Below are 55905 nucleotides of genomic sequence, written 5' to 3'. Positions count from 1 at the left end.
GGATTGACCAGATCCTGCGGCCGTTCACCCAGCAAGGCACTGCGCAAGTTGGCCAGGGCACGGTTGGCCATGGCATCGCGGGTCTCATGGGTGGCCGAGCCGATGTGCGGCAAGGTCACGGTGTTTTTCAGCTGGAACAGCGGCGACTCGGCCAGTGGTTCTTTTTCGTATACGTCCAGCCCGGCACCACGAATGCGGTTGTTTTGCAGCGCTTCGATCAGCGCCGGTTCATCTACCACCGGACCGCGGGAAATGTTCACCAGAATGGCACTCGGCTTCATCAGCGTCAGTTCTCTGTGGCTGATCAGATGCTTGGTTTTCTCGCTGAGCGGCACCACCAGGCAGACGAAATCGGCTTCGGCCAGCAATTGATCGAGGCTGCGGTACTGTGCGCCGAGTTCCTGTTCCAGTTCGGTCTTGCGGCTGTTGCCGCTATAGATGACCGGCATGTTGAAACCCAGGCGACCGCGTCGGGCGATGGCCGCACCGATATTGCCCATGCCGACGATACCCAGGGTCTTGCCGTGCACATCGCAACCGAACAGCTGTGCGCCGACAGTGGCCTGCCATTGCCCGGCCTTGGTCCAGGCGTCAAGTTCGGCGACGCGACGGGCGCTGCTCATCAACAGGGCAAACGCCAGGTCGGCGGTGCTTTCGGTGAGCACATCCGGCGTGTTGGTCAGCATGATCCCGCGTTCGTTGAAGTAGTCCAGGTCATAGTTGTCGTAGCCCACCGAGACGCTGGATACCACTTCCAGGCTGGCGGCGTTCTCCAACTGCGCACGACCGAGTTTTCGGCCTACACCAATCAAGCCATGAGCATGGGGCAGGGCTTCGTTGAACTGGGCATTGATGTCGCCGTTTTTCGGATTAGGCACGATGACGTCGAAGTCTTGTTGCAGGCGTTCAACCATTTGTGGAGTGACGCGGCTGAATGCAAGGACGGTCTTTTTCATGGAGGGCGGGCTCGTCGGGCGGTGAAGAATGATGAGCACGCTAACATTCTTCACGGGATTTGTGCGAGTCGTCAGGCGGTCAATGCAAGCTTGCAGCTTGCCGAGCTCCATCCAGTTATACTGCCGCACTTCTTATACTGTGGCATGCGGCTCACTCACCGGGCCCGACACTTCATGCACCACCCGGAGCTTTCATGACTTCCCCGAAACAACCGCCAGTCGCCGACGCCATGAGCGACGTGCAGGCCGAGCTGCCAGACAGCGTCGACTCCAGCGCCGATAGCGAAACCAAAGCCGAGATCCCGGCCTTCAGATTCCCGTTCAAGCCGGGTGAGCTGGCAGCTGCCAAGGGCTCCAACCAGCCGTGGTACAAGAACGGCGCCAAGAACGGCCACACCAAGACGCCGGGCATGGCCCCACCGGGGACTCGTCGGTCGATGGGTAAGCGCTGAGTCTTTATCTCTGCGGTGCCTGATCTGCCATCTTCGCGAGCAAGCCCGCTCCCACATTTGGAATGCAGTCCCCTGTGGGAGCGAGCCTGCTCGCGATGGCGTCGTGTCAGAGCGGTATCGGTTCCCGGCGAACCGCGCGCATCCCGACGCTTTCATACAAGCGCCGCGCCCGAAGGTTGTCTTCACGTACCTTCAGATCCACGAAGCCTTCACGCCGCTGCTGGAACACCTTGAACGCCTGCAACAACAGTGCACGCCCCAACCCCCGGCCCTGAAACCGCGGATGCACCACCAGGTTCTTGATATAGGCACTGGTCCAGCACTGGCAAACACCCACCACTTCCCCAGCATCCAGGGCAATGAAGCACAGGGCCGGGTCGTATTCCGGATCGGTTTCGAACTGCCGTTGCCACATCTCCAGCGCGGCTACGCGACCACCGCCGTCGAGATAACCGAACTCCATCAATCGGTGCACGGCGGCGCCCAGTTCGGGGCGGTACTCGCTCAATTGCAGGCCGGCTGGCCAAGCGGGGGGCGGCACGATTAAAGAGAGGTCGCGCCGCATCAGCCAGCAGAATTCTTCGTTCAACACTCAATAACCCTGTTCGGCGACAGCCTTGGCCGCGGTAATCAGGCACTGGGTCAATTCCGGCGAAGAGAATTTGGTCAGCACCGCGTTCGCTCCTGCCAGTCGTGCTTTTTCGGCGTTCATCGCACTGTCCAGCGAGGTGTGCAGCAGTACATAAAGATGCGCGAAATCCGGGGTTTCCCGCAGGGTGCGGGTGAAGGCGTAGCCGTCCATCTCCGACATCTCGATGTCCGAGACGATCAGGTTGATCTGTTGCGCTGTGCCTTGCAGGTCCAGCAGGCAGTCGATGGCTTCCTTGGCGCTGCGGGCGGTATGGCATTGCAGGCCAAGGTTACGCAGGGTGTGCACCGATTGCTGCAAGGCGACCTGGCTGTCGTCAACCACCAGGATGCGCGCGTTGCCGAGCAGTTCGGCGTCTTCCATGCTCAGTTCGGTCGGCGCCATTTCGATTTGTGCCGGGGCGATGCCGTGGATGACTTTTTCGATGTCCAGCACTTGCACCAGGGTGCCATCGACTGACGTTACGCCGGTGATGTAGGCGCGCAATCCACCGGAGCCGAAGGGTGGAGGGCGGATGTCGGTGGTCAGGCAGTGGACGATCTTGCTCACGGCCTGCACATGCAGGCCCTGCTTGGAGCGGCTGACGTCGGTGACGATCAGGCAGCCGCCGTTCGGGTCTTCCAGCGGACGCTCGCCAATGGCACGACTGAGGTCGATCACCGACAGCGAGGCGCCGCGCAGGCTGGCGATGCCTTTGACGTGGGGGTGCGACTCCGGCAGTTTGGTCAGCGGCGGGCACGGGATGATTTCACTGACCTTGAGCAGGTTGATTGCCATCAGCTTGCCGCTGCGCAGGGTAAACAGCAGAAGCGAAAGTGAGTCTGCGCGGGCTTTGGTGGAGGACATAGGAACCTTCTCTGGAAAAAGGTGACGGGCAATCCAGGGATCGCCAATGACTTCGATGCCGGGTTATCGACTTGTCGGGGGCAGGCTTTAGGGTCAATACCTATCTCGGACCAAATGGTGGACCTTTGTGGCGAGGGAGCTTGCTCCCGCTCGGCTGCGCAGCAGTCGCAAAATCGTCTTGCCTGAAACTGTGCACTGCCGGATCTGGGAGCGCTTCGCACTCCAGCGGGAGCAAGCTCCCTCGCCACAGGATGCTCACTTCATGCCGAGTCTTTTGGCCATCCGCCCCAGGTTCGCCCGATCCAGGCCCAGCTCACGGGCCGCGCTTGCCCAGTTGTTGTTGTGCCGCTCCAGGCAGGCACCGATCAATTGACGCTGATAATGCTCGGTGGCTTCGCGCAAGTCGCCGGTCACCGCTTGCGTGAGGGTAGCGACGGGTTGCTCGGCAGCGGTTTCAACGCTGGCGTTGGGCAAGTCCAGGTCGGCGGCGCTCAAGCTGAGAATTTTCGGCCGTTCCTTGCAATTGCCCAGGGCCTTCAAGGCGCTGCGGCCGATCAAATGTTCAAGCTCGCGCACGTTGCCGGGCCAGTCGTAGGCCAATAGCGCGGCCTGGGCGTCGCTGGTCAGGCGAAGGCTGTTGAGGCCCATGCGTGAGCGGTTCTGCTCCAGGAAGTAACCGCTGAGCAACAGTACATCGCGCCCGCGATCGCGCAGGGCCGGCACCAGCAGTGGATAAACGCTGAGGCGATGGTAGAAGTCGGCGCGGTAACGGCCGCTGCGCACTTCTTCGGCGAGGTCACGGTTGGTCGCCGCGATCAGGCGCACGTCGACCTGATGCTCCTGGTCCGAACCCAGTCGCTGCAACTGGCCGCTCTGCAGCACTCGCAACAACTTGGCCTGCACGGTCAGCGACAACTCACCGACTTCATCGAGGAACAGCGTGCCGCCATTGGCCAGTTCGAATTTGCCGCGGCGGTCGTTCATTGCCCCGGTAAAGGCGCCGCGAACATGGCCGAACAACTCGCTCTCCACCAATGTGTCGGGCAACGCGGCACAGTTGAGGCTGATGATCGGTTTGTCGGCGCGGGGCGAGGCCGCATGGATGGCCTGGGCCACCAACTCCTTGCCGACCCCGGTTTCGCCGGTGATCAACACGGTCAGGTCGCTACCGCCCACCAGGCTGATTTCTTCGACCAGACGCTTGTGGGCCTTGCTCTGGCCGATCATTTCGCGATTCTGCTGGCCGCTGGCCTGGCGGTAGACCTCGGCGCGTTGATGTTCATCTTCGACCCGGTTGTTCAACCGCTCGATGCGCTCGGCGGCGTTGACCGTGGCCGCTGCAAGGCTGGCGAAGGCTTGCAGGGCATCCAGTTCGATCGGTTCGAAGCGCTCCGGGTCGAGGGCATCGAGGGTCAGCAGACCCCAGGGGCGCTCGTCGATGAACAGCGGGCAACCCATGCAGTCGTGGACTTCCAGATGATCATCCAGGCCATCGACCAGGCCGTCATAGGGGTCAGGCAAGTTGCTGTCGGCAGCGAAACGGGTCGGGCCGGGGCCGCTGAGCAGCGCTTCGAAGCGCGGATGCTCGCTGACCTTGAAGCGCCGGCCGAGGGTGTCGGTACTCAAGCCGTCGACGGCCAGCGGCACCAGCCATTCACCATCAAGGCGCAGCAGGGCGGCGGCATCGCACGGGAGCAGGGCGCGCATGGCTTCCAGCAAGCGTCGATAACGCTCACCTTCGGGCAGTTCGCGGGACAGGTCGGAGACCAGGGGCAGCAGGGCGGTGAGCAGTGATTTTGCAGTCATAGTGACTCCGTGTAGTCGGTATGACTATAAAGCAGGCAGTGTCTAAATGACTATTAAGTTATTAAAGTATTGATTTATAAGGATTAAATAGTTGGCACGAAAGCTGATACGCATAGGGTAATCCGTTAGCAACCCAAGAAGATCAGGAGTCACCTTATGCTGAGCGCTCAAGACCGTGCCATCGTCAAATCCACCGTGCCGCTGCTTGAAAGCGGTGGTGAGGCGCTGATCACGCACTTCTACCGCATGATGCTCTCCGAATACCCGGAAGTCCGCCCGCTGTTCAACCAGGCCCACCAGGCCAGCGGTGATCAGCCGCGTGCGTTGGCCAACGGCGTATTGATGTATGCGCGCCATATCGACCAGCTCGACCAGTTGGGCGACCTGGTGGCCAAGATCATCAACAAGCACGTGGCCCTGCAGATCCTGCCTGAGCACTATCCGATTGTCGGCAGCTGCCTGCTGCGGGCCATCGCCGAGGTATTGGGCGAAGAGATCGCCACCCCGGAGGTGATCGCGGCCTGGGGCGCGGCCTACGGCCAGTTGGCGGACATCCTGATCGGTGCCGAAACCAGCATCTATGACCAGAAGGAACAGGCACCGGGCGGCTGGCGCGGGGCGCGGGAATTCATCGTGGCAGGCAAAGTCCAGGAGAGCGCCGAGATCACTTCGTTCTACTTCGAGCCCGCGGATAAAGGTCCTATCCTGCTGGCAGAACCCGGCCAGTACATCGGCATGAAACTGATCCTCGACGGTGAAGAGATCCGTCGTAACTACTCGCTGTCGGCGCTGGCAAACAAAGGCCAGTACCGCATCAGCGTCAAACGTGAGGACGGTGGCCGCGCTTCCAGCTTCCTGCACGACCAGTTGCAGGTTGGCGCCAGCATCGAGTTGTTCCCGCCATCGGGCGATTTCGTCCTGACGGCCAGCGACAAGCCACTGGTGCTGATCAGCGGTGGCGTCGGCATCACCCCGACCCTGGCAATGCTCGAAGCGGCGCTGGAAACCCGGCGGCCGGTGCATTTCATCCACTGCGCGCGCAACGGCAGCGTCCATGCCTTCCGCGACTGGATCGACGGCCTGGCCGAGCGTCACCCGCAACTCAAGCGCTTCTACTGCTACGCCGAAGATGACGGCGTGAGCCCGGCAGCGCACAAGGTCGGTTTGTTGAGCCAGCAGCAGTTGAATGCTTGGCTGCCGGAGCAGCGTGATCTGGATGCCTACTTCCTGGGGCCGAAAGGTTTCATGTCGGCCGTCAAACGCCACCTGAAAGCCTTGGGGGTGCCGGAGAAGCAGAGCCGTTACGAGTTCTTCGGGCCGGCAGCGGCGCTGGAGTAACCCCTAATAAAGATCGCAGCCTTCGGCAGCTCCTACAGGATGCAATCCATTCCGATGTAGGAGCTGCCGGAGGCTGCGATCTTTTGATCTTTCTGGTTAAAAGTTAATCCCTCCTTAACCGTCCTGTCGTCTATTCCCTGCGACATCCCCCTTGCTACGCGCCAGCTCTCAAAGATCAGGCCAGCGTGTAGACTGGCGGGCAATCGATATCTTGAAGGGAAACGCGATGAGCGATGAATCCATGCGGTTGGGCCGTGAACGGCGCTATCTGGTGTTGCTGGGCATCATTTGCCTGGCGCTGATCGGCGGTGCGCTGTACATGCAAATTGTTCTGGGCGAGGCCCCTTGCCCGCTGTGCATCCTGCAACGTTACGCGTTGCTGCTGATCGCGATCTTTGCCTTCATCGGCGCGGCCATGCGCGGCCGTCGCAGCATCACGGTGTTTGAAACCCTGGTGGTGATCTGTGCTGTGGCAGGCGCAGGCGTTGCCGGGCATCACGTCTATACGCAGTTTTATCCGGCGGTCAGCTGTGGCATCGATGTGTTGCAACCGATTGTCGATGACTTGCCGCTGGCGAAGATCTTCCCGCTGGGTTTCCAGGTCGACGGTTTCTGCTCCACGCCATACCCGCCGATCCTCGGCCTGTCGCTGGCGCAGTGGGCGCTGGTCGCCTTCGTGCTGATCGTGGTGCTGGTGCCGTTGCTGACCTCGCGTAACCGCAAAGCGCTGCGCTGAGTTTATCTGCCGCCACGCATTGTCGGACAAAAAAAGCCCCGGTCCTCGAAGAGAGGGCCGGGGCTTTTTTTGTCGTGCAGAGCACATTTCAGAGGCCGGGTAAAAAGACCGTGACGGGCGGCAATCAAGGGTGCGACACATGTGCGACATGTTGTCACAGAGTCGGTGTCGCAGGGCGTTCGAGGAGGCCGGATTGGTACATGGAAACGTAACGAAATCGGGTTGTTTTGCAGGCGGGCGGTTTTTTCCATTGCAGGCACGAACAGGCAGTTTTAACAGGCTCTGGCGAATGCCCGGAGCCCCCGTCATATCGGGCCTTGGGCAAGGTCAAGGGCAGAGAAGAGGGACTGGATACTGTCTGAACCGTGGGTGGAAGGCCTACTTATTTTGGTGTTTTTGTTGAGAATGAATTTCGATAAGATGCGCCACTTTTGCGAAAACGGTTAATGATTGTTGCCGGTTCGGATAAAAATTATTTCGGGATGAGACATGGTTTATAAAACGTTACATATCTACAATCGCCCGCACTGAATTCCCGGCACTGCTCAATTCTTAACCAGAGGTGAGCAGGAACAGGGTGTCGAGAGGTCTGGTGGCTTCATGCGATTCCCAGGTGTCGGAGCCTCCAACTACCCGCACCAAATGGAATTGGTCTGTAACAAGGCCTTTGACCACGTATTCGAATAAGAACTCACCGCAGGCCCGGGATTTGTCGTACAGCGTCTGACGCACGACGGGCATGCCCTTATTCAATCCAAGAAAAATGCCAACCCTTGGCAGGGTGAAGTGTTGGCGATCAAAACCCAACTGCATTGCGCAAGCTGCTTTAGAGGTCGTGAGATGAGTAAAAACAGGTACCCCAGACTACTAGGCTTATTGCCGCTGATCGGCACGTTGTTGCTGTCAGGCTGCAACATGACCTTGCTCAATCCCAAGGGCCAGGTTGGTCTGGACGAGCGAAACCTGATCATCACCGCAACGCTGCTGATGCTGTTGGTCGTGGTTCCGGTCATCGTCATGACCTTCCTGTTCGCCTGGAAATACCGCGCGTCCAACACCAACGCCACCTACACCCCGAAATGGAACCACTCCACCAAGATCGAGATCGCGGTGTGGGCTGTTCCGGTGCTGATCATCATTGCCCTGGGTTACGTCACCTACAAGTCGACCCACGCCCTTGACCCGTACAAGCCGCTGGAATCCGACGTCAAGCCTGTGACCATCGAAGTGGTCGCGCTGGACTGGAAGTGGCTGTTCATCTACCCGGAACAAGGCATCGCCACGGTCAACAAGATCGTGTTCCCGGCCCACACCCCGATCAACTTCAAGATCACTTCCGACGCCGTGATGAACTCGTTCTTCATCCCTGCGCTGGGCGGCCAGATCTACGCGATGGCGGGCATGCAGACCAAACTGCACCTGATCGCCAACGAAAACGCTGAGATGGACGGTATCTCCGCCAACTACAGCGGCGCGGGTTTCACCGGTATGAAATTCAAGGCGATCGCCACTTCCCAGGAAGATTTCGACGCTTGGGTAAGTGAAGTCAAAAAGGCACCTAAACAGCTTGAACAAGCTGAATACGCAGCCCTTTCCAAGCAGAGCCAGAACAACCCAGTCGAGCTCTACTCCTCGGTGACACCGAACCTGTTCCAGACCATCGTCGACAAGTACGAAGGCATGAAACCGGGTCCGAAAGTGAAGCACGAGAAAGAAGAGAAAGAAGTGGCCGCTACGCAAGGAATGGACATGAACGCGCATTCAGCTGCCGGGGCAGAGGAGTAAACGATGTTTGGTAAATTAAGTTGGGAAGCGGTCCCGTTCCACGAGCCGATCGTAATGGTGACCATCGCCATGATCGCGCTCGGCGGTCTGGCACTGTTCGCGGGTATCACTTACTTCAAGAAGTGGACCTACCTGTGGACCGAGTGGCTGACGTCGGTCGACCACAAGAAAATCGGCGTGATGTACATCATCGTCGCCATGGTCATGCTGCTGCGCGGCTTCGCCGACGCCATCATGATGCGTACCCAGCTGGCCATGGCCACCGAGGGTTCGCCTGGCTACCTGCCACCTGAACACTATGACCAGATCTTCACCGCTCACGGTGTGATCATGATCATCTTCATGGCGATGCCATTCTTCACCGGCCTGATGAACCTTGCAGTGCCGCTGCAGATCGGCGCGCGTGACGTTGCCTACCCGTTCCTGAACTCCCTGAGCTTCTGGCTGCTGGTATCCGGCGTAGTGCTGATCAACCTGTCCCTGGGCGTCGGCGAATTCGCCAAGACCGGCTGGGTTGCCTATCCGCCGCTGTCGGGCCTGCAATACAGCCCTGGCGTGGGGATGGACTACTACATCTGGGCGCTACAGCTATCGGGCCTGGGTACGACGCTGACGGGGGTCAACTTCCTGGCCACCGTGCTGAAAATGCGTACCCCTGGCATGAAGCTGATGGACATGCCGATCTTCACCTGGACCTGCACCTGGGCGAACGTCCTGATCGTGGCTTCGTTCCCGATCCTGACCGCTACCCTGGCACTGCTGACGCTTGACCGTTACATGGATTTCCACATCTTCACCAACGAACTTGGTGGCAATCCGATGATGTACGTGAACCTGTTCTGGGCGTGGGGTCACCCTGAGGTGTACATCCTGATCCTGCCAGCGTTCGGTATCTTCTCCGAAGTCATCTCGACCTTCACCGGCAAGAAACTGTTCGGCCACCACTCGATGGTCTACGCATCGGGCGCGATCTCGATCCTGGGCTTCATGGTTTGGCTGCACCACTTCTTCACCATGGGTTCGGGTGCCAGCGTCAACGCCTTCTTCGGTCTGGCGACGATGCTGATTTCCATCCCGACGGGTGTGAAGCTGTTCAACTGGCTGTTCACCATCTACCAGGGCCGTCTGCGTTTCACCAGCCAGGTGCTGTGGACCCTGGGCTTCATGGTGACCTTCGCCATCGGCGGCATGACCGGCGTACTGCTGGCCATCCCGGGTGCCGACTTCGTTCTGCACAACAGCCTGTTCGTGATCGCGCACTTCCATAACGTGATCATCGGCGGTGCGGTATTCGGTTACATCGCAGGTTTCGCGTTCTACTTCCCTAAAGCGTTCGGCTTCAAGCTGCACGAAGGCTGGGGCAAGGCAGCATTCTGGTTCTGGATCAGCGGCTTCTTCGTCGCGTTCATGCCGCTCTACGCTCTGGGCTTCATGGGCATGACCCGTCGCCTGAACGCCACCACCAACCCTGAGTGGGTGCCGTACCTGTACGTCGCCATGTTCGGCGCGGTGATGATCGCCGCGGGTATCGCTTGCCAGCTGATCCAGCTGTACGTCAGCGTGCGTGACCGCAACAAGCCGGAAAACATGTGCGAACACGGCGACCCGTGGAATGCACACACCCTGGAATGGTCGACCTCGTCGCCACCTCCGTTCTACAACTTCGCCGTGCTGCCAAAAGCCGACGTAGTCGACCCGTTCACCGAAGCCAAGGAAAACGGCACTGCGTACAAGGCCCCGGCCAAGTACGAGCCGATCCACATGCCAAACAACACCGCCACCGGTGTGGTCATGGGTGCTCTGTTGACCGTGTTCGGTTTCGCGATGATCTGGCACATCTGGTGGCTGGCAATCGCTGGCCTGGCCGGCACCGTGATCTACTTCGTGATCCACGCGGCCCGTGATGATCAAGGCTATATGGTGCCGGTCGACGTGATCGAGCGCATCGAAGCCGAGCAGCACAAGCGTCTGGTAGCGGCAGGGAAAATCCCGGCCACCGCCACCCGTGTTGAAACCTCGTTGGAACAGGCTTAAACCATGTCGAACTTAGTGACCAATGCTGGACACACCCATGTCGATGGACATGGGCATGATGACCATCACCACGACTCGGGCGAGATGACCGTATTCGGTTTCTGGCTCTACCTGATGACCGACTGCATTCTGTTTGCGTCGATCTTCGCGGCGTACGCGGTACTGGTTAACAACGTAGCGGGTGGCCCGTCGGGCCACGACATCTTCGAACTGCCATACGTACTGGGCGAAACCGCCTTGCTGCTGTTCAGTTCGATCACCTACGGCTTCGCCATGCTGGCGTTCTTCCGTGGCAACAAGAAGCAGGTCCTGGGCTGGCTGGCCATGACCTTCCTGTTCGGTGCCGGCTTCATCGGCATGGAGATCAACGAGTTCCACATGTTGATCTCCGAGGGCTACGGCCCTAGCCGTTCCGGCTTCCTGTCCGGGTTCTTCACCCTGGTCGGCACCCACGGTCTGCACGTGACCAGCGGTCTGATCTGGATGGCGATCATGATGTATCAGGTGCAGAAAAACGGCCTGACGGCGACCAACAAGACCCGTCTGAGCTGCCTGAGCCTGTTCTGGCACTTCCTGGACGTCGTGTGGATCTGCGTATTCACCGTTGTTTATCTGATGGGGACTATGTAAATGGCTAACACAGCTCATTCCCAAAATGGCCATGACAGCCACGACGCCGGTCACGGCAGCGTCAAGTCCTACGGCATCGGTTTCATCCTGTCGGTGATCCTGACCCTGATCCCGTTCGGGCTGGTGATGTACCCGACGCTACCGAAGTCGATCACCCTGATGATCGTCGTCGCGTTCGCAGTCATCCAGGTGCTGGTGCACCTGGTGTACTTCCTGCACCTGGACCGTTCGGCCGCGCAGCGTAACAACGTGATTGCGTTTGTCTTTGCCGCGATCGTGATTGTCCTGCTGGTTGGCTTGTCGCTGTGGATCATGTTCAGCATCCACACGTTCATGATGGCGAAGTGAGGTAGATCCGCATGTCCCTTAAGCACTTTATCCAAATCACCAAACCGGGGATCATTTTCGGTAACGTGCTTTCTGTGGCAGGCGGATTTTTCCTGGCCTCCAAAGGGCATGTCGATCTGGCCATCTTCCTGGCCGCCATGATCGGCACGTCCCTGGTGGTTGCCTCCGGTTGCGTGTTCAACAACTGCATCGACCGCGACATCGACATCAAGATGGAACGCACCAAGAACCGCGTGCTGGTCCAGGGCTTGATCTCCCTGAAACTGGCCCTGATCTATGCGACCGTCCTGGGTGTTGCCGGCGTTGCCCTGTTGTACAAGGTGGCCAACCCGTTGGCCGCGTTGTTCGCGGTAATCGGCTTCGTGATCTACGTCGGCTTCTACAGCCTGTACCTCAAGCGCAAGTCGGTTCACGGCACGCTGGTGGGCAGTCTGTCGGGTGCCATGCCGCCAGTGATCGGTTACGTCGCAGTCAGCAACACCTTCGACATGGCCGCGCTGACCCTGCTGGTGATGTTCAGCCTGTGGCAGATGCCGCATTCCTACGCCATCGCGATCTTTCGCTTCAACGATTACCTGGCCGCATCGATTCCGGTGCTGCCAGTGAAGCGCGGCATCCAGGTGGCCAAGAAGCACATCCTGCTCTACATCCTGGCCTTCCTCGTGGCGACCTTGATGCTGACCTTCAGCGGTTACGCCGGCATGAGCTACCTCGCCGTCGCCGCGGCCATGGGCATGTACTGGCTGTACATGGCCTGGACCGGCTACAAGGCAGTGGATGACACGGTCTGGGCACGCAAGCTGTTCGTGTTCTCGATCTTCACCATTACCGCGTTGAGCGTGATGATGTCCCTGGACTTCAAAGTGCCGACCGAGTTGCTGCTGACGTACGCGCCGTAAGCGTCGGATGCTGTAAAGAAAAGCCCCGCCTTCGAGAGAAGAGCGGGGCTTTTTGTTTGGGCGTTTTCTGCTGGACCAAGTTACCGCCATCGCGCACTAACAGGCGAATTCGATATCTGTCCGCTTAAGAAAAAATTGAGAAAATCCCAAATTATTAAGATTTTCTTGGCCCACTTAAGAAAAAATGCGCGGTCAGACCCAATAAATGGGGTAAGGCGGAGGGTTCCGAGGTCTTGGGGGGGAATTTGTCATTGGGTTTCCATCTCCTGTGTTTCGTCCGTTGCCGCCATCGCGACCAAGCTCGCTTACGATAGGGAGACCTGACCGGCAAAAATGCCTACGGTTTTGCCTGAACTTTCCCACGAGTTTTTCAGGTTGAGGGTCGGAAGTCGCATATCTAGCCTCGGGGATGCTGTCATTACAAGCATCTCAGAGGCTCTACGATGGAACTGCCAGAGGTAATCACCCCGCGTGTTAATACGAATACAGCGTTGGGGCAGGCTTTGATTTCGATGTTCAAATCTGTCGAAGCGGAGCTGGAACTTGAGAACGCAGGACCAGGGGCGGTCAAAATTATCGTTTTCGGTGGCTGCGCTGTTCACCTTTATACCCATCATCGCGTTTCCACCGACGTCGATGCCGAGATTTATGAGGCTCATGTTCCCGAAGGTTTACACCTGCAAGCCATGCTCGCAGAGATACCCGAACAGTTTGTTGATGAGCGATCCGGTCGATTGATGGAGCTGAACTACGACCTGCAATACAACACCAGTTTTGGTCCGATACATGAGGACTATTGGGAGCGGAGCCTTCCTATTGAAGAGTTTCCGATTGAGTCCCCGCTGCACGTTCATATCGCAGCACCTGTCGACATTGCCATCTCCAAGCTGGGCAGAGCGACCGATCAGGACATTGGTGATATCAAGGCACTTCTCAGGGCTGGTTTCATCCTGACTACCGAGTTCCGTCGGCTGGCATTGCAGGCGATTGATGTATATGTTGGCAACAAGGAGCCATCAATCTCCGTTCTCACTAATATTTTGCATGATTATCTGGAGAGCACAGTTGACGAAGCCCCATAGCGGCCACGTCCTCTCATCCGCCTTGGACACGCTGGTAAAAAGACCTTTGAATCAAGCGGATGACGCTGCTCTCGTGAGCGCCGCCAAAGCTGTCTGGTATTCGGACTCAAATCTTGAAAGCGAGGTAACCGCTTTTTTGACTCGGCACACTGACGAAGTGGAGGTTCGGCGTGCTGGCTATCTGCTCGAGCGATTCACTCGATTTACTTGCTTGTCCGATCTCCGGGTGTCGGAAACTCTCAATGTCCTCGAGCTTTTTGCACATTCGACTTCCGTGCAAGCCGTGATGCTACAAACCGTCACGCCACTGCGTCGACGCCGTGATGAACTCGCTGTCTCTTGGGGGTTGAGTGAGGGCCTCGGCCTAAAAGCCCAAACCCTCATGCCTTTTCAGACCCGGCATTACGAAGCTGAGCAGCGCGCCATGTTTTCCTGAGCTTTGGTTGCAGCGAATAGGCTGCATTGTTTGGCCCAAAAGTTGAAACGGCTTGCAGCGCAAAAGCCCCTCCTTTCGAGAGAACGGTGGGGCTTTTTCATTTACGCGCGGTTGTTACATGGTGCGTCGAGCACCTTCACCACGTCGTCGATGATTGCCTTGCTCATGTCCTGCAAAAAATGTGAGGCCCAGGCATGTCGGTCGGAGTCCCGAACCATGGCGGCGTCTGAGGCGAGCAGTTTGGCTACGTGGAGCAGGTCGGAGGCGTGGTAGAGGGCTTCGATCACCGGGACACCGGCGTTGATGCGGAACAGCGGTTCGTTGGCGTGGTAGGAGAACGGGGTGAGGCCGATGGTTTTCAGGTCTTGAAGGTTGGTCATTGGGCTTCACCCCCTATCGGTTGGGAGGTGCTGGGTGCAAAAGCATAAATTTTGAACGAATAGTTGGCATGCATAAGGAGAACTCCAATTGTTCCTACATCGAGTTCGAGTTCTCAGGCCCGGTCGCTGAATTGGCAGCGACCGGGCGAAGTTAGCCGGCAAGGATGAGGTCGGCAATCGTAGCGATCTGGTGGCCGGGGATCTCATTGGGCACCGCAATCCCTGTGGGAGCGGGCTTGCCCGCGAAGGCGGTGTGTCAGGCAACATTGATGCTGGATGTGACGGCCTCTTCGCGGGCGAGCCCGCTCCCACAGGATTGAGGGTAGTCAGTTACTTAAGTGGTTTATCAAGCAACCGGAAAAACCGCTCCCGCACCTGCAAGCTGTCGCTGTGAGCCACATTGAATCGCAGGAACTGGCTGGCATCCGGCCCTTTGCTCAGCAAGGTGCCCGGCGCCAATACCATGTTGTTCTCCAGCCCCTGGCGCGCCAGGTTTTCGGCGTGCAGGCCCTCCGGCAACCGTGCCCAGATAAACACGCCTTCGCCGGGCAACGAGGAAAGCGAACACCCGGCCTGCGCCAGCCAACCGGCCACACGGCTATTGGATTCATATAACCGATCTACCGTGCGCCGCGCATGCTTGGCATAGCTGCCGTCGCTGAGCATGGTGCAGGTGATCTGCTCTGCCAGCTCCGACGTTACCCCGCCGCAGGCCATTTTCAGGGCGACCATGCGCGCCGCCAGTTGCGGCGAGAGCACGGTGTAGCTGACGCGGCTGTTGGCGGTCAGGGTCTTGGAGAAACCGGAGACGTAACTCACATGATCCAACCCGCTGGCGGCCAGGCGCGGGGTGCGGCGTTGCTGGATGTCGCAGTACAGATCGTCTTCGACGATGTGCAAGCCATAACGGTGGCTCAGTTCCAGCAAGCGGTAGACCTGGGCCGGGGTGAACGAGTGACCGGTGGGGTTATGCAGCGTGCTGTTGGTCATGTACAGCACGGGTTTGTGGGCGATCAGCAGTTGCTCGAACGCGTCGAGGTCCATGCCGTCGCAATCCCGGGCGATGGTGATGACTTTGGCTCCATGCAACGCCAGGTTGGCGTGCATGTTGAAGTAGCAGGGGTCGTCGAGCAGCACGGTGTCGCCGGGTTTGACCAGCAGGCGCATCAGCAGGTCGATGGCCTGCATGGTGTTGGCGGTGGTGATGATCTGGTCCACCGACGCCTCGATGCCGAAGGTTGCCAGTTTGACCCGCAGGGCTTGGCGCAACGGCAAGTAACCGCCGGCTACGCCGTACTCGCCCATGCGCAACGAAGTTGCTCGCAGGGTAGCGCGCACGGCTTTCTGCAATTCTTCGGCGGGTAGCCACGAGGTTGGCAGAAAACCGCAGCCGGGGCGCAGCGCGCCGTTGTCCAGCAGCAAGGCGCGACGAATCACGCTGAGGGTGTCCTGGGGTTGCAGGTCCGGGCCGGTGCCGCTTTTGAGCGCCGCTTCGGAGCGGTGCACGTAATGCCCGGAGCCCTGGCGAGACACCACCAGCCCCTTGGCGCGCATGCGGTCCAGGGCATCGACCACCGTGGACTTGCCCACGTTCATCAAGTCGGAGAGTTCGCGAATCGGCGGCAGCTTGGCGCCGTGGGGCAGGCCCCCGGTGCTGATGGCTTGCGTCAGCTGATCGACGATCTGCTGCACCAGCGGCGCGCCGGGCTGGAATTCAATGGCGGCGATGACTGCGCGTTGAACCTGCATTTTACTGGTCTCTCCGGCAGTAAAGTTCGTTGGATTCTATACGAACTTGCCCTGATCAGGACAAGCCTCTCTCTCTACCATGCTCTTACAGACTTTTCTGAATGTCGGCCTTTGCCGGCGGGCGTTCACCCGGTTCTTGAGGTGCTGCATGAGTGTCGAAACAGCGGTCGCGGTGGCTAAACCGGTCATTAACCTGCGGTTATTCACGATCCGGATCATCACCGCCGTCTCGCTGTTCGCGGTACTGGGCAAGGCCAACGTCTGGCTCGACACGGCCACCAACAGCATCCTGGCCCTTGGGTATCGCGCTTTGTTGCTGCTGTTGCCCCTGACTTTACTGGTGCTTGGCCGCCGTTCCCTGAGCGTCACCCTGCTGTGTGCCGGCCTTGGCCTGGTGCTGCTGGCGCTGACCAGCAATCAAGGCATGGTGATGTTTGCTGCCGCGCTGTTTGCCTACGGCATCGCCATTGCCGGTTACCTGATCAAGAGCGAAGCGGCCCAGACCAAGGAAGGCGCGGCCTACAACCGCGTGGCCATGAACATGGGCAGCCTGGTGGCCGGTTTGATCCTGCTGTCGCCGCTACTCACGCCGACGATGTTTTTCCTTGGTGCGGCGGCCTTCGTTTTGCTGTGCCTGCCGATCGCCCTCGGCGCGACCTTCACCACCGAGCCGGTGGTCTCCCGCCCGGCCAGCCAGACCGGCAGCAACTGGGGCAACAAACTGCCCTGGGTGATCGCCGGCATCATCATGGGCATCAAGCTGTTCGGGGTGTTCTCGATCCTGCCACAGGCAATCCTGCTCAAGACCGGCGAACTGCCGGCCTGGTACGGCTTGATGCTGATCCTCAACAGCGCCGTGGTGGTGTTCGCCCAGGTGCCGGTGATGAAGCTGATCGAGCGCACCGGGCGCTTCAAGGTCGTGTCGGTGATCGCGATCATCGTCGGCGGTTTTGCGGTGCTGTCTTCGCCTGCCGCGTTCCACGTCGAAACCCTCGCCGGGGCGTTGGTCTGGGTGGCGCTGCTGTCCATCGCCGAATGCGCCTTCAGCTACCTCGATTACTTCTCGGTCAAGCAAAACAACATGTTCGTCAAGGAAGTGTCCCTGGGCGTCGGGGCCGGGCTGACCGTATTGATCATGCGGGTGGTGCCGGCGCCCTACAACGCGCTGGTGCTGGCCGCCATCGGTGCCGCTGGGATCCTGGCCTGGTACTGGTTCAACCGTAAATCCAATGCGTCGTTGCATGACTGAGTCATCGCCGTTGCGGTTTTCACCTTGCAGGTCGGGGGGATTATGAATACGACTTCATGCGTAGTAGTGGTCGGTTACAACGGCAATCGGGTGCACGACATCCAGAAGCTGCGCGAGCTGTGCAAGTCGCTCTACAACGCCAGGCTCATCCTGCTGGTCGAGAAAATTCAGCCCCACGACGACCAGGTGGCCGATCACGTCTGCAGCACTTCGCTGGCCGAAGACGATGTGGCGGCGTCCCTTGAACTGGTGGTGGGTTGCCTGAATGCCGACAGCTGGAAGCTGATCGGCGTACTGCCGTTCTCCGATCGTGGCGTGCTGCTCGGTGCAGCGCTGGCCACTCACTTCGGCCTGCGGGGCATTACCCCTGGCGAAGCGCGGGCGGGCCTGGACAAGCAGATCTTCCGCCAACTCGAAGCGGCGGCCAGCAGTGCCCCCGAAGAATACCGGCCAGTGTTTTCCGCGCGGGTCGCAAGCCTGTCGGAACTGCGCCAGCGCGTCGTCGAACTGGGCGGAAAAGCCTTCATCAAGCCGGCCTGCGAAGGTGCGAGCCGGGGCTGTCGCGTCATCCACCACCCTTCGGAATGCGATGACGCCTGGCTCGCCCTGAAGCCTTACCGCGAAGGCGGCATCGTCCTTGAAGAGCTGGTGGAGAATGCCCGGGAATACAGTTGGGACTGTGTGGCCGGCAGCACCTGGGTGACGGAAAAAACCACCACCGAAGGCGCCTACCGCGCCGAGATCCAGCAAGTCGTGCCCGCACCGCTTGCGCCTGAGGTACAGGCGCGTTTGATGGCAGCCGGTCGGCATATGGCGGGCTTGGTATCCCTGGCCAATGGCGCCTGGCACAACGAAGTGTTCCTGCGCCGCGACAACCTGACCTCGGCCGTGGAAACCAACATGCGCCCCGGCGGCATGCACATCTGGGACCTGGCCAAACGCGCCTTCGTCAATTTCGATCCGTGGGAACGTTGGGTGCGCTGGGCAGTGGAAGGCCAGAGCGAACAGCACGAGCCAGTGGCCCGCGGTTATTGCGGCATCCGCCTGCTCAGGGCACCGGCCGGCGGCATCCTGCGCGCAACGCCTGACATCGAGGCCCTGGCCCGCGCCCTGCGCATCGAGCTGGTGGAGGGGCAGTACGCCAGGCGTGTCGGTGACTCGGTCAGCGCCCAGATCAAGGACAACTTCTCATTCATCGGCCACATCGTGCTGTTCAACGAACACTACGGGCAACTGAGCAACGACCTGTTGCGCCTGACCGAGGCGATTGAGTCACGCATTGAGGTGACTTGCCTGGCACCGGCCACCCGCGCCGTGTGTTGAGCCGGCAAGCAACCGTTTTTTTTTCATTACTGATCTAGAGGGTTCGATCAATGATCCAGCACATGACCTGCGATGAACGTTTCATCGCCCTGGCCAAAGAGTTTGGTTATGACATCTACGGCGAAAACACCGCAGGCGGACATTACGCGCCACTGATCCGTCATCACGATGAGCTGTATATCAGCGGCCTGGTGCCGCGCATGAACGGCAAGATCCATTACCCCGGCCGCGTCGGGCTGGATCTCACCATGGCCGATGCGCAAGCGGCCGCCAGCATCAGCGCGATGCGCGGGCTGGCGCTGATCGTCGATGCCATTGGCTCGCTGGACAAGATCAAGTCATTGATCCGGGTAACGGTCTATGTGAAGTCCACCGCGGACTTTGTCGATTTGAGTGAAGTGGCCAACGGCGCCTCGGATGTGTTCAGCCATGTGCTGGGCGATGCCGGTAAACATACCCGCACTACAGTGGGTGTTTATCAGTTACCCAAGAATGCCGCGATAGAAGTGGACATGATCGCCGCCTTGCGCCCATCGGTTTTGTAAGTTGTTTCCAGACTTTACAGTGCTGAATAGTTAACTTAAGGTTTGGCGCTAAAGTATGGGTAATAATAAAAAAGGGCGTGCGAATGGATAACTTTCAAGGTGCGTTTTTTTCATATAAGGACTTTCGTCAGAGCCTGCACCATCGAGCGCCAAGTCCCAAGGTATGGAAAGGCACTGAACTGGCGGGTATGCGTCAGACCCTTGAAGCCAGCGACGTTGATATTGTCGCGCTGGCTCACGACAAGAGCATTGCGGGCTGTGAAGTGACACCTGGCATGGCGATCGCCATGCAATGGCTGAACCCCGGCGTGACGCTCAACGGCCATGCCCATTCCTGGTGGCATCTATTTGTCATCCAGTGCGGCAGCGGCGTGTTGACCCTCGGCGATGCCGACGGGGTCAATGTCAGCAATGGCGACGTGCTGCTGGTACCGGCCTGGACCAGACATGGCTTCGTCAACAGCAGCAGACACGAGCCCCTGGCGATGCTGAACATGAGCAATATGCCGCAAATGGCACTGCTCTCGAACTTTGCCGACAGCCATGGCCTGATCACCACCCAACCGTAATTTTTCGGCGCATCAGCCGCCCAGGGAGCCCACCTTCGTCGGCTCCCTTTTTTTGTTTTTCAGACCTGCCCCGGTATCGCCTTTTGCAGCGTTATCACCGGGATTCTGGCTGCGTATCTGCCGCTGGAAAACAACTTTCTGTATCGATTGAAACGGACAAATTCTGTATCTATTCAGCCTTCATTCAACTAACTACGATCACTCCCAATGCACGTCAATCCCTGCAGTTGGTCAATGGAGTGTTCTATGGAAAACAGGAAGCTAAAACTGTATGTCGGCGCCGATCATGTCAGCGCCTTTGCGATGTCGGCTTTTGTGGCGCTCAAGGAAAAGCAACTTTCATTTGAACTGGTTACTGTTGATCTAAAAGCGCGCGAAAACTATCTGCCGAGTTATCGCGATCTTTCGCTGACCTGCAAGATTCCAACGTTGGTTCACGACGATTTTGCCTTGTCGGAATCATCGGCGATTGCCGAATACCTTGATGAACTCTCCCCGGGGCATAAAAAACTCTATCCGCAGGACCTCCGTCAGCGTGCCCGTGCCCGTCAATTGCAGGCCTGGTTGCGCAGTGACTTGCTGGTGGTGCGCAAGGAGCGCCCGTTTGACCTGGTGTACTTCGGCAAGAAAAACACCGCGCTGTCCGACGAAGCCCAAGCTGCCGTCGAGCGCCTGTTCTTCGTCGCCGGGCATTTGCTGGAGGAGGGTGCCGAGCATCTGTTCGGTGACTGGAGCATTGCCGACACCGACCTTGCAATCATGCTCAACCGACTGGTTGCCAACGGCGATCCGGTGCCTGCACGGCTCGCGGCGTATGTGCGCCGCCAGTGGGATCGCGACAGCGTCCGGGCGTGGATGGACATAGAGCGCAAAGCGCCGGCCATCGCGTAACGACACTTAGGGCAATCACCAGGAGCGCGGCCATGCAAGGACTGTCAGAGCACGAACGCTACAAACCCTATAACTCACGCACCATCCGCGACTCACCCTACTGGCACAAGCTGACGCCGGCATTGCAGGAGGCCATGACCGTGGTGGCCCGGGTCATGCCGTTTCGCACCAACGAATACGTGCTGGGCACGTTGATCGACTGGAACAACATTCCGGACGATCCGGTTTTTCGCATGACCTTCCCCCACAAGGACATGTTGCTGGCGGAGGAATATGCCTCGCTCAAACAACTGATCGAACTGGATGACAGCGCAGCGATCAAGCGTCGGATCGAGGCGATCTGGCGGCGCATGAACCCGCATCCGGCCGGGCAGTTGACCCACAACGGTGTGACCCTCAACGGCAAGATCCTGCCGGGTATCCAGCACAAGTACCGCGAGACCGTGCTGTTTTTCCCCGGTGCCGGTCAGACCTGTCACGCGTACTGCACCTTCTGTTTCCGCTGGGCGCAGTTCATCGGCGAAGAAGAGCTCAAGTTCAATGCCCGCGAGTCCCAGGAGCTGGTCAGCTACTTGAAGGTGCACAGCGAAGTGACCGACGTGCTGATTACCGGCGGCGACCCGATGATCATGAACACCCGCTCCCTGGCCGGTTACATCGAGCCGCTGTTGGATTTGCCACACCTGAAGAACATCCGCATCGGCACCAAGTCCGTGGCGTACTGGCCGCAGCGTTTTGTCAGTGACAAGGATGCGCCTGAACTGCTGGAGCTGTTCCAGCGCATCGTCGCGGCGGGGAAAAACCTGTCGATCATGGGCCACTACAACCACCCCGTGGAGATCCGTCAGGCCATCGCCCGCCAAGCCATCGAGCGCATTCGCTCGACGGGCGCGACGGTGCGCATGCAGGCGCCGCTGATCCGTCACATCAACGAAAACCCCGCCGATTGGGCCGCGCTGTGGACCGAAGGGGTACGGCTTGGGGCCGTGCCTTATTACATGTTCGTCGAGCGCGATACCGGCCCCAGCCACTATTTCGCGATGCCGCTGGCCAGGGCCTTCGAGATCTTCCAGGCGGCGTACCGCACGGTGTCGGGGCTTGCGCGCACGGTGCGCGGGCCGTCCATGAGCACCTTCTACGGCAAGGTGTTGATCAACGGCATCGAGACCGTCGCCGGGGAAAAGGTCTTCGTCTTGCAGTTCCTCCAGGCACGCAATCCGCAATGGGTGTTGCGCACCTTCTACGCGCGCTTCGATCCGCACGTGACCTGGTTCGACGACTTGCAACCGGCCTTCGGCGAGCGTTCGTTCTTCTTTCAGACCGAGCTCACCGCCGTGCCGGAATTGATACCCGTGTTGCTGGAAACAGCGTAGGAAAAATCATGAACAATGGGGAGATATGGATATGAGCAGTATCCCGTTTGATCAGCGCGAGGGCGTTATCTGGCTCGACGGCGAGTTCGTCGAGTGGTCCCGGGCGCAGTTGCATGTGCTGACCCATGGCCTGCATTACGCGAGCACCGTGTATGAAGGCGAGCGGGTCTACAACGGCAGGATCTTCAAGCTGCGCGAACACAGCGAGCGCTTGTATCGCTCGGCGCAACTGATGGACTTTGCCATCCCCTTTGAGCTGGCTGAACTGGAGGCGGCCAGCCACGAACTGCTGCAACGCAACCAGGTCGTTGACGGTTATCTGCGCCCAGTGGCCTGGCGCGGCAGCGAGATGATTTCCACCTCGGCGCGTTTCAACCGTGTGCACGTGGCCATCGCCTGCTGGCAATGGCCGAGCTATTTCGACCCGGCGGCGCGCATGGCCGGTATCCGCTTGAAAACCGCGAGCTGGCGTCGTCCGCCACCGAGCAGCAACCCCTTCGAAGCCAAGGCCTCCGGGCATTACCAGATCGCCACGCTGAGCAAGCACGATGCCGAGAACACGGGCTACCACGATGCGCTGATGCTCGACTGGCGTGGCCATGTTGCCGAAGCCACCAGCGCCAATGTGTTCTTCGTCAAAGGCCGGACGCTGCACACGCCGCTGCCGGAATGTTTCCTCAACGGCATCACCCGCCAGACGGTGATCGAACTGGCCAGGGCGCTGGACTACCAGGTGGTTGAACGCACGATTCTGCCTACGGAGCTTGGCGACTTCGATGAGTGTTTTCTCACCGGCACCGCCGCCGAAATTACCCCGGTGCAGAGCATCGACGGGCAGCGCTATCGACCGGGTGACGCCTGCCGCGACTTCATCGCCGCGTACACCTCAACCGTCAACGCCGGATAACCCGCCAGGAATCTCACCATGTCAGACCAAGGGATTGTTGCGTCTCAACCTTGCATTGCGCTCGGCCATCGTCATGAAGAACTGTCGACGTTGGGCTGGACTGTGCTGACCCCGGACGAATTTGCCGATGATGTCGTAGGCACCTTGAGCGAATTCGGCCCGATCATTCCGCAGTTCAACGGCCAGATGGCCTTTGCCATTACCCGCAAGCCGGGTTACGAAGACTTGCCGTATTCCCAGAGCATGAACGGCATCGGCCCGCACACTGAAGCGCCAGTGTACGGGCCGCCGCCGCGCTACCTGGCGTTGCATTGCCATAAACAGGCCTCGTGCGGCGGTGGGCACACCGGTTTGGTGGACGGTTATGAATTTCTCAAGTTCCTGGAGCGCAGTGAACCAGAACTGCGTGAGTGGCTGGATGACTCGCCGGTAGAATTTGTCGCCACCGCCAAACCGGGTGAACCGGGACAGCGGCGGGTCAAGGAATACATCCTCACGCCTACGCAAGACGGGGATATTTTTCGCTTCAGCTACAACCAGTTTCACTACGGCGACGTGAACCCGTCCAAGGCTGCCCTGCAGCAATCGCTGGTGACCAACAGCACCTCGCCACTGGCCAGGTTTGCCGCGCTCGGTGAAGCGTACTTCGTCGAGCACAACATTGCGGTGCTGATTCCCGACGGGTGCCTGCTGATTTGGGACAACTGGCGAATGATCCACGCCCGCAGTCGTTACACTGACCCGGCGCGCAACCTGACCCGCTATTGGCTGGCCTGATTTTTCCGTCGCCCTTCATTCTTTTGGCGTACCCCTTGGCGGGTACGCGTCTTACAGGTATCGCGTCATGCAGACAGCAATCGAGATCGCCCAGGTCGATCATCAACTGATCGTGCGGCTCAACCAGGGCTGGACCAAGCGCGCCTCCGTTTGTGATCCAGACAGGGCCCGGATCAACGAAGTGTTTGACCCGCTACGACCGGATTACCCGGAGTGCATGGTGCCGTTCTTCCACCATCCGAAATTCCAGGCCTTGAGCGACAAACTCAAAAGCAGCGTGGTGACCTGGGGCTGGATCGGCTACAACCTGCGCACCATCACCGCCGAAGAACATGTGGTCAATCCGGCGCTGAGCGTCATCGCCAATCAGTACCTGGGCAAGGATGACTGGCATTTTCGCGAGGCCATGCAACAGACCCTGATCGACGAGCACTACCACACGCTGATGCACCTGCGGGCCATCGAGCGGACCAAGCTCGACCGGGCGCTGGATCAGGATCTGGACTTGCCGCCGTCCGTCACGTACCTGCGCCTGAAGGCCCAGCGTGAAGCACTGCCCGAGCAATGGCAGCGGGATCTGGCGGCGATCACTTTTGCGGTGGTGGCCGAGATCAGCGTCAACGCCTATCTGGACTTGCTGGCGGACGACCAGACCATCCAGCCGCAGAACCGCCGGGTGGCCGAACTGCACAACCGTGATGAGTACGCCCACAGCAAGGTGCTGGTCGAAGTGTCCAAGGTCATGTACGCGAACATGCAGCCCATGCAGCGGGAATTTTTCGCACGCAACCTGTCGGTGGCGCTGAGTGCTTTTATCGCTCAGGACTACTCGATGTGGGAGGCGATTCTGACGCAGCTCGGGGTCGAGGATGCGGCGCTGATCATTGCCGACACCCGCGAGAGCAACAAGAGCGCGACCATCATGCGCGACTACAGCGGCCTGCATAAGCTGGCTCAGGACCTGGGCATCAGCGAGCAGATCGATTTCGATTTCCGCCCGACCCTCAAAACCACGGCGGTCGCCTGAACCCGGAGGTGTCCATGTCTGCTCCTGTGTACGAAGTGTTCGCTATTCGTGTCGGCGCAAACGCCCAGCGCAGCGCCAGGGAGAACTTTCTCTACGACGCCTGCTGCGGTGATCCGAATGCACCGATGCCGCTGGACTACTACTTCTGGGTCATCCGCAACGAGCAGCAGGTGATCGTGGTCGACACCTGTTTCCAACCGGCCACGGCGGACCGGCGCAATCGCCAGATGTATCGCCTGCCGGAAGAGTCCCTGCGGCAACTGGACATCGATCCGGCCCGGGTCGAGCATCTGATCCTGACCCATTTGCACTGGGATCATGCCGGCAACCTCGGGCTGTTCCCGAAGGCGACCGTGCATCTGCAGGAAGCGGAATTGCGTTTCTGCACCGGGCCGAAAATGGCCCATCGCCCGGTGAACAAAACCTACGAAGTCGAGGACGTGATGTCGGCGTTGCCGCCGCTGTTCGAAGGGCGGATGCGTTTGCACAATGGTGTTGTCGAGGTCGTTGCGGGCGTGACCTTGCACCCGGTGGGCGGACATACGCCGGGCAGTCAGGTGGTGCGGGTGAACACCGAGCGCGGCTGGATCGTGCTGGCCTCGGATGCCGCGCATTTGTGGGTCAACATTCGCGAGCGCAGTCCGTTTCCGATTCTCGATGACCTGGCGCAAACCCTCGAAGCCTTCACCGAAATCGACCGCCTGGCCGGCAGCGAAGACCACGTCATCCCCGGCCACGACCCGCTGATCGCCGAGCGTTTCCCGCACTGGAATGACGACCCGCATATCATTTGCCTGCACCAAAACCCTCACTAACCCCGCAACCCCCTGTAGGAGCTGCCGAAGGCTGCGATCTTTTGATTTTGATTTTAAAGATCAAGATCAAAAGATCGCAGCCTTCGGCAGCTCCTACAGGGGATTGTGTTAAGGCTGGTTTTTCAGGATATGGCCGAGGGTCTCCAGCGCCTCATCAATCCGCGGTGAATACGGCGCCCCACAACCCATCCGCACAAAGTGATCAAAGTGCCGGGCATTGGAAAAGATATCCCCAGGTGAAATCTGGATGCCGACCTTCAACGCATCATGAAAAAACGTCATCGATGAATACCGGCGAGGCAGTTCCACCCATAACAGCGTGCCGCCCTGGGGGTTGGTCACGTGGGTGCCGAGGGGGAAGTGGCGAATGATCGCCTCGCTCATCTGTTGACGTTGTTGGGTCAGGGCTTTCCTCAACCGCCGCAGGTAGCGCTCGTAGGACGGTGTGCGCATGAATTCGCTGGCCGCCAGTTGCGATAACGCCTCGCACCCCCGCGACTGCGCATGCTTGAGCATCTCCACACGGTCGTGCCATTTGCCGGCGCTGATCCAGCCCAGGCGCATGCCCGGTGCCAGGGTTTTGTTCAGCGAGGCGCAATGGATCACGTTATCGGTGCTATCCCAATGTTTGAGCGTGGACAGCGGCTGCTCGGTGTCCACCAGGTCGCCGTAGGTGTCGTCTTCGATCAGCACGGTGTCGTGCTCGGCGCACAGTTTCACCAGCCGCGCCTTGTTGGCGTCGGGCATGATGCTGCCCAACGGGTTTTGCAGGTTGGGAATGACGATCAGCGCCTTGATCCGCTCGGGGCCTTGCAGCAGCCGTTGCAGGGCCTGCAGATTGAGCCCGGTGTGGGCCGAGGCCGGGACTTCCAGCACGTGCAGGTTCAGGCTTTCGAGAATTTGCAGCAGACCGTAGAAGGTCGGTGACTCCACGGCCACGGTGTCGCCAGGGCGGGTGACCGCACGCAAGGCCAGGTTGATCGCTTCGGTGGCGCCGTTGGTGATCACGATCCGCTCGGGGGGCAGGTGAGTCTTGCTGGCCAGAGCACGCCGGGCCAGGATACTGCGCAGTGCGCTGTTGCCGCAGGCACCGCCCGCGGTGCCGAGCAGGCAGGCGTCGTGGCGCAGCGCCTTGATCATGTTGTCTTGCAAGGTCTTGAGTGGGTAAAGCTCAGGCGCGCAGTAGGCGCTGGCGAAGTTGACCTTGATCGTCGCGCGCTGACTGGCCTTGAGCACCGTGCAGACCTGTTCATGAATGCCGACATATGCGCGGGTATCCAGCGCTGGCGCCAGGGCGATCGGGGCGGGCCTGGACAGGGTGTCGGGCTTGCGAATGTAGTTGCCGGAGCGCGGCCGGGCTTCCAGCACACCGCAGTCTTCCAGCTCCCGGCACACCTGCACGGCGGTCGACAGACTGACGGCGTGTTTTTCCATCATCAAGCGGATCGAGGGCAGGCGTTCACCGGTTTTCAGGGTGCCGCTGCGGATAGCGTCCAGGTAGTGGTTGGCCAACTGGCGATACAAGGGGGGCGTGTTCATGATGACCTCGGCAGTTGCACCACTGAGGACTGGGCTGGAAAGTGAGTTGACGCTCCCCGCAGGCGGACCCGTGGTGCTCATGGGTGAAGGGAAGTGGTGTTCTGCGTCGATACTGGAAGAGTAATCGCGGTTTTGCCCGAATCACGGGCAATAAAAAGCCCCGCTCTGATGGCGGGGCTCTTGAGTGGGGCTGTGAAGTATCTGTGGCGAGGGAGCTTGCTCCCGCTTGAGTGCGGAGCACTCACAAAATGTCGGCAAGTGTTGTCAGATTTTTGGGGCCGCTACACAGCCCAGCGCGAGCAAGCTCGCTCGCCACAAATGCGGGCGGTCGCCTTACTGTGCGGCGATGGAGTAACCATCGAACGCGGTCTGCTGCTGCAGGGCGGTGATGATGTTCTTGCGGTTGACAGCTTGCTCGGCGCCGCTGTTGTCCAGGAACGTTTCGCTTTCCAGTTCCGCTTCGTCGCCTTCGCCAACGAAGGTGAAACCGAGGAATTCCAGGGCTTCACGGTCGACGTTCAGGCGCGAGCGCGGGGTGCGCAACGGCAAGGTGACGCTCATGCCGTCCTTGCTGATGGTGAAGACTTCGACTTCTTTCTTGGCCTTGGCGGCTTTGCTCTTGCCGCCGCTCGGGTTGCTGATGGCCTGGTGGGTCTGGTTCAGCACCTTCAGGGCCAGGCCGTAGACGATTTCCTGGAACGCCGGGTCGTCCTTGAAGCTGGACAGGATGCGGCTGATCGGGAATTTGCTGCTCAAGTCTTCGAGGGCGGCGATGTCCGCGGCCTCGGCGTCCTTGAGTTGCTTGAGCTGGCCCATCAGTTCGTAGGCTTTGTCATCGTCGAAGCTGTCGTGGGCCTGACGGATGGCGGCACGCAGTTCGCGGATCTGGTCGCTTTCGCGGGTGGACTGGAAAGCGTCCAGCACCATCTCGCTGATGGTTTTTGCCTGAGGCACGTGTTGTGAAAGATTGATGGAGTTTTCGTATTCCGCTTTGGACGACAGGGTGGCTACGGTTTCAGCGGTATTGGAATCGGACATTGAAATTTCACTACTTCTATAACTTGAATTGGGGCGAGAAAGCCCGGGGGCTTTTTCAGGTCGCCTAATCTATTGGACCGGGGCGGCGTTGTCACGGATCAACGGGCGGCTGGTCATTTATTTGCCTTTCTGCGGAAGCGTTACAGGGTGTCCTGCCAGGTCTGGCGGGACGATTGCAGTTGCGTCTTGACCCAGTTGCTGAAGGCCTGGACTACCGCGCGGTCCGCCTTTTGCGGGTCGGTGGCCAGGTAGTAACCACGGTGCAGATCGATGCTGATGTCGAACGGTCGCACCAGCAAACCCTTGGAAAGGGCATCGCCACTGATCAGGGTGTCGCCAATCGCGATGCCCTGGCCGGCAATGCAGGCGGACTGTGCGCAGTGGGCATCGGAGAACAGGATGCCGCTCAACGCATTGACCCCCGAAGCGCCGGCGGCGGTCAGCCAGATGCGCCAGTCCGAGTAGTCGGTCATGTGCAGCAAGGGGTAAGTGCTGAGCTCCTGCGGGTTTTTCAGTCCGCCCAGGGCGTTGATCAGGCGTGGGCTGCACACCGGGAAGAAGCGCAAAGCCACAATCTCTTCAACATTCATTTGCGGCCAGTCGCCGATCCCGTAGGCGATGAACAGATCGACGTTGGGGTTGTTGGTGTCGTCCGGCGTGCGCGGGGAAATCAGCTGCAACTGCACTTGCGGGTACTGCCGCAAAAACGCACCGATGTGGTGGCACAGCCAATAGGTGGCGAACCCCGGCGCGCAACTGACGCACAGCCGGCCGGAGATTTCCTGATCGTCGATCAACTGCCCGGCATCGAGCAGGTTCAGCAGAATTGCGTGCACCTCCCGCGCATAACGCTCGCCCTGGTACGTCAGGCCAATGCCACGGCCGATTCGTTCGGTCAGGGCGAAGCCGACACACTCCTCCAGCTTGCTGATCTGGTGGCTGATGGCGCTGCGGGTCAGGTTCAGCTCACGGGCCGCGACCGACACGCTACCTGTGCGGGCAACCGCATCCAGCGCACGAAGGGCTGTCATCGAAGGAAATCGCATAAATCATCCCGTTCAAAGGTGGAAGAAAGGCCTGCAGACACCGATCACCGATGGCTTCCCTTATGGTGAGGTAAATCGAACAGTCAGGCCAAAAAAAATCGATTGTTGTATCGGTTGATTCAACAATACTAGCGCTAATTGTCATCGGCCGGTCAGGCCCACCCTCAAACAGGGTGCTGCCCGCGACCTTTCCTGCTGACGAAAACAACAACAGTTTTTTCAGGTTCCCGACTCGCCTGGCGCCCGGTGGACCTTTCAATCTCCTGAACTCGAAGGTGGCTGACATGGCTGAGTCCGACAACGTTTCCTCTACCCATTCCACGCAGGGGACTTACGCCGACCTGATCCTCGCCAACGGGCGTATCTACACTCAGGACCCGGCCAACCCGTGGGCCGAGGCCGTGGCCATCCGCGACGGCAAGTTGATCGGTGTCGCCAGCCTCGGCCAGATCGAGATGTTCAAGGGCCCGAACACCCGCGTGCATGACCTGCAAGGCGCGTTCTGCATGCCCGGCCTGCACGACATGCACACCCACCCCGACCTCGCGTTGGCGCCGCGCTACAGCGACGACCTCGACGTCGGCATCGAAGACCCGACCCCGGAGCAACTGCGCGAAAGCATCCTTGCCTACGCCGACAGCCATCCCGGCGACGGCTGGATCTACGGTCAGTACTGGGTGCGCTACACCTTCCGCGAAGCGGGTTTGACCCCGGGCCGCGCCTGGCTCGACAGTGTCATGCCGGACCGTCCGGTGGCGCTGCTCGATCGCATGTGGGGCACCATGATGGTCAACTCCAGGGCCCTGGAACTGGCCGGCATCGATGGCAACACCAGCGATCCGCGCAACGGTTACTTCGAGCGTGACGAACTGACCGGCGAACCGACTGGCCTGATGATCGACGGAGCCTACGCGATGATCCACGCCGCGATGCCGCCGACCCCGGTCAGCGTGCTGCGCCGCGCCTATCGCGATGGCGTGCATTTCCAGAGCTCACGCGGCGTCACGGCGAGCAAATACGTGCACGTTTGCGAACAGCGTTTGCAGGCCCTCAAGGAACTGGACGACAGCGGCGAACTGACGGTGCGCATCGAAGCGGCGATCAGTTGGCAGGACGACATTTTCCCGGTGCGTCGTCGCTGGGAACTGCTGGCGGGCGAGCGTCACTACTACCGCAGCGCACGCCTGAGTGCCAACGCGGTGAAGTTCCACTTCGACGGCACGGTCGAGCCGAAGTCTTCGTACCTGCTGACCCCATGGCCGCAGGAATCGAGCTGGCGCGGCAAGCTCAACCTGACCCCGGAGCACATCACCGACATGGTGGTGGACATGGACCGCAAGGGCATCCGCGTGATTGCCCATTGCACCGGTGACGGTGCGTCGGACGTGTTCCTCGATGCCGTGGCCGAGGCCCGTCGTCGCAACGGTTTCAGCGGCGTGCGCCACCAGTGCGCCCACAGCACCTTGTTGCACCCCGGTAACCTGCCGCGCTTCAAGGAACTGAACGTCATCGCCGAATTCTCCCCGGCCGCCTGGTACCCGACACCATTCGCCAGCGGTGCACGTTCCGGCTACGGCCAGGAGCGACTCAAGCGCATCTACGATTTCAAAGGCGTGCTCGCCGCAGGCGGCACCGCGGTGATGGGCACTGACTGGCCGGTGGCGTCCATCGACCCGTGGCTGGCGCTGGAAACCATGATCACCCGGCAGAACCCGTGGAACGACGACCCGGCCTGCTTCGGCGACCCGATCAGTCTCGAACAGGCACTGACCGTGATCACCAGCAACGGCGCCGTGGCCATGGGCCTGGAACACAGCACCGGTAGCCTGCAAGTGGGCAAGGCGGCGGACCTGATCGTCATCGACCGCGACCTGTTCGCCGAGCCGGCGCGCAACTACATCCACAAGACCCGGGTGCTGCTGACCTTCGTTGAAGGGCAACTGGTCTACGACCGTCATTCGACGCTGCAAGCCTTGGGCCTCAAGGCGGTGTGGCAGGGCGAACCACCGGTGCTGGAGGGCAAGGCAGAATGACTTCCCCACGCATTGCCGTGACCGTCGTCTCGGGGTTTCTCGGCGCCGGTAAAACCACGCTACTCAACCGCATGGTGCGCCGTGCCGAAGGCAGTCGGCTGGCGGTGATCGTCAACGACTTCGGTGAGCTGAACATCGATGCGGCCATCGTCTCCGAAGTCTCCGACGCGGTGTACAGCCTGCAAAACGGCTGCATCTGCTGCACCGTGCAGGAGGACCTGCTGGCGCAACTGGGCAGCCTTGCTCAATTGGAACCACGGCTGGAGCGCATCGTCATCGAGTGCAGCGGCGTGTCCGATCCGCAGCGCATCGTGCAGACCCTGGCTTATCCACAGCTGCGCAGCCAGATGCAACTGGACATGGTGATTACTGTGGTCGATGCCACCCGTCATCTGCAACTCGATGGCGAGTACGCGCGGCTGGCCCGGGCGCAAGTGGCGGCCGCCGACCTGCTGTTGCTCAACAAGATCGACCTGATCGACAAGCCGCAGTTGCGGGCGCTGCGCGAGGTGTTGGGCCTCAGGACTCGAGTGCACGAAAGCGTGCAGGCGCAGTTGCCCGATGCGCTGTGGCTCGACACCGATCTGGAGCTTGAGCCGCGCACAGTGAAACCGCTGGCACGGGTGTCCGATGGCGATCACGGCGATATGTTCAGCAGTTGGCTTTGGCAAAGCGACCAGGCGCTTGATGCCGAGGGGTTGCGGGGCTGGTTGCAGGCGCTGCCCGGCGATGTGTTTCGGGTCAAGGGGCTGGTGAAGCTTGCGCAGGGCAACAAGGCCCACTGGCTGCAACACGTCGGCACCCGCAGTCAGTTTCTGCCGGCCACGGATGAAGCCCAGGCAAAGACCATACGCCTGGTGTGTATTGCCCGCCGTGGTTTCGACGGCTGGGAAGCCTTGGGGCAGGGGCTTGAGGCCTGCACCGTGAAGGTGAGCGCATGACTGCGGCCGGGCTGGCCTCTTCGCGAGCAGGCGCCTCGGTCAGTCAGGCCTGCCTCGGTGTATTGAGGTTCATCGAGCGCACCGCCAATGCAGTCGCCGTTTCCTCATCGATCGGCAACGAAAACCGGAACGTCGCCCCGCGCCCCGGCACGTCGATCAACTGAATCTCGCGTCCGTGCAATTGCAGGATGCGATGCACGATCCGCAGCCCCAACCCGCCATCGCGCCGTGCGCCGCCAATATTGAACGGGCGCAGGAATAACCCTTCGCGCAGTTCCGGGGCGATGCCGGGGCCGGTATCGCTGACCGTGACTTCGATGAATGAGCCTTGCGGGCGCAGGTCCAACTCGACCTCACCACCGGCCGGGGTATGGCGCAGGGCGTTGTCGAACAGGTTGGTCAGCACCCGCTCGATCAAGCCGAGGTCCGCGCAGGCCGCCGAGGCATTCGGTGCGAAGGTGGCCTTGAGTTCGACTTTGCGCGCTTCGGCGCTGAGTTCGAATTTCTGGAAGATGTCCTGGGCCAGGTCAGTCAGGGAAAAGCGTTCCAGCACCGGTTGCACGAAGCCGTGTTCCAGCCGCACCAGTTCCAGCAGCGACTGCGCCAGACCTCCGACCTTGCGGCTCTGGTCCAGGGCGATGCCCAGATAGCGACGGCGGTCGGCAGGGGACAGCGTGGCGTCCTTGAGCGACAGGGTTTCCAGATAACCGTGCAACGAGGCCAGCGGCGTGCGCAAGTCGTGGGAGATGTTAGCCACCAGTTCGCGGCGTTCCTGATCCTGGCGGGTCAACGAACGCCATTGTTCGCCCAGGCGTGCCTGCATCTGCCGGAACGCGGCATCGAGCACGGCGATTTCATCGTGGCTGGCGGCTTTTTCCACCGTGACGGGCAGGGCCGGGGTGACCGGCACGCCATCGATGTCGAACTGGCTGACGGTTTCGGTCAGGCGGCGCAACGGCCGGGTAATCAGGGCAAACGCCGTGAGACCGGCAATCAGGCACAGCAGCGCCACCAGGCCGATAGACAACAGCGCTGTGTTGAGCGCCGCGCTGGTTGCACCGCGTTCGGACAGTCGATCATGGTCTTCACCGAGCAGCACCACGTAGAGATAACCGGCCGGCTTGCCATCGACCTTCAGCGGCGCAGCGCTGAACACCTTGCGCGCATCGACGCTGCGCGGGTCGTCGCCGAGAATCGGCAGGGCATCACCGCGCAACAGGCGCTGGATCGGTGCCAGGTCGATCCGCTCACGACGGATCCGACCCTCGGGCGCGGCGCTGCCGACAATCTTGCCCGCGGAATCGAGCAGGTACACCTCGACGCTCGGGTTGACCTGCATCAGTTTGCTGAACAGGTCACGCACGGCATTGGGCATCAGGCCCTGGGTGTCCATCAGCACCGTGTCGCTGGCGATGTGCTGCGCCAGGTCCCGGGACAAGCCTTGCACCACTTCCTGCTCATGCATCTGGTTGGAGCGCACCTGCAACCACGCCGACGTGCCGCAGCACACCAGCAGCAGTACGGCGAACACCAGGGACAGGCGTTGCGTCAGGGTCAGCCTCATGGCTGCGGCTCCTCGCCTGTGGCGAATTTGTAGCCGCGGCCCCAGACCGTGAGGATGCGCACCGGTTGCGCCGGGTCGGCCTCGATCTTGGCGCGCAGTCGGTTGATGTGGGTGTTGACCGTGTGCTCGTAGCCTTCGTGGCTGTAGCCCCACACGGCATTGAGCAGGTCCATGCGCGAAAACACCTTGCCGGGCTGGCGGGCGAAGAAATACAGCAAGTCGAACTCCCGGGGCGTGAGGTCCAGGCGCCGTCCGTCGAGGGACACATCGCGGGTGATCGGGTCGATGGCCAGGCCGTCGGTGAGCAGGCTGCCGGCGTCCATCTTCAGGTTGCGCGCCATGGCATCGACCCGGCGCAGCAGCGCTTTGACCCGGGCCACCAGTTCGAGCATGGAAAAGGGCTTGGCCAGATAGTCGTCGGCACCCAGTTCCAGGCCGAGAATCCGGTGCACTTCGCTGGAGCGCGCGCTGGTGATGATGATCGGCGTGTAGCGGGCCATGGCCCGGGCGCGGCGGCAGATTTCCAGGCCGTCGACACCGGGCAGCATCAGGTCGAGGACCAGTGCGTCCCAGTTGCCCTGTTGCAGCAGGCGCATGCCTTCATCGCCATCGGCACTGTGCACCACCTCGAACTGTTCATCGCGAAGATGCAGGCAGATCAGGTCGGCGATGTGCATATCGTCCTCGACCACCAGGACGCGTTTGGTCTGTTCCATACAGCTCAATCCTTCAGTGCGATGCACGCATGATGCGCAATACCCCTACTGTTCGGGCAGAAGCATTGTGCGGGTTTTTCGGGGTCTGAGTTATCACGAATTGTTTAACTTCCCGTGAGGATTTGGCGATCACCCAAAGCCTAGGCTGTGTTCCATGAAACACCCCCGGATTTTTTGGAGACGAGCATGTTTTCACGACGGCAATTTCTTTTAGTGAGCGGCGGACTGGGGGTGGCAACCCTGGCAATCGGCCTGTTGCCGAAGTTTTCCACAGGCACTGCACTGATCAGTGAGGCCAGCGCGGCCGAGGCGTTCGAAGTGATCCACAGCGACAGCGAATGGCACGCGATCCTCAGTGACGAGCAGTACGACATCCTGCGCGAAGAGGGTACCGAACGGGCCTACAGCAGCCCGCTGAACAACGAGCACGGTGATGGCACCTTCGTCTGTGCCGGTTGCGAGTTGCCGCTGTTTTCCTCGGCGACCAAATTCGACAGCCGCACCGGTTGGCCGAGTTTCTGGGCACCCCTGGACAAGGCCGTGGCGACCCGCCAGGACCGAGCGTTCGGCATGGTCCGCGAAGAGGTTCATTGCCGGCGCTGCGGCGGGCATCTGGGGCATGTCTTCGACGACGGCCCGAAACCCACCGGCCTGCGTTACTGCATGAACGGCCTGGCGATGAAATTCGTGCCCAAGACGGTGTGATTCCCTACCACTCACTTTTTGCAGGTAATCGCCATGTGGCTGCTGGTCCTCGCCTATCTCGGTGGTGTGCTGACGATTGTCAGCCCGTGCATTCTGCCGGTGTTGCCGTTTGTCTTCGCCCGCACCGGGCAACCCTTCGTCAAAAGCGGATTGCCGCTGCTGGTGGGCATGGCGCTGACCTTCGCATTGGTCGCCACGTTGGCGGCGGTGGGCGGTGGCTGGGTGGTGCAGCTCAACCAGTACGGGCGCTGGCTGGCGCTGGTGTTCGTGGCGCTGTTCGGACTGACGTTGTTGCTGCCGCAATTGGCCGAGCGCCTGACCCGACCATTGGTGGCGGCGGGCAGTCGTTTGTCGGTGGCGGCGGGCGACGATGCGCGGCCACGTCCTGGTGCTTCGTTGTTGATCGGCGTGGCCACCGGCCTGCTGTGGGCGCCCTGCGCCGGGCCGATTCTCGGTTTGCTGTTGACCGGTGCGGCGTTGCAAGGCGCGAGCATCCAAACCACCTTTTTGCTGCTGGCGTATGCCGCCGGCGCTGCCACATCCCTCGCGCTGGCCTTGTTGCTGGGCGGCAAAGTCTTCACCGCGATGAAGCGCTCGATTGGCACGGGCGAATGGCTGCGTCGCGGTCTTGGCGCGACGATGTTGGCTGGTGTGGCGGCGATTGCCCTGGGCCTGGACACGGGGGTTCTGGCGCGGATTTCCACGGCGTCGACCGGTGGTATCGAGCAAGCGTTGGTGGAGAAACTGAGCGGCAAGTCGCCGCGTAACAGCGCGGCGCCGAATGCGATCGCCGAGGGTGCGGTGCAAGTGGCTGGCAAAACCCCGGGCACCTTGCCGGTCGAGGGCAACCTGCCGCCACTGGACGGCGCCGTGCAATGGCTCAACTCGCCACCCCTCGATGCCCAGGCCTTGAAAGGCAAGGTCGTGCTGGTGGATTTTTGGACCTACTCCTGCATCAACTGCCTGCGCTCGCTGCCCTATGTGAAGGCCTGGGCCGAGAAGTATCGTGATCAGGGCCTGGTGGTGATCGGCGTGCATGCGCCCGAGTTTGCCTTCGAACGCGACGTCAGCAACGTCACCAAGGCCATGAAAGACCTGGGCATCAACTACCCGGTAGCCATCGATAACGAGTTCAAGATCTGGCGCGCCTTCAACAACGAGTACTGGCCGGCGCATTACTTTGCCGACGCCCAGGGACGCATTCGTTATCACCACTTCGGCGAAGGCGCGTACGCCGAATCGGAGCGGGTCATCCAGCAATTGCTGCGCGAGGCGGGGGCGGCCAAGGTTGCGGACGGGCTGATCAGTGCCCAGGCCGAGGGTGTGCAAATGGCCCCGGACAGCGACGCCGTGCAGTCGCCGGAAACCTATGTCGGCTACCAGCGCGCGGAACATTTCGTATCGCAACCCGCGCTGGTGCCGGACAAGGTCGCGGCCTACAACCCGCCGGCGCAATTGGCCCTCAACGACTGGAGCCTGGGCGGCCAGTGGCATGTCGGCCCGGAGCGGGCCACCGCCAGCGCCCCGGCCAGTCGCATCGTCTATCGCTTCCATGCCCGTGACTTGCATTTGGTGCTCGGCCCTGGCGCCGATGGCAAGCCGGTGCGCTTCAAGGTGCTGATCGACGGCAAGGCCCCCGGCGATGACCACGGCATGGACGTGGCCCCCGATGGCAGCGGCACCGTGACGGACCAGCGCTTGTATCAACTGGTGCGCCAGAGCGGCGGCGTGACCGACCGGACCTTCAGTATCGAGTTTCTTGACCCGGGTGCGTCGGCTTACGCCTTCACCTTCGGCTGATTACTTTCCTGCGCTTGAGGAGTTCGCCCCATGAAAACACTCATTACCTGGCGCCGTGCCCTGCTGGGGCTGGCAGCTGCCGGCATCATCAGCCAATGCTCGGCTTTCTCCTTCGGTGGTGCCGAAGAGGGGGTAGTCCTTCCACCGCCGGCCCTCGACGAAACCACCCAGGCCCGCAGCGAAACCGCGGTGTTTGCCGGCGGCTGCTTCTGGGGCGTCCAAGGGGTGTTCCAGCATGTCAAAGGCGTGAAGAACGCCGTCTCCGGCTACGCGGGCGGGGCGGCAAATACCGCGCAGTACGAGCGCGTCAGCAACGGCAATACCGGCCATGCGGAGTCGGTCGAAGTGACCTTTGATCCTGCTCAGGTCAGCTACGGCACCTTGCTGCAGATCTACTTTTCAGTGGCGCACAACCCGACCGAACTCAACCGCCAGGGACCGGACAGCGGCACCCAGTATCGTTCGGCGATCTTTGCCAAAAGTGCCGAGCAGCAGCGGGTCGCACAGGCCTACATCGCCCAGCTCGACGCCGCCCATGCCTTCGACAAGCCGATCGTGACCAAGCTGGAAACCTTCAACGGTTTTTACCCGGCGGAGGAGGAACATCAGGACTTCCTGACCGAACATCCGACCTATCCATACATCGTGATCAACGACTTGCCGAAGGTCGCGCAGTTGAAGCAGCTGTACCCCAATCGTTATCAGGAACAGCCGGTGCTGGTGAAGGCAGGGATGTAAATGCATGGCCTAGTCGGCGGACGGGTGCTTGCCCCATCGCTGTACGGCGAATTCGACGAAGCGCCGCAGCTTCGGCAAACGGTGGCGATCCTGGGCGTAGACCAGGTGCATCGGCCGGCTGGGCGGGCAGTAATCGGGCATCAGGGCCAGCAGCTTTCCGTCCTTGAGGTCCTGCTCGACCAGGGCGTCGGGCATCATCACGATGCCCATGCCGGTGCGCGCTGCCTGATGCAACCCCGCCGAACTGTTGATCAGCATTGGTCCGCCGACCCCGACGCTGACTTCGCCATCGGGACCGGCCAGGCGCCATTCCTTTTGCACCGATTGCCAGTCATCCCCAGCCGGATAGGCAAAGGACAGGCAGTCGTGGTGTCGCAGGTCTTCAGGCGTTTGCGGTGTGCCGCGCCGGGCCAGGTACTGCGGTGACGCGCACATGGTCAGGGTGTAGTCGATCAGCGGGCGGGCGATCAGGTTGGAGGGTTCCAGCGCGCCGAGGCGAAACGCCACATCCAGACCATTTTCCAGCAGATCCGGGCGCCGGTTGGTCAGGACCACGTCGAGTTTCACCCGCGGGTTTTGCCGGCTGAACTCACTCAGTGCCGGCGCCAGGCGTTCGGTACCGAAGGTCAGGGGCGCGGTGATGCGCAAGATGCCGCTCGGTTCGTCCAGCGCCTGCTCGGCCAGGCGCTCGGAGTCGGCCACCAACCCCAACACTTCCAGGCAGCGCTGGTAATACGCGGTGCCGAACTCGGTCAGCCGCTGGCGCCGCGTCGTGCGGTTGAGCAGGCGTACACCCAGCCGTTGCTCCAGGGCCTTGAGGTGGTTGCCGACCATGGTCGTGGACATTTCACACTGCAAGGCGGCGGCGGTCATGCTGCCAGTCTCCACCACTTTCACGTAGACAGTCATTGCCTGGAACAGGTCCATTATCAAGCTCTGCTTTTAAATGATTGAAGTTTTTCGGTGTTTATCCAGTTCTGGTGGCTAACCATACTGCAAAAACACCGACCCTTGCTGGAGCTTGATGTCATGACCGCCGCCTGCCTGATGAGCACTTACCAACCCTTGGCCTTGAGTTTCAACAAGGGCCTGGGCACTCGCCTGTGGGATCAGGGCGGTCGCGAATACCTGGATGCGGTCGCTGGTGTGGCGGTGACCAATGTCGGCCACTCCCACCCGAAAGTCGTTGCCGCCATTACCGAACAGGCCGGGTTGTTGCTGCACACCTCGAACCTCTACAGCATCGACTGGCAACAGCGGCTGGCGCAGAAACTGACGCGGCTGGCGGGCATGGACCGGGCGTTCTTCAACAACTCCGGGGCCGAAGCCAACGAAACCGCACTGAAAATCGCCCGGCTGCATGGTTGGCACAAGGGTATCGAGCAGCCGCTGGTGGTGGTCATGGAGAACGCGTTCCATGGCCGCACCCTTGGCACCTTGTCGGCCAGCGACGGCCCGGCGGTACGCCTGGGGTTCAACAAGCTGCCGGGGGATTTCGTCAAAGTACCGTTCGGCGACCTCGACGCGCTGGACAAGGTGCAACAGGCCTTTGGCTCGCGGATCGTGGCGGTCCTGATGGAGCCGATCCAGGGCGAAAGCGGCGTGCAACTGGCGCCACCGGGCTATCTCAAGGCCGTGCGCGAACTGTGCAACCGGCGCTCATGGCTGATGATGCTCGATGAAATCCAGACCGGCATAGGCCGCACCGGCCAGTGGTTCGCGTTCCAGCACGAAGGCATCGTCCCGGACGTCATGACCCTGGCCAAAGGCCTGGGCAACGGCGTGCCCATCGGCGCGTGCCTGGCCCGTGGCAAGGCGGCCGAACTCTTCACGCCGGGCAGCCACGGCAGCACCTTTGGCGGTAATCCGTTGGCCTGCCGGGTCGGATGCACCGTGCTGGATATCGTTGAAGAACAAGGCCTGCTGGAAAACGCCCGGCTTCAGGGGGAACGCCTGCTCGAAAGATTGCGCACAGAACTGGTGGGCAACCCGAACGTCTCGCAGATCCGCGGCCAGGGCCTGATGATCGGCATCGAACTCAAGCAACCGATCCGCGACCTGAGCCTGATCGCCGCCCGGGATCACGGCTTGCTGATCAACGTCACGCGGGGCAAAACCATCCGCCTGCTACCGCCGCTGACCATTGATGAGCGGGAGGTGGAGATGATCGTCAGAGGGGTGAGTGGGGTGGTGAAAGCGGGCTGAAGTTCGGCTCAGTAATGGTATCTGCACATCACGACGCGTATTTCGCCATCTTCAACGGCGTAGACCAGACGATGTTCAGCCGTAATCCGGCGTGACCAGAATCCGCTCAAGTTATGCTTGAGCGGTTCGGGTTTTCCCAGACCGTCGAAAGGCTCGCGCTGGATAGCTTTGATCAACAGGTTGATACGTTTGAGTCCTGCCTTATCGTTCTGCTGGAACCAGAGATAATCGTCCCAGGCTTCAGGGGTGAACTCGATATTCATTCTTCAATCAGTTGCCTGGTTTTGGTTTTGCCCGCTCGCAGGTTACCGATTGATTTGATCAGGCGTTCAGCGTTGGCTGGGGAGCGCAGCAGATAAGCTGTCTCTTCGAGAGCGTTGTATTCGGCCAATGACATCATCACTACCGGCTCGCCTTTCTGACGGGTTACCAGTAGCGGGGCGCGATCTTCATTCACCCGGTCCATGGTTTGCGCCAAGTGTGCCCGAGCGTTGGTGTAGTTGATGGTTTCCATGTGATTGTCCTCGCTTGATGCAGAGAACGTACAGAAATGAGTACATGTTAGCAAGGCGATACCTACGAGTGGTTGTTGCGTGGAAAGTGCATCCACGCTTGTATCGAGTATCGCCGAATGTTCCTCAGGACGTTTGCGTGACTGATGTAATCCCATTCTGAGCTACACGCCATCCATCAGGATTGTCCGAGCGCAGCTGCGAAAATTTACGAGTGAAGAACCAACGCCGCGATTTCCTCCCGATCCCGCAGACGGATTTTTGCGCCGGAAAACTCCTCGAACAGCCGCTGATGCGCCGCAAACCCACTTGACCCCTGCCGCTGGCGATAACTGCCCGCCCACTCCAGCAAGGCGATCAGCAACAGGTCTTGTTCATCGCGCCCGGCCTCGCGTTGTCGAATGTTGGCGACGCAATCCTCGTCCCCGACGCTCAGCCAGATCAGCGCAGTTGCCCGTGGCAGGAGTTCGCAGGCGATCCAGCCATACACGCCTTCGATCACCCAGCGCTCTTGTTCGGCCGCGATCCGCGCCATGGTCAATGTTTCGGCGCGGGGGCGGGGGATGCTGTGTTCGTCGGATAGCCAGTGAATCCGGTCAAGATCGGTCCAGGGCACACGCAGTTGCTCGGCCAGCCGTTGCGCCAGCCAGCTCTTGCCCGAGCCGGAGTTGCCGATGATCAGCGTTCGGGTGAGGTTCATGAGAGACACCGATCAATAGTGGGGGCGAACCTGCTCGCGAAAGCAGTGCTTCAGTCAGCATTGATGCTGGATGTGCTGCTCTCATCGCGGGCAAGCCTACAGGTGCACCAGAATCCGCCGGCCTGTGCGCCTTGAGGTCCATCGGTAACTTGCCGCGCGTCACTGCTCATCATTACTGTAAGCCATTTTATAGTGTCAGTTTTTAGACATTGCCGTGATGTGGGAGGTTGTAGTGAGGGCGATCAGGTTGGCTCAGTTGTGAGTTGGGCTTACCTTTACTGCTGGGCTCAGGAAGTCTATGTGATAGCCAGAGGAACCGTCCCCAATTGCTATATGAACGCCATTAATCCCTTCGTTTAATTGAGAGTTGATTTTGTAGTCAATGCTATTTGCGATTGTGTCGTTTACTCCAATAGCAAACTCAGTCAGCTTGAGGCCTCTAGGTCCTGCTGCAATTCAATAACCGTATTGCACTCAGCTCCTGCAACCGCCGTTGGTTTTAAGTTTTTTTAGAATTAATCATGCTCGTTAGGTGTCTTGTACGAAGCTCTTGGTTATTTGTGTAAGTAGTGGCTGTAGTCCTCTTCTGAAAATTTAGTGTTCCACCGAATTTGGTTGTGATGGACGATCTGAAATCGTTAGGTTGGTCTATGGGGCTCTTCTTACAGGGGGTATGCATTCAATCGTTAATAAGGGGTTGTGTAGTGCAGGAATCAAAGAAGTATCTGACACAGACATCCGTACACCAAGCCTTGTTACTGGCTGATCTAACAGAACCCGCTGCACCCGATCACGCCATTCGACTATTACTCAAGGAGGTCCTTCAAGGGTTAACGGATAAAGGCTGGCCACAAGCGCAAGTGCAGACGGGACCGAGAATTGTTTCCGCTGAAGAAAACTACGGATTGCTTGGTTATGACCCATCTGAGATTACGCTTGGAAGTGCACACACTCGATGGGTTGACGAGTGGTCTCTGTTACGGACGCAAACCACTAGCCAAATTCCCTCCGCGCTTCAGCGAGCGGCCAAGCTACGACAACCAGGGCAGTCAATATTATTGGCCGCGCCTGGTATCACTTTTCGTCGCGACAGCCGGGATCGTTGGCATTGTGCGGAGCCGCATCAGATGGATATCTGGGTGCTCGGCGATCCTGAATTGTCGACGCATGAGCATTTGCTCTGCTTGGTCGGCGATATCCTCAAATCTGCCGTGCCTGATATGCCTTGGATCTTCAGTGATAGTCCGCATCACTACACTGAGGGCGGGATCGAAGTAAATCTGTTGAATGACGGCGTCCCTGTAGAGGTTCTGGAGTGCGGTCGAATTGCCAAATCATTATTGGAGCGACTGAAGATCGATCCTCTGCGTCATGGAGGACTGGCGCTGGGAATGGGGTTGGATCGCTTGACCATGCTGCGCAAAGGCATCCCGGATATTCGTTTGCTGCGTGATCAGAACGAACGCGTACAGGCCCAGATGCATGATCTGAATCCGTGGAGTGCCGTCTCTCGGTTGCCTTCGATTACTCGTGATATTTCGTTGGCGGTGACGCCGGGGCTCAGCGAGGAAGTGTTGACTGAAAGGATGTTGCAGGCCGCTGGCGATTGTTCAGATTGGATCGAGGAAATGCAGATCAAAGGGCGCTGGGCGTTCACAGAACTGCCTCTGCAGGCCATCGATCGCCTCGGATTGCTGCCGGGGCAGGAGAATGTGCTACTACGTGTTGTACTGCGTGATTGTTCGCGATCAATCACCACTGCTGAGGCGAATGCCTTGTATTCGAAAATCCAGGTGGCACTCCATGAAGGTGCGCCGGGGGCAGGTTACAGAATGGATTCCCCCAATATTTAACTGGCCACTTCGCGAGCAGGCTCACAGGATCTGGAAATAGTACACGCCAGAAATCCAGTGTGTGCGAGCCTGCTCGCCGCACTGTCGCTCCCACAGTTCTTTGTGGTGTCTTCTCTACCTCAATCATCACCGTCCGGCGCAATCATCCGGGTCTTCGGCGAGCCGTTCGAGTTGTGCTGATAGATGGTCTGCGGCTGCCCCAGGTCATTGAAATACACCTGGCCGATCCCCGCCGAGTTCCATAGCCGCTCACCGGCTTCGGCGTGCTCGGGCACGTGGGGCACGATGCGCATGCGTCGACGCTTGGTCAGCCAGTTCAACGGTGAGCGTGGCGAGTACAGCCAGCGGTTGAGGCGGTCGAACCACTCGAGCAGGGCGGGGGGGAATTCATTCTTGATGCCGCTGCTGGTGACCTGCCAGATGCGCGGCCCGGCCTTGCGGTGGCGGATCAGCACTTCGTAGACGAAGGAATAGTGCACATCGCCCGACAGCACCACGTAGTTACCCGGGGTGCGCGAGTGGCGGAAAATATTCAGGATCACCTGTGCCGCGCCGCGATGGGCCATCCAGTTTTCCGCGTCCACCAGCAGCGGATAACCGCACCAGCTGAACACCCGTTGCACGGTTTCAATCAGCTTGACGCCGAAGATCGGTGCTGGCGAAACGATGATCGCACTCGGGTGGTCCAGCAGTTCCTGTTGCAGTTCACTGAGGGCTTCCCAGTCGAGCAAACCGGAAGGCTGCTTGAGGTTTATTTCGCTGCGCCAGCGTCGGGTGCGGGTGTCGATCACCACCATGGCCGGGGTGGTCGGCAGCACGTAATGCCAGTGCTGAAACTTAAGCAGATCATCGATCAAATCATCCTGAACCCTGCTGTCGAGGTGACGGTCGTGTGTGCTGGTGCTCAACGCTCCGGCCTTTTCCAGCACCGCAGTGAACGCATCCGGATTGTTGCCCCAGCCCTGGCACAACATATACGCCAGCAGCGCGTTGCCGATGATGCGCCGGGAGAACGGATGGCCGTAGGCCGTTTCCTCCCATTGCGCGCTAAGGTTCCAGTCATCAGTGATGTCGTGGTCGTCGAAAATCATCAGCGTCGGCAGATGCGCCAGCGCCCGCGCGACGCTGCCAAGGCCCGCCTTGAAGGCATCGATGTGCGTCTGTTCAAGGGTGTAGCGCTTGAGCCGCTCCGGCGTCAGGGTCGGTGCCTGGGGCGCGATCAGGGCCCAGGGCACTGGCGACCAGACCAGCACATACATGGCCATGACTTCGGCGAAGGTCACCAGGTGATTGTCGGCGCTGCTGCTGGTGAAAATCGGCTTGCGCGCGCCACCGAAAAATCGCTCGCGCAGGGTTTCATTGCTTTGCAGTGCCGGCAGCAGATCAGCACGGTGGTAGTAACTGGCCGGATGCTCGTAGAGCCTGGCGCTGTCGCTGACCACGGCGCCTTCGAGGTGTTCGCCGAACAGGCCCAAACGTTCGATCAAAGCGTGAATCGCCCGCAACATCGGCCCCGCGACATCGTCGGCGTAGACCTGATCGCCCGTCATCATCAGCAGTGCCGGGCGCTCCCCGGCTGCGTGTTCCTGCGCCAGTAACTGGTCGACGCACAGCAAGCCGTCTGTCGCCGGGTGATGAGGCTTGCGGCAAGAGCCGTGCAGCAACTGGTCGACCCGAGCGCGCAGGACGAAGTTCGGGCAACGGGCATCGCCATACAGCAGGTGCGGCGCCCAGTCGGCGATGCCTTGTTCTGTGCCATCGATCAACAGGTCATAGTCGACCGACTCGTCCCGGGGCAGGGCGCCGTCGAGTTGTACATCGATCAAGTGCACAAAGGCATGGGCACCTACTGCAATCACCGTGCATTGGCCGGCATCCAGGCGGATATCGCCGACGCCCTGCAAGCGCAAGGTCAGCGCCAGCGCCCGGGAACCCACCAGCCACAGCACCAGCCGCGTGGGCTCCAGGCGCCGCAACAGCGGGCCGGCCAGGACTGGGGGCAAGGCATGATCATCAGGCAGTGGCAGCGTTTCGGACATCCGGCTTCAAGACTCTTGGGGCGTGGAAGCGGGCGATGATAGCGCAGGTGGTGGCGGGACTGGCCAGACGATCCCGTTTCTGTCTGTCACCAAATGAAAAGCCATTGTCGTCTGATGAGAAGCGTCCCGACAGGCCTCGTCCTACAGTCCAATCAGCGCAATTCGATGCAACACGCCCATATTGCAGATTGGAGAATAAGAAAAATGGCCAAAGCCGTACGCTTCTACGAAACCGGTGGTCCCGAAGTTCTACGTTATGAGGACGTCGAAGTCGGCGAACCCGGTCCGGGTCAGGTTCGCCTTCGCCATGTGGCGGTTGGCCTGAACTATGCCGACACCTACTTCCGCAACGGCACCTACCCGATTCCGATGCCCAACGGCATGGGCGTCGAGGCCTCTGGCGTAGTCCAGGCCGTTGGTGAAGGGGTTACCAACGTCGAAGTCGGTGATCGCGTCACCTACACCGGTTTCCTCAACACCCTCGGCGCCTACAGCACCGAGCGCCTGATCGCGGCCGCGCCGCTGATCAAGCTGCCGGAAACCATCAGCTTCGAGACTGCTGCCGCGATGACCATGCGTGGCCTGACGTCCTCGTACCTGATGCGCCGCATCTATGACTTCAAGCCGGGCGACAGCATCCTGTTGCACGCCGCCGCTGGCGGTGTCGGCCTGATCGTTTCGCAGTGGGCCAAGTTGCTGGGCCTGAACGTGATCGGCACGGTGTCGACCGAGCAAAAGGCGGAAATCGCCCGGGCTCACGGTTGCGACCATACGATCAACTACAGCCATGAAGACGTCGCCGCTCGCGTTCGCGAACTGACCGATGGCGTGGGCGTCAATGTGGTGTTCGACAGCGTCGGCAAGAACACCTTCATGGGTTCGCTGGATTCGTTGAAACCCCGTGGCCTGATGGTCTGCGTGGGTACTGCTTCCGGACCGATCCCGGCGTTCGACCCGGTGATGCTGGCGATGAAAGGTTCGCTGTACCTGACCCGTCCGGCCCTGGCCAACTACATCAGCGACCCGGCCGAAAAAGCCGCGCTGGCCGGTGAGTTGTTTGACCACGTCGGCAGCGGCCGGATCAAGATCGAGATCAACCAGCACTACGCCTTGCAGGACGCCGTGCAGGCCCATCGCGACCTTGAATCGCGCAAGACTACCGGCTCATCGATTTTCGTCGTTTAAGGAGCGGCCAGCCATGAAAGTCGAACAATTGACCTGCTCCATCGGCGCCGAACTGATCGGCGTGAACCTGGCTGACGCCGTGCACGACGACGGCCTGTTTGCCGAGATCCGCGCCCAGTTGCTCAAGCACCGCGTGGTGTTCCTGCGCGATCAGGACATCACCCGCGCCGAGCACGTAGCTTTTGCCCGGCGCTTCGGCGAGCTTGAAGATCACCCCGTCGCGGGCAGCGATCCGGAGCATCCGGGTCTGGTGCAAATCTACAAGCGTCCGGACCAGCCGGCAGACCGCTACGAAAACTCCTGGCACAGCGACGCCACCTGGCGTGATGCCCCGCCGATGGGCTGCGTATTGCGTTGCCTGGAGTGCCCGCCGGTGGGCGGTGACACCATGTGGGCCAACATGGTCGAGGCCTACGCACGTTTGCCCGAAGACGTGAAGGTCAAGATCGCCGACCTGCGTGCGCGCCACAGCATCGAAGCGAGCTTCGGCGCCGCCATGCCGATTGAAAAACGCCTGGCACTCAGGGAGCGGTTCCCGGATGCCGAGCACCCGGTGGTGCGCACTCACCCGGAAACCGGCGAGAAAGTGCTGTTCGTCAACGCCTTCGCCACGCACTTCAGTAACTACCATACCCCGGCGCGGGTAAGGTTCGGCCAGGACGCCAACCCCGGCGCGAGCGAGCTGCTGCGTTACCTGATCAGCCAGGCGTACATCCCCGAGTATCAAGTGCGCTGGCGCTGGAAGCCCAACAGCATCGCCATCTGGGACAACCGCAGTACCCAGCATTACGCCGTCATGGATTACCCGCCGTGCCATCGCAAGATGGATCGCGCCGGGATCATCGGCGACAAGACTTACTGATCCACGCCTCTGCATTCGCTCTCGTAAACACGCCTGCCCGGCGCGACTCCGGGTGGGCGGGACAATCATAAGAACTGGAGTAACCCATGCAATTTTTCGACGATTCCCTGCACCCCGAAAACATGGAGAAGGTAGTCATCACCGTGGCCCCGTACGGCCCGGAGTGGATGCCGGAAGATTTCCCGGAAGACATCCCGCTGACCATGGACGAGCAAGTCCAGAAAGCGGTCGAGTGCTATGAAGCCGGCGCCACCGTGCTGCACCTGCATGTGCGTGAACTGGACGGCAAGGGCTCCAAGCGCCTGTCGAAATTCAACGAGCTGATCGCCGGTGTGCGTGAAGCCGTGCCAGACATGATCATCCAGGTCGGCGGCTCGATTTCCTTCGCTCCGGAAAGCGATGGCGAAGCGGCCAAGTGGCTGTCTGACGACACCCGTCACATGCTGGCCGAACTGACCCCTAAGCCGGATCAGGTCACCGTGGCGATCAACACCACCCAGATGAACATCATGGAGCTGTTGTACCCGGAGTACCTGAAAGGCACTTCCCTGGACAACCCGTTGATCCATGCCGCCTACAGCGAAATGACCGTACCGGCAGGTCCGGGCTGGGTTGCCGAGCACCTCAAGCGCCTGATGGACAACGGCATCCAGCCACACTTCCAGTTGACCGGCATGCACGCCCTGGAAACCCTCGAGCGCCTGGTGCGCCGTGGCGTTTACAAAGGCCCGCTGAACCTGACCTGGATCGGCATCGGCGGCGGTTTCGATGGCCCGAACCCGTTCAACTTCTTCAACTTCATCCACCGCGCGCCGGACGGTTGCACCCTGACCTCCGAGTCGCTGCTGAAAAACGTCATGCCGTTCAACACCATGTCGATGGCCATGGGCATGCACCCGCGTGTGGGCAACGAAGACACTATCATTGACCACAAGGGTGACCGTTTCGGCTCCGTTGCCCAGATCCGGCAAACCGTGCGCATTGCCCATGAACTGGGCCGTGAAATCGCCACCGGTAAAGAAGCCCGCGAGATCTACCGCATCGGCGTGCAGTACGAAACCATCGAAGAAACCCTGTTGGCCAACGGCATGGCCCCCAACCGCAAGGCTGGGCAGAAAGGTACTCCGCAACGCGGTTGACCGTGGGTCGGGACGAGAGGCCGTGACCTCTCGTCCGCCTGACCGTTACACGCTTGATAACAAAAATAAAACAAAGCTATTGAGGAGGCTGCATGGCCTTTCACCCAATCGCCGCTGACGATGACGACTCCAGCGGAGTCGGCGTTGCGCGCCAATATGCCTGGATCGTCTTTGCCTTGACGTTCGGTCTGTTGATTTCCGATTACATGTCGCGTCAGGTGCTGAACGCGGTATTCCCGCTGCTCAAGAGTGAGTGGGCATTGAGCGACGGACAGCTGGGTCTGCTCAGCGGCATCGTTGCCCTGATGGTCGGCCTGCTGACGTTTCCCCTGTCGTTGATGGCCGACCGTTTCGGCCGGGTCAAGAGCCTGGCGCTGATGGCGTTCCTGTGGAGCGTGGCGACCCTGGGTTGCGCGCTGGCCCAGGACTACCAGCAGATGTTCATCGCGCGGTTCATGGTCGGCGTCGGCGAAGCGGCCTACGGCAGCGTGGGCATCGCGGTAGTGATTTCGGTGTTCCCCAAACACATGCGGGCCACCCTGGCCAGTGCCTTCATGGCCGGCGGGATGTTCGGTTCGGTGTTGGGCATGGCTTTGGGTGGTGCGATCGCCGCCAAGCTGGGCTGGCGCTGGTCGTTCGCCGGCATGTCGCTGTTTGGCCTGTTTCTGGCGGTGCTCTATCCGCTCATCGTCAAGGAAGCGCGCATTGCGCCCAAGCGTGCAGCTCAGTTGGCGAACAAGGTGGCAGCGGTCAAGCGTCCGTTGTCTACGTTGTGGTCCAGCCGTTCGGTGGTGGCGACCTACATCGGCAGCGGCTTGCAGTTGTTCGTCGGCGGTACGGTGATGGTGTGGATTCCCAGCTACCTCAACCGCTACTACGACATGCCCACCGACAAGGCCGGTGGCATGGCGGCGGTCATCGTGTTGTGCAGCGGCGCGGGGATGATCCTGTGCGGCATGCTCAGCGACCGCCTGTGTCGCAACTCGCCGGAGCGCAAGGTCAGCCTGGCCATCGGCTTCTGCCTGGGCAGTTGCCTGCTGCTGTCGGCGGCCTTTGCCTTGCACGCAGGGCCGGTGCAACTGGCGCTGATCTGTCTGGGCATGGCGATTGCCACCGGCACCACCGGCCCCGCCGGCGCGATGGTTGCCAACCTGACCCATTACTCGGTCCACGGTACGGCATTCGCCACGCTGACCCTGGCCAATAACCTGCTGGGGCTGGCACCCGGGCCGTTCCTGACTGGCCGTGTGTCGGACCTCATCGGCCTGCATGCCGCTTTCCAATTAGTGCCACTGGTCAGCCTCGCGGCGGCAGCGGTGTTCTTCTATGCCAAGTGTCATTACCAAAAAGATATCGCCCGGCTTGAGGGTCAGAGCTTGCCTGAGCCCGTCAGTGCCGCCGGGATAGAGGTGAAGTTGTGAGTCGTCGTTTACGTATTGATGTGTTTTTCGATTTTATCTGCCCCTGGTGCCTGATCGGCAAACGCCAACTGGAGCATGCGCAGGTGCAGTTTCGCAGTCGCCACCCGGATGTGCAGATCACCACGGTGTGGCACGGTGTGCAGTTGCTGCCGCAGATACCGGTGGAAGGTGAACCCTTCGCCGATTTCTACCGCAAGCGCCTGGGCAATGCCGACGCAATGACCATGCGCCAAAACCAGGTACAGCAGGCTGCCAGTGCAGTCGGACTGGCCATCGATCTCAGTCGTATCGAGACGATGCCCAACACCGCCGACGCCCATCGCTTGTTCGAGCGTGCCAGCGCACTGGGTAATGCCAGCCAGCGTGAAATGTTGCTCGAGCGACTGTTCGCCGCTTATTTCCAGAGGCGCGAAAACCTCGGTTGCCCTGAGACCTTGCTTGCCATCGCCCGCTCCTGCGGCGTGTCCCAGGACGGCTTGCTCGATTGCCTGAAGGGCGATGCCACGCCGTTTGAAGGCTCCCCTGGCGCGACCAGTGGTGTGCCGAGCTTCAAATTCGACAACCGCCTGACGGTGATCGGCGCACAACCTGTCCAGGCGCTGCTCGGGGCCATGACCGAAGCCCTCAAGGAAAGTGATCGCGAGCGGCAGCCAGCATGACCCGGCGCATTCCCGTGCCAGCCGGCAAGTACCCGCAGGCCGGTGGCCGGGCGCTGTTCGAATTCGAAGACAAAAGCCTGGCGCTGTTCAACGTCGACGGGCAGTTGTTTGCCATTGACGACAGCTGCCCGCACCAGGGTTCTTCGCTATGCGCAGGGCGTCTTGAGGGCCGGGTGATTCAATGCCTCGCCCATGGTTTGCGCTTCGATTTGCACAGCGGTTACCTGCTCAATTCCAGGCAGGTCAAAGTCACCAACTACCCGGTCGAGATCATCGACGGCCAGGCGTTTATCGTCATCGCAACCGAGGAGTCCGCGCCATGAGCGCCATTGCTCTCACCCGTATCCACACTCGCACGCGCGAACTGGCACCGGGGCTTATCGTCAGTCTGATTGTCGCGGCCGCCGCGTCGTTTCTGTCCGAGCACTACGGTGCGCCGGTCATGCTGTTTGCCTTGTTGCTGGGCATGGCCCTGAATTTTCTCGCCGATGACGGCCCCTGCAAGGCCGGTATCGAGTTCACCGCCCGCACCGTGCTGCGCATTGGCGTGGCACTGCTGGGGATGCGCATCACCCTGGAGCAAATGGCGGCGTTGGGCTGGAAGCCGATAGCGCTGGTGGTGATTCTGGTGGTGGTGACCATCAGCGTGTCTGTGATCGCCGCGAAGTTTCTGGGTTTCTCGCGGCTGTTCGGCATGCTCACCGGTGGCGCCACGGCGATCTGCGGCGCTTCGGCAGCCTTGGCGCTGGCGGCGGCGCTGCCGAACCATCCGCAGAAAGAGCGCGCGACCTTGTTCACTGTGATCGGTGTGTCGGCGTTGTCGACCCTGGCGATGATCGTCTATCCAATGATTGCCAACTGGTTATCGCTTTCACCGCAAGTGGCCGGGGTGTTCCTCGGGGCCACCATCCACGACGTCGCCCAAGTGGTTGGCGCCGGCTACGGCATGTCGACCGAGACCGGTGACACCGCCACCGTGGTTAAGCTGATGCGCGTTGCCATGCTCCTGCCGGTGATCGTCACTGCAGCGATGATCACCCGCATGCAAGGCGCCGACCCGACCGGCAAACGCCCGCCGCTGTTGCCGTGGTTCGCCGTCGGCTTTCTGATTCTGGCCTGCATCAACAGCACCGGCTGGATCGCTCCGGCGGTGCAAGGCGGGGTCAATGAGTTGTCGCGCTGGTGCCTGGTGATTTCCATCAGTGCCCTGGGCATGAAGACCCGGCTCAAGGAGCTGGCAGCGGTCGGGATCAAGCCGATTCTGCTGATGGTGGGGGAGACGGTGTTCCTCGTTGTGCTGGTGCTGCTGTTGCTGCGCTGGGGGCTCTGAACGCGTTGACGTTTTATGGCAGGGCCACGCGGCGTTGACTCCTCATGCCGTGGGGCTCCAGATCGGTGCTACAAACACCGGTCTTTCGCGGCGACTGTACCAGCAGTCGCCGTTTTTTTAAGTCTTGGTTGGTTCGTAATATCAAGTTTGTATTTTTGCGTTATTTCAATCGTTCTGGTCAAGCTCGTACAGCAAAGCTAATAACTACTGGTTTTTGATCAATAAAAATTTTTGGCTTTCTCTGTCGAATTTATAGTTGTTGGAAATATCGCTTTTTGTGCTGTAGCAGTTAAGTCGAACCTGAGGTTGGTTTTTTTCGCTCTCTATGTTTTGGTATATGCTGGTCATGTAAAATCCAAACTCGCAAGTTTGGGATTGAGGGTTAATGGTCTGATCTGTTTTGCCGGTTGTTTTGTTTAGTATATTTATTTTGTCGATGTAGATTCCATTTTCATTTTTTTGATATATGCCAATAAAGCTATGTGTCGCTGTCTGTCCCCAATAGGGTATTTCTATGCCTTCTTGCCTTTTTATTTTATTTGATTCGCCGTTTAGTGAGTTGCTGTGCTTCAATAGTACCTTGTACGTACTCTCCTTGTTTTGCCAAATCCCCTTAAGTCCATCATCGCTTACTGTCAAGGTAAACGGGCAGGGATGCATTTTATCTTCATTTTCGAGGCCTGCATCGAGTTCATATTCCCAGTCGCTATGAACTTCGCAAAGTTTCATGGTTGTAGGTGTGCGTTGTCCATACAGCGGGATTGGAGCGGAGTATTTGTCATAGTAGTAGCTGCCTCTTATGTTGTTGCTGCCAAAGTGTTCATATGTCTGTAGCGAAACATGAACATTGGTCGAGCCTATTTTACCTTCGTAGTTGTCAATTACGTACCAGTTTGCATGAGCGCTGACGGATGTCAAAAATAAAGAGATTGTAATGAGCTTAATTTTTGCATTAAAAAGTCGTCTTACGGCTATGGATTTATGCTGCATTCCGTTCAACCCCTCATGGTTGGTAAATAAAGCTTACTCAAGTAATAAGCCATTTTTCGCTCCATATTTTTTTGAAATTTTCTCGTCGCTCAGGATAGCTGGCCGTATGCTTATTGATAATGGCTGTTATTCTATCTACAACATCTCCAGTTGGCCGCTATCTGCAATGTCATACAAGCAATGCTTCACCCAAAAATACGCTGCAGACCTTACTGCGTATTTGGTTTCTAGAAGTAAATCCGGGTGCTCCTCAAAGTTTGCCGAATCATTGGGCCAGTGTGCTCGATGCCAGCTTTGAAACATATTGTAATTGCTTCTTCCGGTCAGTTGTTTTAAGCCGCGTCCTCTATACTTCCAGCCATCACCACTAGCGTAATCCCCATTCCCAAGTCTTCCTCCATAGGCATAATTCGCTATTTTTTCGTAATCTGTGCTGGTGATTGAGTCGCCGGTTGCATTAATGTTTTTTTGATTTCTATTCGCATATCCTAAAACGGCAGCCTTTTCAGGTTGATTACCGAAATAGCCAAACGTCCCAATCAAGCCTTGTTTTGAATAAACAAACGATTCCTCTATGCTTATTGTTGGTCCTGTCTCCCGCATAACTTGTGCCCAAAAGTGGGCGCGTCTGAGCTCAGTGTCAAGCTTGTAAAGCTCGATGTGTTCGTTCAGTTCATCGGCTATTGATTGCATCGTTGGAAGTGCAGACGGACTAACTTTCGAATATATTTTTTTCATCATTTCAATAGTGAAGAGATAGGCAATGCCGCCGATGAAATGTCCTACCATTCCCACCGGATGAAAGTGATACGGCCTCCCCCACGCCGGCAACCCCACTTTCTCCGCCACCTCACTCCACCAACTGATCTGCTCAATCCGCTGCTTCTCCGCCTCCCAATTCCAGTGCGGCGTCGAGCCGCTGTGGCCGAGCAGTTCATCCAGAGCGTCCCACTTCTGAGGTTGGTGAAACCACTCACTTTCCTTGCGCAGGATCATCTGCGAGATGGCTTGCGCCAGAGCCGGGAGTCGCAGGGCCGCCTGCAGTTCGTCGGCAGTGATCTTGCCGTCGCGGTTGCGGTCGATGATGGCGTACAGGCGATTTTTCATCGGCCCGTGGTTGTTTTTCTCGGCCAGGGGCCGAAAGCGCTCACGCTGTGCCTCGTTGAAGCGGCCGACCGCACTGAAAAACGACGCCATTTCCTGTCGCGGCGTGCTGTAGTCGAAAATCACCTCATAACCTTCCCACGACCACGGGCTGAGCCACGGGGTGGCGTCGACTTCTTCGCACACCCAGCCGTCGAGCAGGTTGTGGTCTGCACCGTGCAGCAGCCCGTCCAGGCGATACCAGTTACGGGCCTTGCGGTACTCGGTCGCCGGCATGTGGATTTTACTTTCGGGCGGCAGGCCATCCAGGAGGTTTCTAGGGACTAACAGGTCGGCGGCGCTGCGTGGGCTGGCGTCACTCGACGCCTGCAGGCGCGCGCCCGTGACCCATTCTTCATGGGGTACCACCGGCGTGCCCTTGACCAGCTTCATCCAGGTGCACTCTTTCGCCGGCAGTCGCTTGGCCCAGTCTCGACTGGCGTCAAAGAACAAATCGACGTCATCGCCGGTGAACACTTCCAGGTGCAGTTTTTCCTCCGGTCGATCCGCGCCCATGCTCTGGTACTCGCCGAAGTGCCCTATCAAGGCACCGGCCTGGATCGGCACCGGCTGGTCGAGTACCACGATGCGGTCCGTGGCCAGCGGAGCGAGCTCGCCTTGCAGTGAGGCAAAGTGCACATATTGGTGGACACGCTCCAGCTTGCGGAAATCGCCCTCGCCGCTAACCGTGACGACCGAGCCGGTCGGCAGTTTCAAATGGACACCGCTCGTCAGGTTCGGCTCGACGCGAACATTCACCGCCGGTTCCGACGAGGTGATGCGGTACTCGTTGTCCCCGAGGGGTCGCAGCAGCTTGGCGGCGATGTAACCCGCCAGCGCCCCGTCGTCGGTGATCAGGACATCAGGGCCAAGGCGATTTTCCAGTTTGCGGTAGGCCCCCGTGCCACTAACGGTCACCGGCGCACCCCGCGGCAGGAAGTCGATGATCTTGCCTTGGGAAGGCTGGTGACGCACATTCAGGCCGCGCTGTTCCAGCGAGCCCGGGCGAATGTCCTTGGCGTTTTGCGGGACCCGCAGGGTCGGACTGGCGGGCCAGAAACCGGGGCGCTCGATGGCATCGTTTTGCTCGTACTTCGCCCAACCCTGAAGGTGCATGTACAGGCTGTAGAAGGTCAGGCTGGGCGGTATGTCCGTGCTGCCGGCAATCTTCGGCGGCTGCAGGCGATGACGCACCAGCACGAAATTGCGCGAGAACGGTTTGTTGATGGTCATCTCGCCGATGAAATAACGCGTGGTCGGCGCGTGCGTGTCGATGCGGTACGCCACCACTTCACCGTCGGCCAGGCACTGCACGCTGGACTGATCCAGGGTGCCGGCGGTGCCCCCGTCGAAATGGATACCGCCGTGGAACAGACCGCTGCGACCGATTGGGTAGTAACCGCCAGCGGCGTTGGCCAGGTGGGTCAGCTGCCGCAGCGGGTTGGGGTTGTCCTTGGACGCATCCTTGTCCTTGAACGGATGGCACCAGTTTTTCAGCGGCGGCGGGCTCGCAGGCGTTGGAGTGAACCGAGTATCGGGCGTCGGCAGGATCGGCGCCCGGGGTACCGCAAGCGGCGAGGTCTGTTGAGGCTCGCGTAAGCCAAACAGTCGGGCAAGCAAACTGGCCATGTTGAATGTCGCTCCTTGCTATGCAAACGGGATTGCGCAGGAACGAACTCCGGTCGACATTTCCAGCGATGTTGGGCGTCGGGTGCTGTGCCAACAGTAGCTGTTTGGCCGCTGGTCAGGGGGAGACCCTGGGACTGGAAAAGTCATCCTCGTTCAAGCGCTCGCAAGCTTTAACGAGGGCGACGAAAATGGATGTAGGGGATTTCTGGTAATGGCGTAGGACGCTTCCAAAGTTTGAAAGTTTGGAGTTTTCGGCCCGCCGAAGCATGCGAAAGCCCGCTCGAAGCGATATTAAGTTAGCGCAATGATTGATTCTGCGAGATTTTACAAATCGGGTTCGCTGGCCGCGTCGGTGCGCAGGAGGCAGTTACAGGACTAAACAGCCGAACAAAATCATCAAGCGGGGAGGGGAAGGGCGATAGCGAGTTATTTTTCAGGAAGATCAATAGCGACCTTCCCGATTTTTCGTGAACAATTTTTTTTGCCTGGCACTCAAGGCATTTATGCAGCGCCTGC

At 59.9% G+C, this 55905-nt stretch carries 53 protein-coding genes and 1 pseudogene (1 of these 54 running past the window's edge); 34 read left to right on the top strand and 20 right to left on the bottom strand.

Features of this window, described 5'->3' with window-relative positions; all coding sequences use genetic code 11:
• A protein-coding gene (locus tag ACM6G4_RS14860) for a 2-hydroxyacid dehydrogenase (RefSeq protein ID WP_414913997.1) crosses the window boundary here: on the bottom strand, positions 1-956 show its 5' portion. It extends 19 nt beyond the left edge of the window; 956 of the gene's 975 nt are visible here — the first part of the coding sequence; it begins with the start codon at positions 954-956; its stop codon lies beyond the left edge, outside the window.
• Positions 957-1150: 194 nt separating this feature from the next.
• Between ACM6G4_RS14860 and ACM6G4_RS14855 the strand changes: the two genes are divergently transcribed.
• Positions 1151-1408, top strand: a complete 258-nt coding sequence (locus ACM6G4_RS14855) for a hypothetical protein (protein WP_414913996.1) — start codon at positions 1151-1153, stop codon at positions 1406-1408.
• A gap of 106 nt (positions 1409-1514) precedes the next feature.
• Here the strand turns inward: ACM6G4_RS14855 and ACM6G4_RS14850 are convergent, their stop codons facing one another.
• The 3 genes from ACM6G4_RS14850 to norR form a co-directional block, all read right to left on the bottom strand.
• Positions 1515-1973: a GNAT family N-acetyltransferase gene (locus ACM6G4_RS14850; protein ID WP_414914037.1), complete on the bottom strand. Its 459-nt coding sequence runs from the start codon at positions 1971-1973 to the stop codon at positions 1515-1517.
• A 27-nt stretch (positions 1974-2000) separates the two neighbouring features.
• Positions 2001-2903, bottom strand: coding sequence for a chemotaxis protein CheV (locus ACM6G4_RS14845; protein WP_056728469.1), 903 nt, complete (start codon positions 2901-2903; stop codon positions 2001-2003).
• A 255-nt stretch (positions 2904-3158) separates the two neighbouring features.
• The gene (norR, locus tag ACM6G4_RS14840) at positions 3159-4709 is read right to left on the bottom strand and encodes a nitric oxide reductase transcriptional regulator NorR (RefSeq protein ID WP_414913995.1); all 1551 of its coding nucleotides are present in this window, start codon (positions 4707-4709) and stop codon (positions 3159-3161) included.
• A 156-nt stretch (positions 4710-4865) separates the two neighbouring features.
• Between norR and hmpA the strand changes: the two genes are divergently transcribed.
• Positions 4866-6047: an NO-inducible flavohemoprotein gene (gene hmpA, locus ACM6G4_RS14835; RefSeq protein WP_414913994.1), complete on the top strand. Its 1182-nt coding sequence runs from the start codon at positions 4866-4868 to the stop codon at positions 6045-6047.
• 226 nt (positions 6048-6273) lie between these two features.
• Positions 6274-6783, top strand: coding sequence for a disulfide bond formation protein B (locus ACM6G4_RS14830; protein ID WP_056728475.1), 510 nt, complete (start codon positions 6274-6276; stop codon positions 6781-6783).
• A 552-nt stretch (positions 6784-7335) separates the two neighbouring features.
• Here the strand turns inward: ACM6G4_RS14830 and ACM6G4_RS14825 are convergent.
• A complete protein-coding gene (locus ACM6G4_RS14825; RefSeq protein ID WP_056728477.1) occupies positions 7336-7596 on the bottom strand; it encodes a hypothetical protein in 261 nt (86 codons plus the stop codon).
• 27 nt (positions 7597-7623) lie between these two features.
• Between ACM6G4_RS14825 and cyoA the strand changes: the two genes are divergently transcribed.
• From cyoA to ACM6G4_RS14790, 7 genes are all read left to right on the top strand, one after another.
• A complete protein-coding gene (gene cyoA / locus ACM6G4_RS14820) occupies positions 7624-8568 on the top strand; it encodes a ubiquinol oxidase subunit II (protein ID WP_414913993.1) in 945 nt (314 codons plus the stop codon).
• 3 nt (positions 8569-8571) lie between these two features.
• A complete protein-coding gene (gene cyoB / locus ACM6G4_RS14815; protein WP_056728481.1) occupies positions 8572-10602 on the top strand; it encodes a cytochrome o ubiquinol oxidase subunit I in 2031 nt (676 codons plus the stop codon).
• Between the two features lie 3 nt (positions 10603-10605).
• Positions 10606-11232: a cytochrome o ubiquinol oxidase subunit III gene (locus ACM6G4_RS14810; RefSeq protein WP_056728483.1), complete on the top strand. Its 627-nt coding sequence runs from the start codon at positions 10606-10608 to the stop codon at positions 11230-11232.
• The gene (gene cyoD, locus ACM6G4_RS14805; protein WP_056728485.1) at positions 11233-11580 is read left to right on the top strand and encodes a cytochrome o ubiquinol oxidase subunit IV; all 348 of its coding nucleotides are present in this window, start codon (positions 11233-11235) and stop codon (positions 11578-11580) included. It abuts the gene before it with no gap.
• Positions 11581-11591: 11 nt separating this feature from the next.
• On the top strand, positions 11592-12479 hold the full coding sequence (gene cyoE / locus ACM6G4_RS14800; protein ID WP_056728486.1) for a heme o synthase: 888 nt from the start codon (positions 11592-11594) through the stop codon (positions 12477-12479).
• Between the two features lie 443 nt (positions 12480-12922).
• Positions 12923-13561: a DUF6036 family nucleotidyltransferase gene (locus ACM6G4_RS14795; RefSeq protein ID WP_414913992.1), complete on the top strand. Its 639-nt coding sequence runs from the start codon at positions 12923-12925 to the stop codon at positions 13559-13561.
• Positions 13545-13997 carry a hypothetical protein gene (locus ACM6G4_RS14790; protein WP_414913991.1) on the top strand — a complete coding sequence of 151 codons (453 nt, stop codon included), beginning with the start codon at positions 13545-13547 and terminating at the stop codon, positions 13995-13997. Before ACM6G4_RS14795 ends, ACM6G4_RS14790 begins: the two co-directional genes overlap by 17 nt.
• Positions 13998-14098: 101 nt before the next feature.
• On the opposite strand, the gene ACM6G4_RS14785 is transcribed toward ACM6G4_RS14790, so the two are convergent.
• Both ACM6G4_RS14785 and ACM6G4_RS14780 read right to left on the bottom strand, forming a co-directional pair.
• Positions 14099-14377: a DUF3077 domain-containing protein gene (locus tag ACM6G4_RS14785; RefSeq protein ID WP_414913990.1), complete on the bottom strand. Its 279-nt coding sequence runs from the start codon at positions 14375-14377 to the stop codon at positions 14099-14101.
• Between the two features lie 330 nt (positions 14378-14707).
• A complete protein-coding gene (locus ACM6G4_RS14780) occupies positions 14708-16126 on the bottom strand; it encodes a PLP-dependent aminotransferase family protein (protein ID WP_414913989.1) in 1419 nt (472 codons plus the stop codon).
• Between the two features lie 148 nt (positions 16127-16274).
• On the opposite strand from ACM6G4_RS14780, the gene ACM6G4_RS14775 reads away from it, so the two are divergent.
• From ACM6G4_RS14775 to ACM6G4_RS14730, 10 genes are all read left to right on the top strand, one after another.
• A complete protein-coding gene (locus ACM6G4_RS14775; RefSeq protein WP_223542470.1) occupies positions 16275-17375 on the top strand; it encodes a hypothetical protein in 1101 nt (366 codons plus the stop codon).
• 42 nt (positions 17376-17417) lie between these two features.
• On the top strand, positions 17418-18698 hold the full coding sequence (locus ACM6G4_RS14770) for an ATP-grasp domain-containing protein (protein ID WP_414913988.1): 1281 nt from the start codon (positions 17418-17420) through the stop codon (positions 18696-18698).
• A 50-nt stretch (positions 18699-18748) separates the two neighbouring features.
• Positions 18749-19243 (top strand): RidA family protein, encoded by a 495-nt coding sequence (locus tag ACM6G4_RS14765; RefSeq protein ID WP_008018868.1) that lies wholly within the window; start codon positions 18749-18751, stop codon positions 19241-19243.
• 83 nt (positions 19244-19326) lie between these two features.
• Positions 19327-19812, top strand: a complete 486-nt coding sequence (locus ACM6G4_RS14760; RefSeq protein WP_223542468.1) for a cupin domain-containing protein — start codon at positions 19327-19329, stop codon at positions 19810-19812.
• 246 nt (positions 19813-20058) lie between these two features.
• Complete coding sequence (yfcF, locus tag ACM6G4_RS14755) at positions 20059-20703, top strand: glutathione transferase (protein WP_056728502.1); 645 nt, start codon at positions 20059-20061, stop codon at positions 20701-20703.
• A gap of 32 nt (positions 20704-20735) precedes the next feature.
• A complete protein-coding gene (locus ACM6G4_RS14750) occupies positions 20736-22076 on the top strand; it encodes a KamA family radical SAM protein (RefSeq protein ID WP_414913987.1) in 1341 nt (446 codons plus the stop codon).
• A gap of 31 nt (positions 22077-22107) precedes the next feature.
• Entirely contained in the window at positions 22108-22983 is an 876-nt protein-coding gene (locus tag ACM6G4_RS14745) for a branched-chain amino acid aminotransferase (protein WP_414913986.1), read from the top strand.
• 18 nt (positions 22984-23001) lie between these two features.
• Positions 23002-23760 (top strand): TauD/TfdA family dioxygenase, encoded by a 759-nt coding sequence (locus ACM6G4_RS14740; protein ID WP_414913985.1) that lies wholly within the window; start codon positions 23002-23004, stop codon positions 23758-23760.
• Positions 23761-23827: 67 nt separating this feature from the next.
• Positions 23828-24787, top strand: coding sequence for a diiron oxygenase (locus tag ACM6G4_RS14735; RefSeq protein ID WP_414913984.1), 960 nt, complete (start codon positions 23828-23830; stop codon positions 24785-24787).
• Positions 24788-24801: 14 nt separating this feature from the next.
• Positions 24802-25602 (top strand): N-acyl homoserine lactonase family protein, encoded by an 801-nt coding sequence (locus ACM6G4_RS14730; protein ID WP_414913983.1) that lies wholly within the window; start codon positions 24802-24804, stop codon positions 25600-25602.
• Between the two features lie 108 nt (positions 25603-25710).
• Here the strand turns inward: ACM6G4_RS14730 and ACM6G4_RS14725 are convergent, their stop codons facing one another.
• The 3 genes from ACM6G4_RS14725 to ACM6G4_RS14715 all read right to left on the bottom strand — a co-directional run bounded on the left by ACM6G4_RS14725 (position 25711) and on the right by ACM6G4_RS14715 (position 29225).
• Positions 25711-27141, bottom strand: a complete 1431-nt coding sequence (locus ACM6G4_RS14725) for a PLP-dependent aminotransferase family protein (RefSeq protein ID WP_414913982.1) — start codon at positions 27139-27141, stop codon at positions 25711-25713.
• Between the two features lie 333 nt (positions 27142-27474).
• Complete coding sequence (locus tag ACM6G4_RS14720; RefSeq protein ID WP_056728513.1) at positions 27475-28179, bottom strand: hypothetical protein; 705 nt, start codon at positions 28177-28179, stop codon at positions 27475-27477.
• 140 nt (positions 28180-28319) lie between these two features.
• On the bottom strand, positions 28320-29225 hold the full coding sequence (locus tag ACM6G4_RS14715; RefSeq protein WP_056728515.1) for a LysR substrate-binding domain-containing protein: 906 nt from the start codon (positions 29223-29225) through the stop codon (positions 28320-28322).
• Positions 29226-29509: 284 nt separating this feature from the next.
• Between ACM6G4_RS14715 and ACM6G4_RS14710 the strand changes: the two genes are divergently transcribed.
• Entirely contained in the window at positions 29510-31258 is a 1749-nt protein-coding gene (locus ACM6G4_RS14710) for an amidohydrolase (protein ID WP_414913981.1), read from the top strand.
• Positions 31255-32199: a CobW family GTP-binding protein gene (locus ACM6G4_RS14705; protein WP_414913980.1), complete on the top strand. Its 945-nt coding sequence runs from the start codon at positions 31255-31257 to the stop codon at positions 32197-32199. The genes ACM6G4_RS14710 and ACM6G4_RS14705 overlap by 4 nt, the downstream gene beginning before the upstream one ends.
• A gap of 43 nt (positions 32200-32242) precedes the next feature.
• Here the strand turns inward: ACM6G4_RS14705 and ACM6G4_RS14700 are convergent, their stop codons facing one another.
• Positions 32243-33763 (bottom strand): ATP-binding protein, encoded by a 1521-nt coding sequence (locus tag ACM6G4_RS14700; protein WP_414913979.1) that lies wholly within the window; start codon positions 33761-33763, stop codon positions 32243-32245.
• Positions 33760-34479, bottom strand: coding sequence for a response regulator transcription factor (locus ACM6G4_RS14695; protein WP_056728524.1), 720 nt, complete (start codon positions 34477-34479; stop codon positions 33760-33762). The genes ACM6G4_RS14700 and ACM6G4_RS14695 overlap by 4 nt, the downstream gene beginning before the upstream one ends.
• Before the next feature lie 186 nt (positions 34480-34665).
• Here ACM6G4_RS14695 and msrB point away from each other — a divergent pair, with 186 nt between their 5' ends.
• From msrB to msrA, 3 genes are read left to right on the top strand one after another with little or no spacing between them, the layout of a single operon-like run.
• Positions 34666-35184 (top strand): peptide-methionine (R)-S-oxide reductase MsrB, encoded by a 519-nt coding sequence (msrB, locus tag ACM6G4_RS14690; protein ID WP_414913978.1) that lies wholly within the window; start codon positions 34666-34668, stop codon positions 35182-35184.
• Positions 35185-35217: 33 nt separating this feature from the next.
• Positions 35218-36984: a cytochrome c biogenesis protein DipZ gene (locus tag ACM6G4_RS14685; protein WP_414913977.1), complete on the top strand. Its 1767-nt coding sequence runs from the start codon at positions 35218-35220 to the stop codon at positions 36982-36984.
• 30 nt (positions 36985-37014) lie between these two features.
• Entirely contained in the window at positions 37015-37722 is a 708-nt protein-coding gene (msrA, locus tag ACM6G4_RS14680; RefSeq protein ID WP_414913976.1) for a peptide-methionine (S)-S-oxide reductase MsrA, read from the top strand.
• Positions 37723-37731: 9 nt separating this feature from the next.
• On the opposite strand, the gene ACM6G4_RS14675 is transcribed toward msrA, so the two are convergent.
• Positions 37732-38649 (bottom strand): LysR family transcriptional regulator, encoded by a 918-nt coding sequence (locus tag ACM6G4_RS14675; RefSeq protein WP_056728531.1) that lies wholly within the window; start codon positions 38647-38649, stop codon positions 37732-37734.
• A gap of 102 nt (positions 38650-38751) precedes the next feature.
• On the opposite strand from ACM6G4_RS14675, the gene ACM6G4_RS14670 reads away from it, so the two are divergent.
• Complete coding sequence (locus ACM6G4_RS14670) at positions 38752-39927, top strand: aspartate aminotransferase family protein (protein WP_414913975.1); 1176 nt, start codon at positions 38752-38754, stop codon at positions 39925-39927.
• 8 nt (positions 39928-39935) lie between these two features.
• Here ACM6G4_RS14670 and ACM6G4_RS14665 read toward each other — a convergent pair whose 3' ends face one another.
• The 4 genes and pseudogenes from ACM6G4_RS14665 to ACM6G4_RS14650 all read right to left on the bottom strand — a co-directional run.
• A complete protein-coding gene (locus ACM6G4_RS14665) occupies positions 39936-40190 on the bottom strand; it encodes a Txe/YoeB family addiction module toxin (RefSeq protein WP_015093589.1) in 255 nt (84 codons plus the stop codon).
• Positions 40187-40441, bottom strand: a complete 255-nt coding sequence (locus ACM6G4_RS14660; RefSeq protein WP_056728535.1) for a type II toxin-antitoxin system prevent-host-death family antitoxin — start codon at positions 40439-40441, stop codon at positions 40187-40189. The genes ACM6G4_RS14665 and ACM6G4_RS14660 overlap by 4 nt, the downstream gene beginning before the upstream one ends.
• A 206-nt stretch (positions 40442-40647) precedes the next feature.
• Positions 40648-41139 carry an adenylate kinase gene (locus tag ACM6G4_RS14655; RefSeq protein ID WP_414913974.1) on the bottom strand — a complete coding sequence of 164 codons (492 nt, stop codon included), beginning with the start codon at positions 41137-41139 and terminating at the stop codon, positions 40648-40650.
• A 252-nt stretch (positions 41140-41391) separates the two neighbouring features.
• Positions 41392-41595: pseudogene (locus ACM6G4_RS14650) on the bottom strand (hypothetical protein); the annotation flags it as partial.
• Between the two features lie 248 nt (positions 41596-41843).
• On the opposite strand from ACM6G4_RS14650, the gene ACM6G4_RS14645 reads away from it, so the two are divergent.
• Positions 41844-42992, top strand: a complete 1149-nt coding sequence (locus ACM6G4_RS14645) for a hypothetical protein (RefSeq protein ID WP_414914036.1) — start codon at positions 41844-41846, stop codon at positions 42990-42992.
• Positions 42993-43111: 119 nt separating this feature from the next.
• Here the strand turns inward: ACM6G4_RS14645 and ACM6G4_RS14640 are convergent, their stop codons facing one another.
• Positions 43112-45031 carry an alkaline phosphatase D family protein gene (locus ACM6G4_RS14640; protein WP_414913973.1) on the bottom strand — a complete coding sequence of 640 codons (1920 nt, stop codon included), beginning with the start codon at positions 45029-45031 and terminating at the stop codon, positions 43112-43114.
• Between the two features lie 204 nt (positions 45032-45235).
• On the opposite strand from ACM6G4_RS14640, the gene ACM6G4_RS14635 reads away from it, so the two are divergent.
• The 7 genes from ACM6G4_RS14635 (at position 45236) to ACM6G4_RS14605 (ending at position 51627) form a co-directional block, all read left to right on the top strand.
• On the top strand, positions 45236-46216 hold the full coding sequence (locus ACM6G4_RS14635; RefSeq protein WP_056728543.1) for a quinone oxidoreductase family protein: 981 nt from the start codon (positions 45236-45238) through the stop codon (positions 46214-46216).
• Between the two features lie 13 nt (positions 46217-46229).
• The gene (locus ACM6G4_RS14630) at positions 46230-47078 is read left to right on the top strand and encodes a TauD/TfdA dioxygenase family protein (RefSeq protein WP_056728545.1); all 849 of its coding nucleotides are present in this window, start codon (positions 46230-46232) and stop codon (positions 47076-47078) included.
• 86 nt (positions 47079-47164) lie between these two features.
• Positions 47165-48217, top strand: a complete 1053-nt coding sequence (locus ACM6G4_RS14625; RefSeq protein WP_223542454.1) for a 3-keto-5-aminohexanoate cleavage protein — start codon at positions 47165-47167, stop codon at positions 48215-48217.
• Positions 48218-48309: 92 nt separating this feature from the next.
• A complete protein-coding gene (locus ACM6G4_RS14620; protein WP_414913972.1) occupies positions 48310-49638 on the top strand; it encodes an MFS transporter in 1329 nt (442 codons plus the stop codon).
• Complete coding sequence (locus ACM6G4_RS14615; RefSeq protein ID WP_414913971.1) at positions 49635-50297, top strand: DsbA family oxidoreductase; 663 nt, start codon at positions 49635-49637, stop codon at positions 50295-50297. Before ACM6G4_RS14620 ends, ACM6G4_RS14615 begins: the two co-directional genes overlap by 4 nt.
• Positions 50294-50620, top strand: coding sequence for a Rieske (2Fe-2S) protein (locus tag ACM6G4_RS14610; RefSeq protein WP_056728553.1), 327 nt, complete (start codon positions 50294-50296; stop codon positions 50618-50620). The genes ACM6G4_RS14615 and ACM6G4_RS14610 overlap by 4 nt, the downstream gene beginning before the upstream one ends.
• A complete protein-coding gene (locus ACM6G4_RS14605; protein WP_414913970.1) occupies positions 50617-51627 on the top strand; it encodes a YeiH family protein in 1011 nt (336 codons plus the stop codon). Before ACM6G4_RS14610 ends, ACM6G4_RS14605 begins: the two co-directional genes overlap by 4 nt.
• Positions 51628-51831: 204 nt before the next feature.
• Here ACM6G4_RS14605 and ACM6G4_RS14600 read toward each other — a convergent pair whose 3' ends face one another.
• A complete protein-coding gene (locus ACM6G4_RS14600; protein ID WP_414913969.1) occupies positions 51832-52617 on the bottom strand; it encodes a hypothetical protein in 786 nt (261 codons plus the stop codon).
• A 135-nt stretch (positions 52618-52752) separates the two neighbouring features.
• Positions 52753-55389 (bottom strand): hypothetical protein, encoded by a 2637-nt coding sequence (locus ACM6G4_RS14595; protein ID WP_414913968.1) that lies wholly within the window; start codon positions 55387-55389, stop codon positions 52753-52755.
• Positions 55390-55905 lie beyond the last annotated feature (516 nt).

It is taken from the genome of Pseudomonas sp. IT-P258, from assembly GCF_949767825.1.
Taxonomy (GTDB): domain Bacteria; phylum Pseudomonadota; class Gammaproteobacteria; order Pseudomonadales; family Pseudomonadaceae; genus Aquipseudomonas; species Aquipseudomonas monachiensis.
This window is presented reverse-complemented; position numbering and strand designations above follow the sequence as displayed.

Excerpts from the sequence above, each read along its gene's own strand:
- ACM6G4_RS14770 (WP_414913988.1), top strand. The coding sequence starts at position 17,418 with ATGAATACGACTTCATGCGTAGTAGTGGTCGGTTACAACGGCAATCGG.
- ACM6G4_RS14700 (WP_414913979.1), bottom strand. The coding sequence starts at position 33,763 with ATGAGGCTGACCCTGACGCAACGCCTGTCCCTGGTGTTCGCCGTACTG.
- hmpA (WP_414913994.1), top strand. The coding sequence starts at position 4,866 with ATGCTGAGCGCTCAAGACCGTGCCATCGTCAAATCCACCGTGCCGCTG.
- ACM6G4_RS14715 (WP_056728515.1), bottom strand. The coding sequence starts at position 29,225 with ATGCGATTTCCTTCGATGACAGCCCTTCGTGCGCTGGATGCGGTTGCC.
- norR (WP_414913995.1), bottom strand. The coding sequence starts at position 4,709 with ATGACTGCAAAATCACTGCTCACCGCCCTGCTGCCCCTGGTCTCCGAC.
- ACM6G4_RS14830 (WP_056728475.1), top strand. The coding sequence starts at position 6,274 with ATGAGCGATGAATCCATGCGGTTGGGCCGTGAACGGCGCTATCTGGTG.
- ACM6G4_RS14720 (WP_056728513.1), bottom strand. The coding sequence starts at position 28,179 with ATGTCCGATTCCAATACCGCTGAAACCGTAGCCACCCTGTCGTCCAAA.
- ACM6G4_RS14810 (WP_056728483.1), top strand. The coding sequence starts at position 10,606 with ATGTCGAACTTAGTGACCAATGCTGGACACACCCATGTCGATGGACAT.
- ACM6G4_RS14600 (WP_414913969.1), bottom strand. The coding sequence starts at position 52,617 with ATGCAGCATAAATCCATAGCCGTAAGACGACTTTTTAATGCAAAAATT.
- ACM6G4_RS14660 (WP_056728535.1), bottom strand. The coding sequence starts at position 40,441 with ATGGAAACCATCAACTACACCAACGCTCGGGCACACTTGGCGCAAACC.
- ACM6G4_RS14825 (WP_056728477.1), bottom strand. The coding sequence starts at position 7,596 with ATGCAGTTGGGTTTTGATCGCCAACACTTCACCCTGCCAAGGGTTGGC.
- ACM6G4_RS14670 (WP_414913975.1), top strand. The coding sequence starts at position 38,752 with ATGACCGCCGCCTGCCTGATGAGCACTTACCAACCCTTGGCCTTGAGT.
- ACM6G4_RS14750 (WP_414913987.1), top strand. The coding sequence starts at position 20,736 with ATGCAAGGACTGTCAGAGCACGAACGCTACAAACCCTATAACTCACGC.
- ACM6G4_RS14620 (WP_414913972.1), top strand. The coding sequence starts at position 48,310 with ATGGCCTTTCACCCAATCGCCGCTGACGATGACGACTCCAGCGGAGTC.
- ACM6G4_RS14640 (WP_414913973.1), bottom strand. The coding sequence starts at position 45,031 with ATGTCCGAAACGCTGCCACTGCCTGATGATCATGCCTTGCCCCCAGTC.
- cyoA (WP_414913993.1), top strand. The coding sequence starts at position 7,624 with ATGAGTAAAAACAGGTACCCCAGACTACTAGGCTTATTGCCGCTGATC.
- ACM6G4_RS14765 (WP_008018868.1), top strand. The coding sequence starts at position 18,749 with ATGATCCAGCACATGACCTGCGATGAACGTTTCATCGCCCTGGCCAAA.
- ACM6G4_RS14625 (WP_223542454.1), top strand. The coding sequence starts at position 47,165 with ATGCAATTTTTCGACGATTCCCTGCACCCCGAAAACATGGAGAAGGTA.
- ACM6G4_RS14850 (WP_414914037.1), bottom strand. The coding sequence starts at position 1,973 with ATGCGGCGCGACCTCTCTTTAATCGTGCCGCCCCCCGCTTGGCCAGCC.
- ACM6G4_RS14740 (WP_414913985.1), top strand. The coding sequence starts at position 23,002 with ATGTCAGACCAAGGGATTGTTGCGTCTCAACCTTGCATTGCGCTCGGC.
- ACM6G4_RS14685 (WP_414913977.1), top strand. The coding sequence starts at position 35,218 with ATGTGGCTGCTGGTCCTCGCCTATCTCGGTGGTGTGCTGACGATTGTC.
- ACM6G4_RS14785 (WP_414913990.1), bottom strand. The coding sequence starts at position 14,377 with ATGACCAACCTTCAAGACCTGAAAACCATCGGCCTCACCCCGTTCTCC.
- ACM6G4_RS14725 (WP_414913982.1), bottom strand. The coding sequence starts at position 27,141 with ATGAACACGCCCCCCTTGTATCGCCAGTTGGCCAACCACTACCTGGAC.
- ACM6G4_RS14775 (WP_223542470.1), top strand. The coding sequence starts at position 16,275 with ATGAGTGTCGAAACAGCGGTCGCGGTGGCTAAACCGGTCATTAACCTG.
- cyoE (WP_056728486.1), top strand. The coding sequence starts at position 11,592 with ATGTCCCTTAAGCACTTTATCCAAATCACCAAACCGGGGATCATTTTC.
- ACM6G4_RS14745 (WP_414913986.1), top strand. The coding sequence starts at position 22,108 with ATGAGCAGTATCCCGTTTGATCAGCGCGAGGGCGTTATCTGGCTCGAC.
- ACM6G4_RS14705 (WP_414913980.1), top strand. The coding sequence starts at position 31,255 with ATGACTTCCCCACGCATTGCCGTGACCGTCGTCTCGGGGTTTCTCGGC.
- msrB (WP_414913978.1), top strand. The coding sequence starts at position 34,666 with ATGTTTTCACGACGGCAATTTCTTTTAGTGAGCGGCGGACTGGGGGTG.
- ACM6G4_RS14730 (WP_414913983.1), top strand. The coding sequence starts at position 24,802 with ATGTCTGCTCCTGTGTACGAAGTGTTCGCTATTCGTGTCGGCGCAAAC.
- ACM6G4_RS14795 (WP_414913992.1), top strand. The coding sequence starts at position 12,923 with ATGGAACTGCCAGAGGTAATCACCCCGCGTGTTAATACGAATACAGCG.
- ACM6G4_RS14845 (WP_056728469.1), bottom strand. The coding sequence starts at position 2,903 with ATGTCCTCCACCAAAGCCCGCGCAGACTCACTTTCGCTTCTGCTGTTT.
- ACM6G4_RS14665 (WP_015093589.1), bottom strand. The coding sequence starts at position 40,190 with ATGAATATCGAGTTCACCCCTGAAGCCTGGGACGATTATCTCTGGTTC.
- ACM6G4_RS14605 (WP_414913970.1), top strand. The coding sequence starts at position 50,617 with ATGAGCGCCATTGCTCTCACCCGTATCCACACTCGCACGCGCGAACTG.
- ACM6G4_RS14855 (WP_414913996.1), top strand. The coding sequence starts at position 1,151 with ATGACTTCCCCGAAACAACCGCCAGTCGCCGACGCCATGAGCGACGTG.
- ACM6G4_RS14655 (WP_414913974.1), bottom strand. The coding sequence starts at position 41,139 with ATGAACCTCACCCGAACGCTGATCATCGGCAACTCCGGCTCGGGCAAG.
- ACM6G4_RS14760 (WP_223542468.1), top strand. The coding sequence starts at position 19,327 with ATGGATAACTTTCAAGGTGCGTTTTTTTCATATAAGGACTTTCGTCAG.
- yfcF (WP_056728502.1), top strand. The coding sequence starts at position 20,059 with ATGGAAAACAGGAAGCTAAAACTGTATGTCGGCGCCGATCATGTCAGC.
- cyoB (WP_056728481.1), top strand. The coding sequence starts at position 8,572 with ATGTTTGGTAAATTAAGTTGGGAAGCGGTCCCGTTCCACGAGCCGATC.
- ACM6G4_RS14610 (WP_056728553.1), top strand. The coding sequence starts at position 50,294 with ATGACCCGGCGCATTCCCGTGCCAGCCGGCAAGTACCCGCAGGCCGGT.
- ACM6G4_RS14710 (WP_414913981.1), top strand. The coding sequence starts at position 29,510 with ATGGCTGAGTCCGACAACGTTTCCTCTACCCATTCCACGCAGGGGACT.
- ACM6G4_RS14735 (WP_414913984.1), top strand. The coding sequence starts at position 23,828 with ATGCAGACAGCAATCGAGATCGCCCAGGTCGATCATCAACTGATCGTG.
- ACM6G4_RS14695 (WP_056728524.1), bottom strand. The coding sequence starts at position 34,479 with ATGGAACAGACCAAACGCGTCCTGGTGGTCGAGGACGATATGCACATC.
- ACM6G4_RS14595 (WP_414913968.1), bottom strand. The coding sequence starts at position 55,389 with ATGGCCAGTTTGCTTGCCCGACTGTTTGGCTTACGCGAGCCTCAACAG.
- ACM6G4_RS14780 (WP_414913989.1), bottom strand. The coding sequence starts at position 16,126 with ATGCAGGTTCAACGCGCAGTCATCGCCGCCATTGAATTCCAGCCCGGC.
- msrA (WP_414913976.1), top strand. The coding sequence starts at position 37,015 with ATGAAAACACTCATTACCTGGCGCCGTGCCCTGCTGGGGCTGGCAGCT.
- cyoD (WP_056728485.1), top strand. The coding sequence starts at position 11,233 with ATGGCTAACACAGCTCATTCCCAAAATGGCCATGACAGCCACGACGCC.
- ACM6G4_RS14630 (WP_056728545.1), top strand. The coding sequence starts at position 46,230 with ATGAAAGTCGAACAATTGACCTGCTCCATCGGCGCCGAACTGATCGGC.
- ACM6G4_RS14635 (WP_056728543.1), top strand. The coding sequence starts at position 45,236 with ATGGCCAAAGCCGTACGCTTCTACGAAACCGGTGGTCCCGAAGTTCTA.
- ACM6G4_RS14675 (WP_056728531.1), bottom strand. The coding sequence starts at position 38,649 with ATGGACCTGTTCCAGGCAATGACTGTCTACGTGAAAGTGGTGGAGACT.